This is a genomic window from Nonomuraea sp. NPDC003754, from assembly GCF_053605785.1.
Genome location: NZ_JBSGJX010000009.1, coordinates 119444 through 177114 on the forward strand (window position 1 = coordinate 119444; position 57671 = coordinate 177114).

A 57671-nucleotide genomic window follows, 5' to 3' on the forward strand; every position below is an offset into this window, starting at 1 on the left:
CACCGCAGGCCGGTCACCGGCACCTGAACACCGCCCACCGCAGGCCGGTCACCGGCACCTGAACACCGCCCACCGCAGGCCGGTCACCGGCACCTGAACACCGCCCACCGCAGGCCGGTCACCGGCACCTGAGCGCCGCCCGCCGCAGGCCGGTCACCGGTGCCTGAGCGCCGCCCGATGCGGGCCGCTCGCCGGTGCCGCCGGGGACCGCCATCCGGCGGTGGGATCGGCGCGCATGCCCGCCGCCTTGCGGTTGTGCGGGGCGCGCACCGCCACGCACCATCGAGATGCACGCCCGTCGACCGGAAGGTTCCGCATGATGCCCCACCACCCGCACCTCGCACGCGAACTCGCCGCCGCGCTCGACCTGCTCGACATGTCCTTCCCCGACATCTCGACGCTGACGTTCGACGACCTGCCCGCGCTGCGGGCGCAGACGGCCGCCATGCGCGCGGCGACCGTGGTCGAGGACCCGCTCGTCTCGGTCGAGGAGAGGTGGGTGCAGGGCCCGGAGGGCGCTCCCGACGTACGGCTGCGCATCAGCCGTCCCGCGCGGCCCGCGCCCGGCCCGCTGCCGTGCCTCTACTGGGTGCACGGCGGCGGCATGGTGGTCGGCTCGGCCGACGGCGACGACGCGTTCGCCGCGCGGTTCGTCAAGGAGGTCGGGTGCGTGGTCGTCGCCGTCGACTACCGCCTGGCGCCCGAGCACCCCGACCCCGCGCCGGTCGAAGACTGCTACGCGGGCCTGCTGTGGACCGCGAAGAACGCCGCCGAGCTGGGCGTCGACCCCGCACGCCTGGCGGTGGGCGGGGCGAGCGCCGGTGGCGGGCTCGCGGCGGGCACGGTGCTGCTGGCCAGGGACAGGGGTGGTCCCGCCGTCGCCTACCAGCTGCTGATCTGCCCGATGCTCGACGACCGCGACGCCACGCCGTCCACGCTGGAGTTCGAGGAGGCGGTGGTCTGGAACCGCGCGGCCAACGTCTTCGGCTGGAGCGCGCTGCTCGGCGACCGCAGGGGCACCGCCGACGTCTCGCCGTACGCGGCTCCGGCCAGGGCGGACGACCTGACGGGGCTGCCGCCCGCGTTCATCGACGTGGGCGCTCTGGAGGTGTTCCGCGACGAGTGCCTCACCTACGCGCAGCGGCTCGCGCAGGCGGGGGTGTCCACCGAGTTCCACCTCTACGCGGGGACCTTCCACGGCTTCGACATGATCATCCCGGACGTGGAGGTGAGCCGCCAGGCGGGGGCGGCGCGCATCAGCGCCCTGCGACGGGCCCTCCTGCCCTGACAGCGAGGATGCCTGACAACGAGGATGCAGGTGAACGCCTCCCGGTGGAGCCTGGCCCTTGCCCTGACTGACCACGGTGTCTTCCACGGGATCTGTCGGCTCCGTCCGGGAGGTGTTCGTCTGCACTCACCGGACGCGGCGGGTGATGACCGTCCGGGTGACGGGTCAGGTGACCAGGCGGGCCAGTGACAGTGCGAGGTGAGCGCGCAGCCGACCCGCCGGCGCGGCCAGCGGGAAGCCCAGCGCCACCTCCGCCCTGGCGATACGGGCGGCCATCGAACTGTGGTGGAGGTGCGCGGCCGCGGCGGCCCGCCGTACCGAGCCCTCCTCGCACAGCGCCCGCACCGCGGCGGCCACCTCGGGCGGCAGCGAGCGCACCGCCCGCACGTCGGGCAGCGCGGCGACGGCCGCGTCAGGCACGTGAGCGGCCAGCAGCGCGAGTGCGCCCAGATCGGCCCAGCGCACCACCCGGTCCCGCGCCCCGTCGCCGGTGAAGCGCAGCGCCAGGCGGGCCGCCTCCCACGACTCGACGAGTTTGGCCGGGCTCACCGGCGGTCCCACCCCGGCCCGTACGGCCGGCGGCAGCCCTGCGACCTCGGCCGTCACGATCACCACGGCCAGCTCGCCGACCGCGGCGCTCCTGGCGTGCAGACCGTCCGCGCGCAGACCCGCCATGAGCGCGGACCGGCAGGCGACGGGCGTGGCGAGCACCTGCAGCGGAACGCCCGCGTCGAAGCCGAGCAGGCGCAGGGCCCTGGCGTGTTCAGGTTCGCCGGTGTCGGCCGACAGGGCCAGCTCGACCAGGGCGGGATCGGCCGCCGGGGCGGCGCGTTCGAGCGTCACCTCGGCCGCGACGGCCAACCTCTCGAGCACGATCTCGTCGAGGCCGTGCGGGTCGCCTTCACGTTCCATCCAGACCGTGCCGAGCCCCGCGCCGAGCTCCCTGGTGAGCGGCCCGGCGCCGGCTTGTCTTCCGGGTTCGGGCCCGCCGTGGGACGTGGGCGCGAGGTCCGGTCCCCGACCGCTGCCGGTCCCTGGTGAGGAACCGGACTCCGGCGGGTCAACGGGTCCTGGCGAGTGCCCGGCCCCTTCGACCTCGACGAGCCCCTTCGGGGGACCGGCACCCTGGACGTCGGCGGCCCCTGGCGAAGGGCTGGAGACCTGCGCGTGGGCGGATCCACGCGCGGCGGCGGGCCCCTGGGCGGCGGACTCACGCTCGGCGGTGGCCCGCTGCCCGGGAATGGCGCGCCATCGCCGTCCGGTCGAGGCGTCGAACAGCCCCACCGGGCACTGCGCCAGCGTCGCCGTCGCCTGCAGCAGGGTCGCCACCCCGGCGTGGTCACGCACCAGCGAGTCGAAGTACGCGATCACCCGCACCGCGCTCTCGGCGCCCGTGTCGAGCGCGGACAGGCGCAGCAACAGTCCCTGCACACGGTCAGGGTAGCCAGGATTCCTGCTGCGCCGGCGGTGCCCGGCATAGGGTTGTGGGACGAACCCGTCTCGTCCCTGGGGGCGTTTTGTCCGACCAGCAGCCATATCCGTACGGCTCGTCCGACCCGTACGGCCAGCAGTACCCGTCAGGCTCCTACGACATACCGTCCAACGCTCCGACTTCGCACGGCCCGGGGTACCCGTCAGGCTCCTACGACATGCCGTCCAACGCTCCGACTTCGTACAGCCCGCGGGGGTCCTACGACATGCCGTCGAGCGCGCCGATCCCGTACGGCCAGCAGATCCCGGGACCTTTCGGCCACCCCGCCGTGCCGTACAGGCAGGGCCCGCCCGTCCCCCGGCCGCCGCGCAAGGAGCCGGCGATCTCGCTGCTGCTGTCGTTCCTCCTGCCGGGGGTGGGGTCGATCGTCAACGGCGACACCGGCAAGGGGGTCGGCATTCTCCTCGGGTCGTACATGACGATGTTCCTCGGGTTCATCCTGGCGTTCGTCGTCGTCGGCCTGCTGATCCTGCCGGTCTCCTTCGGCCTGTGGGTGTGGGGCCTGATCGACGCCTACCAGGGCGCCGTACGAGCCAACCAGCGCAACGGCTACGCGGGGTAGAGCGGCTCTTGTAACGTTTGCGAGCGATGAGACGTTACCTGGCCGCCGTGGTGGCCGCCCGGACCGGTGACGAGATGTCCGGGCCCGCGCTCCTGCTGCTGGGGCTGGCGGCCACAGGCTCTCCTTCGTTGGCGTCGTGGCTGCTGGCGGGGCTGACGGTCGCCGCCGCCGGGGGCGGCCCGGTGCTCGGCGCCGCGCTCGACCGAACCCGCAGGCCGGGACGGCTCCTCGCCGCCCTTCTGGCCGGGTACGCGGCAGGTCTGGTCATCATCCTCGCGCTGGTCGGCAGGGCGCCCGATCCGGTGGTGATCGGGGTGGCCGTGCTGGCAGGGCTGCTCGGCCCGGCCCTGTCCGGCGGATGGACCGCGCAGCTTCCCCTCCTGGTCCCGCCCGACCGGCTGCCGCGCGCCAACGCCCTCGACTCCATCGCCTACAACCTCGCCGGGCTGGCGGGCCCGGCCCTCGCCGGGCTGGTCGCCGCCGCCGGGGGTGCCTGGTCCGCCGTCGTCGCCTCGGCCGCGCTGATCGCCGCCGCCCTGCCCGCCGCTTGGTTCCTGCCCGCCCGGCCCGCAGCCGCCGTACCGACACCCACGGCCTCGCCGCCACCGAAGGCCGGCATCGCCTCCGCCGTACCGACACCCACGGCCTCGCCGCCACCGGAGGCCGGCACCGCCCCCGGGCCCGCACCCGCGCCCGCCGCCCTCGCACCTGCACCTGCACCTGCACCAGCCGCCACGGACCCAGCCGAACCGCACCCGTCGCAGGCCGTCTCCCACTCCTCCCCGGCGGCGGGGGAGCCGCAGCCCGGCATGCGCCGCGAGCTGATCGACGGGTTCGCCGCTCTCGCGCGGAACGGAAGCCTCCGGCGCGCCACCCTGGCCTCGATGATCTCCTACGCGGGTCTCGCGATGCTGGTGGTCTCCGCCCCGCTGCTCGGCACGAACCTGCTCGGCGATCCCGGGTACGGCGCGCTGCTGCTGTCCGTGCTGGCCGCCGCCGCGCTGGTGGCGAACGCGGTGCTCGCCAGGTTCCCCGCCACCCGTCCCGACATCGTCGTACCGGTGAGCGCCCTGGTCATCGGGGCGGGCCTGGCGCTGGCCGCCTTCGCGGGGACGTTCGCGTGGGCGGTCCTGGCCGTGGCGCTCGTGGGGGTGGGCGAGGGGCCGCAACTCACCGCCCTCTTCGCGGTACGGCACCGCGAGGCACCGTCCCGCCTGCGCACCCAGGTGTTCACCACCGGGGCCAGCCTGAAGATCACCTCGTTCGCGCTCGGTTCGGCGGCGGCGGGACCGCTGGCAGGCCACTCCCCCACGGCCGCGCTCCTGGTGGGCGCCGCCGTCCAGCTCACCGCCGCCGCGGCCTTCGTCCTCTCGTACCGCCCGGCCAGGCGGGTGGACGGCCCAGGCTCGCCGTCCGCTGTCGTGAGACAGCCGTCCTAGGGCACGACGCCCAGGTCACCGTACGGGCCGAGCAGCAGCGCACCGCGGCGGAGGGGAGCTCACCGTGATGCCGTCATCTCGTGGCGGGGCCAGGTCGCGGGGTCACGGCGTGGTCAGCGGGATGACCCTGCGGAACTTGCCGCCGGCCGACCGCTCGGGCGGCTCCTCAGCGCGTTCGAGCGTGACGTGGTCGGCCTTGTGCGCGGTCAGCAGCTGAGTGATCTCGTCGCGCACCGTCCGCCACACGTGGTCCGGGTCGGCGCCGTCCGCGGATCTCAGGCGCACGCGCAGCGCGGTGGGCGCGGTCTGGACGAGCTGGAACTGCTGGATGCCGGGAACCCGGTCCAGCAGGGTGCCGAAGGCCATGGGAGAGATGCCGACGGGCTCGCCCCGTTCGGTGGGGAAGGCGAGCATCTCAGCCGCGCGGCCCCGCACCTGGACGGCGGGTAGCGGGCTGCCGCACGGGCAGGCGTCGGGACGCAGCAGGACGTTGTCGCCCAGGTTGTAGCGCAGGATGGGCTGGACCTGATTGGCGAGGTTGCTCAACAGGACGGTCTGCGACGGCTGACCTGGCGGGACGGGCCGAAGGTCGGCGTCGACCGGCTCCAGCAGGGCCCAGTCGCTGTTGACGTGCAGCCAGTTGTGCGCGCAGCCGTACGCGAGGAAGCCGCACTCGGTGGCGGCGTAGGCGGAGCGGACCTGGGCGTGGAAGGCGCCGGCGATGCGGGCGCGGTTCTCCGCCGTCAGCGCCTCACCGCCGGCGATGACCATCCCTGGGTGGATGCGCAGGCGGCCGGCTTCCTGTTCTCCGGCCAGCAGTCCGAGCATGCTCGAGAAGCCGGTGAGGGAGCTCGGGTTGTACCGGTTGAGCTGCGCGGCCAGCTCGGGCAGCGGCTGGTGGATCGAGAACTCCCGCACCAGCCAGCTGAGCCGTGGGTGGTCCCGGCGGAACCGTGCCGCTCCGGCGACGGTGGCGAAGTGGCCGCCGGGCGCGGAGACGATCGCGGTACGGCCGGCGCCGCGCAGGAGGCGGATGACGTCGCCGATTCCCAGCCCGGTGCGGGCGCGCTGTCCGACGGCGTTGCCCACGGCCAGGCTCCGCTCGTCCTGGAGGAAGATGCCGCGCAGGCCGCTGGTGCCGGACGTGGTGGCCACGAGATAGCGCCCCTCGAACCGCTCGCCCACGAGCGTGGGGTCGGCCACGAACGCCTGGGCCTTCTCGAGGGTCACCGTGCGGTCGGTGACCCAGTCGTCGAAGCGGTCCATCAGCGTCTTCTTGTCGGTGACCGGGAGCAACGCCGGGTCGTCCACCTCCTCCGGCAGGTCCCGGTACACCTCGCTGAAGTAGGGTGAGTGAGCGCGAGCGTAGGTCACGATCTCGGCCAACCGGGCGCGTTGCCGCCGGGCGATGGCCGCGGGGCCTTCCCGCAGGGCACGGCGTGCGTCGCGGGTGAAGTGCCGCTGGTTTTCCGTCATGCCGGGCTGTTCCTTCCTCCGATGGGCGGACGCCGGCCCGCCTCAGGGCTGGGTCGCGCCCCCGTCGATGACTCGATCGATGGGTCGCCGAACGCGCCCGCGAGCACGCTCGTGACAGCACGCTCGCCACAGACGCTCGTGACAGCACGCTCGCCGGACGCGCCCGCGAGCACGCTCGTGACAGCACGCTCGCCGGACGCGCTCGTCATGAGCGCGTGTGGCCGCGCGCGTCACGCACCGCCGGGGTCCGGCCGTACCGACAGCAGGCCGCGCATGGCGATGTCGAGGCCGTGCCGCGCGGCCTCCCACAGCTCGTCCTGCGACCGGCCGAGCTCGACGCTCGCCAGACTCGCCTGCTGGATGGCGCCGATCAGGGATCCGGTCATCGCCGCCGCGGTGATCGGATCCAACCGGCCGGGAAACGCCTTCAACAGCTCGCCGGCGATGCGCCGCTGCAGATCCACCATCAGGTACAGCCCCTTGGCCTGCAGCGCCGGCGTCGTCATCAGCAGGCGGGAGGCCGCCGACAGCTCCTCCGGTTCCTTGTGCGGCACGACGGGCCGGCGGAGGGCGGCGTACTCCTGGACCATCCTGGCCAGCAGTTCGCCGGGCCCCTCCTGCGGGCGCCGTTCCGCGAGCACCCCGAGCAGCAGGTCGGCGATGTGCTCCGTGTCGGCGAAGACCACCTCGTCCTTGCTGCGGAAGTAGTTGAAGAACGTCTTGGGGTCGACATCCGCCGCCACGGCGATCTGCGCCACCGTGGTCTGCTCGTACCCCTGCTCGGCGAACAACCTCATGGCCGCGGTGACGATCCGCTGCCTGGTCAGCCGCTTCTTGCGGTCGCGACGCGACTCCTCCATGGACCGAACATACACTCTCTAGAATTTTCCACAAACTGGAATTTTATGCGCGGCGCGATGGGAGCGCTCCCAAAGATCACTATGGACCTTTCGTTGCCGATCATCCGGTTTCACCAGGCCACATCCCCATGCCGGTAACGGTTCTGTTTCGTCGTATTGACGTTCCAGCCCCGCTCGGCCACCCTTCGTGGGAGCGCTCCCACAGATGTCCGTCGCGGTTCCACCGGTCGGGGACGAGGCCGCGACCACCCGAGAAGGGGTCCAGAATGATGACCATCCAGCGCCGCGCCAGCCTGGCCGCCGCCCTGACCGCGACCGCCCTGGCGCTCGCCGCCTGCGGCTCGGGCGCGACCGACACCCCGGCCTCCGGCGCCCCCGCCGCCTCAGGAGCGGCCGCTCCCGTCACCGTCAGGGTCCAGGTGTTCGGCGGCGGCGAGAACTTCGGTTACAAGAACGCCGTCGCCGCGTGGAACGCCGAGCACCAGGACGTCCAGATCAAGCTGGAGGTCCTCACCGACCAGTTCGAGCAGGTCTACTGGCCGCAGATGATCCAGTGGCTGCAGGCAGGCAAGGGCGCGGGCGACGTCGTCGGCATCGACGAGGGCGGCATGGGCCTGGCCAAGGCACACCCCGAGTGGTGGGCCGACCTGGGCGAGCAGGGCCTGTCGGGCCGCCAGGCCGACTACCCGGCGTGGAAGTGGCAGAACGGTGTCACCGCCGACGGCAAGGTGTTCGCTCTCGGCACCGACATCGGCGGCATGAGCATCTGCTACAACAGGACGCTGTTCGAGAGGGCGGGCCTGCCCACCGAGCGCGACAAGGTGAGCGCCCTGTGGCCGACATGGGACGACTTCCTCAAGGTCGGCCAGCGGTTCCAGGCCAAGGTGAAGGACGCCAGGTTCACCGACGGCACCAACACCCTCTACAACGTGGTGCTGGTCCAGGAGGCGGCCAAGAACGGCAACGTCTCCTACTTCGACACCTCCAACGCGCTCGTCGTCGACAAGAACCCCGCGGTGAAGACCGCCTTCGAGTTCGCCCAGAAGATGACCGCCCTCGGCCTGACCGCCAAGCTGCGCAACTTCACCGAGGAGTGGGCGACCGGCACCAAGAAGAACGCCTTCGCCACCGTCGGCTGCCCGTCGTGGATGCTGGGCGTCGTCAGCGGCAACGCGGGCGAGCAGGCCAAGGGCCAGTGGGACGTCGCGGCCGTGCCGGGCGGTGGCGGCAACTGGGGCGGCTCGTGGCTGGCCGTACCGAAGCAGTCGGCGCATCCGAAGGAGGCGGCGCGGGTCGCCGACTACCTGACCGGCGCCAAGGTGCAGGCGAGCGTCTTCGCCGACTTCGGCAACATGCCGAGCAACACCAAGGCCCAGCAGGACCCGGCGGTGACCGGCGCCAGGAACGCCTTCTTCAGCGACGCCCCGATCGGCGACATCTTCGCCAAGTCGGCGGCCTCGCTGCAGCCGGTGTTCCTCGGGGTGAAGCACACGCAGGTGAAGAACGCCATCGAGTCGGTGGTGCAGGGCATGGACGACGGCTCGGTCGACCGGGACAAGGCCTGGCAGCAGCTCGTGGACGACGCGGTGAAGGCCGCTGGCTGAGCCCCCCAGCACCCCCACAGCGCCGGCCCGCCGCCGCGCGATGTCGCCGGCGGGCCGGCCGCCCGTCCCCGACGCGAGAGGTCTCCATGAGCCTTCACCTGGAAAAGGCGCCCCTGGTGGTCGCCGCGCCACCGCCGCCGCGGGGCGGCCGGCGGTGGCGCTCGGTCCTGGACATCAGGGCCATGCCGTACGTCCTGATCTCCCCCTACTTCGTGCTCTTCGCGGTCTTCGGACTGTTCCCGCTGGCGTTCACGCTGTGGTACTCGCTCTACGACTACGACCTCGCGGGCACCACCGCGTGGGCGGGCCTGGGCAACTACGCCCAGCTGCTGGCCGACGAGGACTTCTGGAACGCGGTCGGCAACACCGTCGGGATCTTCCTGCTGGCCACGATCCCGCAGCTGCTGCTCGCGCTGCTGCTGGCCAACGCGCTCAACAAGCGGCTGCGGCTGCGGCTGGCGATCAGGATGAGCGTGCTGCTGCCGCTGGTCACCTCGGTGGTGGCGGTCGCCGTGGTGTTCACCCAGCTGTACGCCAGGGACTGGGGCCTGGTGAACTGGGCGCTGAGCTGGTTCGGCGTCGAGCCGGTCAACTGGCGCGCCGAACGGCTGCCGTCCTGGCTGGCGATCGCCACCATGGTCGACTGGCGCTGGACCGGTTACAACGCGATCATCTTCCTGGCCGGCATGCAGACCATCCCGCGCGATCTGTACGAGGCGGCGGCGATCGACGGGGCCTCGCGGCGCAGGCAGTTCTGGCAGATCACGCTGCCGATGCTGCGCCCGACGCTGATCTTCGTCGTGCTGAACTCGACGATCGGCGGTCTCACCCTGTTCGCCGAGCCCACCACCTTCTACAACGGAAACGTGGACGGCGGCTCGCAGGGGCAGTTCCAGACGGTGGCGATGTTCATCGTCAAGCAGGGCTTCAGGGAGTTCGACTACGGCTACGCCGCCGCGGCGGCCTGGCTGCTGTTCCTGCTCATCCTGCTCGGCGCCCTGGTCAACTTCCTGTTCGTCCGCCGTATCGGAGGGACCGGATGACCGGCTCGGCGACGATGTGGAAGGCCACCGTCATGACCAGGGTCATGCTGGCCGTGGCGATCACGCTGTCGGCCTTCCCGCTCTACTGGATGCTCGTCATCGCCTCGCGGACCAACGACGACGCCGTGGACGTCCCGCCGCCGTTCCTGCCCGGCGGCAACCTGGGCGAGAACATCGCGGCGGTGCTGGCCAACGAGGACGCCCACTTCCTGACGGGGTTGGCCAACTCCTTCGTCGTGGCCTCGGTCGTGACGGTGTCGGTGGTGCTGATCTCGACGCTGGCCGGCTTCTCCTTCTCGCGGCTGCGTTTCCGCGGCAGGCGGCTGCTGCTGCTGACGATCCTGCTGACGATGATGGTGCCGCTGCAGCAGATGGGCGTCGTGCCGCTCTACCGGCTCATGGTGGAGCTGGAGTGGACGGGCACGCTGACGGCGGTGATCCTGCCGTACCTGCTCAACGGCTTCGGCGTGTTCCTGATGACGCAGTACACCGAGCAGGCCGTGCCCCACGAGCTGGTCGAGGCGGCCAGAGTGGACGGCGCCTCGACGATGCGGATCTGGTGGAACGTCGTGCTGCCCGCCGTACGGCCGGGCATGGCCGTGCTCGGCATCAACACCTTCATGCTGCTGTGGAACGACTACATGTGGCCGATGATCGTGCTGACGCCGGACAACCCGACCGTGCAGATCGCCATCCAGGCGCTCAACGAGCGGTTCTCCACGAACTATGTGCTGATCTTCGCGGGGACCGCGCTGTCCATCATTCCGCTCATCATCGTGTTCATCGCGTTCGGCCGGCAGATCGTCGGCGGCATCATGGAAGGAGCGGTCAAGGCGTGACAACCCGACAGGACCGGCTCGACGACCGGCTGCTGTTCCCCACCGGCTTCGCGTGGGGCGCGGCGACCTCGGCGTACCAGATCGAGGGGGCGGTCGGCGAGGACGGGCGCGGCCAGTCCATCTGGGACGTGTTCACCAGGAAGCCCGGCCGGGTGCTCGGCGGCGACGACGCCGACGTGGCCGTCGACCACTACCACCGCTACCGCGGCGACGTGGCGCTGATGGCGGAGCTGGGGCTGCGCGCCTACCGCTTCTCGGTCTCGTGGCCGCGGGTGCGGCCCGACGGGACGGGCCCGATCAACCAGCGGGGGCTCGACTTCTACCGGCGCCTGGTGGACGAGCTGCTCGGCCACGGGATCGACCCGTGGGTGACGCTCTACCACTGGGACCTGCCGCAGCCGCTGGAGGACAGGGGCGGCTGGCCGCAGCGGGACACCGCCTACCGTTTCGCCGAGTACGCCGCGGCCGTCCACGAGGCGCTGGGCGACCGGGTGCGCCACTGGGCGACGGTCAACGAGCCGTGGTGCGCGGCCTTCCTCGGGTACGCCTCGGGCGAGCACGCGCCCGGACGGCGTGAGCCGGTGAGCGCGGTCCGGGCCGCGCACCACCTGAACCTGGCGCACGGCCTGGCGGCGCGGGTGCTCAGGACCGCGGGCAACAGGGTGGGCGGGTGCGTGAACCTGTACGCGGTCTCGCCCGCCACCGACAGCGCGGCCGACCTCGACGCGGCGCGCCGCGTCGACGGGCTGCAGAACAGGTTCTTCCTCGACGCGCTGCTGAAGGGCGGCTACCCGGCCGACGTGCTGGCGGACCTGGAGCCCGTCACCGACATGGCGTTCGTGGAGGACGGCGACGCGCGGACCGTCGCCGCCCCGATCGACATGCTGCTGGTCAACTACTACAGCCGTTTCACCGTCTCCGGCGCGCCCGGTGGTCCCGCCTCCGCCGCGGCGGCGCCGACCGGGACGGCCTCCCCCTGGGTGGGCAGCGAGCACGTCTCGTTCGTCAGCGGGGGCCGGCCCGTCACGGCGATGGGCTGGGAGATCGACGACGGCGGCCTGAGGGAGGTCCTGGCGCGGGTGGCGGCCGACTACCCCCGCCTGCCGCTGGTCGTCTCGGAGAACGGCGCGGCCTTCGACGACGTGCTGTCGGGCGGCCGGGTCCGCGACGGCGACCGGGTCGCCTTCCTCGAGGCCCACCTGCGCGCCTGCAGGGCGGCGATCGACGAGGGGGTGCCGCTGGAGGGCTACTTCGCCTGGTCGCTGATGGACAACTTCGAGTGGGCCTGGGGGTACGGCAAGCGCTTCGGGCTCCTGCACGTCGACTTCGCCACCCAGCGCAGAACCCCCAAGGACAGCGCGCTGTGGTACGCCGAGACCATCCGGCACAATAGCTGAATGGCCATGAACCGACCGACGCTCGAAGCGGTCGCCGCGCGCGCCGGGGTCGGCAGGGGCACCGTGTCCCGAGTCGTCAACGGCTCACCGAAGGTGAGCACGAAGGCCAGGGACGCGGTGCTGAAGGCCATCGAGGAGCTCGGTTACGTGCCCAACAGGGCGGCCAGGGCGCTGGTCACGCGGCGCACCGACACGGTGGCGCTGGTGGTGTCGGAGTCCGAGCAGCGGATCTTCGACGAGCCGTACTTCGCGGGCATCATCCGCGGCATCGGCTCGGCGCTGGCCGAGACGGGGCTGCAGCTCATCCTGGCGATGGCGCAGTCGCCGGAGGAGCACGAGCGCCTGGAGCACTACCTGACGGGGCAGCACGTCGACGGCGTGCTGCTGCTGTCGCTGCACGGCGAGGACCCGCTGCCGGGCAGGCTGGAGGCGATGGGCGTGCCGACCGTCCTCGGCGGGCGGCCGGTCGGGCTGGACGCCTTCAGCTACGTCGACGTCGACAACAGGGCGGGGGCGCGGCAGGCGGTCAAGCACCTGCTGGCCGCCGGCCGGTCCAGGGTCGCCACGATCGCGGGCCCGCAGGACATGGGCGTGGGCGTCGACCGGCTCGCCGGCTACCGCGACGCCCTGCTGGCCTCGGGCATGGGCGAGCTGGTCGCCTTCGGCGACTTCTCCGAGGAGAGCGGCGAGCAGGCGATGCGCGAGCTGCTGGCCGCCCATCCCGGGCTCGACGCGGTGTTCGCCGCCTCCGACCTGATGGCGACGGGCGCGATGCGGGCGCTGAAGGCCGCGGGCCGCTCGATCCCCGGCGACGTGGCCGTGGTCGGGTTCGAGGACTCCAAGGTGGCGCTGCACACCGACCCGCCGCTGACCACCGTCCACCAGCCGACGGAGCTGATGGGCCGGCAGATGGCGCACCTGCTGGTGGCCAGGATCAACGGTGAGGAACTGCGCCAGCCCGTGCTCATCCTCGACACCCATCTGGTGCTGCGCGGCAGCGCCTGAGCGCCGGACCGCTCCTCTGTATCCTTTGCCGGTCGAAAGGATCCCCCTGTGCCCATATTGTCCGGTGCCGGCTACACCGCCGAGATCAGCACCCTCGGCGCCGCCGTTCGCGGCCTGCGTCTCGGCGCGCGCGAGTTGCTCACCAGCTGGCCCGAAGGCGGGCCCGTCCCCTACTACGCGGGCACGCTGCTGGCGCCGTGGCCCAACAGGGTGGGCGACGCCACCTACACGTTCGCGGGCACCCGCTACGAGCTTCCGGTGAACGAGCCCGAGCGCGGCCACGCGCTGCACGGCCTGGTCCACGCGGCCGAGTGGCGGGTGACGGAGCAGGGGCCGTCGTCGGTACGGCTGGCGTACACGCTCGAGCCCTCGCCCGGCTATCCCTTCACCCTGTCCTTCGAGGTCGTCCACGCGCTCGGCGACGACGGCCTGACGACGACGGTGACCTGCGAGAACACCGGCGAGCGCGCCGCCCCCTACGGCTGCGGCCCGCACCCGTGGCTGCTCGGCGAGCGGCTGCGGGTGCCCGCCGCGAAAGTGCTGCTGGCCGACGAGCGGCTGCTCCCCCGCTCGCTGGAGGACGTGGCCGGCACGCCGTACGACTTCAGGCAGGCTCGCGACCTCGGCGGCACCCGCGTCGACCACACCTTCACCGGGCTGTCGGCGGGTGAGGTCCTGGTCGATGACATCAGGGTGAGCTGGGACCCGGCGGTGCTGCCGTGGGTGCAGATCTGCACCGGCAGGCACCTCGGCTACGTCGGCGTGGCGGTCGAGCCGATGACCTGTCCGCCCGACGCGTTCGGCTCCGGCAGCGACCTCGTCGTGCTGGAGCCGGGCGGCCGGCACGAGGCCGCGTGGACGATCGGGGTCCGCTGATGGAGAGCAGGACCAAGCGCAGGTTGACCGCGCGGGAGCTGTCCCTGCTCGCCCATCGGGCGGTCGGCGCGCACGTGAGCGAGGCGGTGGAGCTGGCCGACGGCTTCGCCAACGCGGTGTGGCGGCTGCGGCTCGACGACGGCCGCCACGTCGTGCTGAAGCTGTCGCCGTCGCCCGAGCTGGAGCAGCTCACCTACGAGCGCGACCTGCTGCGCATGGAGGCGGCCGCCTACCCGCTGGCGGCGTCGGCGGGCGTGCCGGTGGCGGCGCTGCTGAAGGCGGGTTTCGACGATCCGGTGCTCGGCGGCGACTACCTGGTGCTGTCCGCGCTCGACGGCACGCCATGGAACCAGGTGGCCCTCGACGGGCAGGCCACCGCTGCGCTCCGTCACGAGCTGGGTGGTCACCTGGCGCGGCTCAACTCCGTCACGGGCGAGGTGTTCGGCTACCCGCACAGCGGGCTGACCGGCTCGACGTGGCGCGAGGCGTACCTGCGGATGGCCGGGGCGCTGCTGGACGACGCGCTGCGCTATCCGGCCACCCCGCTCCCCCGTCCGGTCGCCGAGCTGCGGGCGCTGCTGGAGGGCGCGTCGGACGTGCTCGACGAGGTGGCCACGCCGCACCTGGTGCACTTCGACGTGTGGACCGGCAACGTCTTCCTCGACCTGTCCGGGCGGCCGCGCATCCAGGCGATCATCGACCACGAGCGCGCCTTCTGGGGCGACCCGCTGGCCGAGCTCATCACGCCGACGCTCTTCGGCGAGATCGACGAGGACGATCCGCTGCTGGCCGGCTACCGCGCGGTGCGCCCGCTGGAGCTGTCGGCGGGGGCGCACCGGCGGCTCGACCTCTATCGCGCCTACCTCTACCTGATCCTGCTGGTGGAGAACGGCCCCCGGCAGTACCCGGAGGCCGACTACGCTCCCTTGCGCGACCTGGCGACGGCCTCGCTGATCAGGGTCCTCGACCGGCTCTAGTGCCGGTGGCCCTCCTCGCCGTGCTCGGGCTCGGTGGAGTTGGCCACCGCCTCGTAGCCCTGGCCGGTCCCGGCGGTCAGCGCCTTCGCCCTGGCCACCTGCTCGGCGAACCGGCAGGTGGAGGCGCCGGTGACGGTGTTGGGCGCGCCGAGGTCGTCGGGCCCGGCAGCCGCGCAGGTCAGCGCGCCCTTGACGGTGGTGCCCGCCATGATCGCGCCGGTGGTGCCGTTCAGGACGGCGGCGCCGCGGACGGTGGCGCCCACGACGGTGAGCGCGCCGCCCGTGACGGTGAGCGCGCCGGCGACCTCGCCGTCCAGGACGTGGACCTCGGCGGCGTTCGAGGCGGTGAGGGCGCCGTCGACCGTGCCGCCCCTCATCACCAGCGAGGCGCCCTGCCGTACGGTCACCGGGCCGGTGACGTCGGCGCCGGTGAGGCAGGTCACGCCCTCGCGCACGGTCAGGGGTCCCCTGTGGGTGCCGGTGAGGGTGGTCGTGCAGGCGGGCGGCGGGGCGATCGTGGTCACGGTGAACGCGCGCTCCCGGCCGTGGTTGCCGGCGGCGTCGATCGAGCGGTACTCGATCGTGTGGCGGCCGCGGGGCAGCTTGCCGTACACGAGGTGGTCGATGGTGGTGCCGGTCTCGGTGAAGGTCCACGGCAGCTCGGAGGAGGTCGGCCAGCCGAAGTAGTTGAACCAGCCGTCGCCGTCCACGCGCGACTCCGAGACGATGTGGCCGCCGTTGTCGTCGGCGCCGGTCAGCTTCATGGAGAAGGGTCCGTTGAAGATGTAGGTGTCCTTGTCCGGCTTCAGCAGCGGCTGCGACAGCTCGTAGCCGGTGGTGGGGGCGACGGCGTCGACCTTCCAGGTGAGGGTCTGGCCGCCGAGGGTGGCGGTGAGCGTGTGGGTGCCCGTGGTCAGGCCCTTGAGCGCCACCTCCGTGCCGGTGGCGACCTGCCTGCCGTCCAGTGCCCAGGTCACGGCCGGGACGGCGGTCGCGGGATGGGTGGTCTCGACGCGGACGACGTCGCCGCCGCCGACGGGCCGGTCGGTGGGGGTGGAGGAGACGATGGCGGGCGTGACGCCGTCGGGCGGGGTGGTGATCGCGGTGTCGACCGTCCAGGTACGGGTGCCGGTCATGGCGGCGCGGATCGCCGGGTCCCTGACGAAGTCAGTCGGGTCGGTGACGGTGGCCTTCACGGTGTGCGTGCCGGGGGTGAGGCCGAGCGTGCGCAGGTCGAGGCTGTCGACGTCGCCCGGCAGGTCCTTGCCGTCGACGTTCCACGTGGTGACCAGGCCGTGGCTGACGGGGTGCATCGGCTCGACCCACAGCACCCGGTCGGCGCCGACGGGGGCGGCCGTCGGGGTGGAGTCCTGGACCAGGTCGGTCTTGGCGGTGATGCGCCGGACCATGACCTCGCGGCTGACCTGGTCGAAGTAGTAGCCGAGGGTCTTCATCATGGAGTGCCTGCTGGGCCGCCACACGCCCGTGGTCGCGTACAGGCCGCCCTCGTAGCGGCCGATCGGGCCGCCGGACTCGCTGTCGTCGCCCAGCCAGCGCCACCACTTGCGCCGCTGGTCCTTCATCTGCTGCTCGGTGAGCAGGGTGTGGTGGGCGCTGCCCGGCTCGCCGCCGGTGTAGGCGCCGCCGGGGACGCCGCGCTGGTAGTAGTCGTACTCGTCCTGCAGGCCGCCCAGCGAGTGGCCCAGCTCGTGCGGGCTGATCAGCGCGGACATCGCGTTGCTGCCGGAGGCGGTGGCGTAGGAGCCGCCCGCGCCGCCGTAGGTGCCGCTGTTGGCCAGCGCCATGATCTGCCGGTTGGTGGAGGTGGTGCCGGTGACCAGGTCGGCGTAGCGGGTGGCGGCGGCGTTGTTCATCGTGATGAGGCGTTGCACGCTCGCGGGGTTGCAGCCGCCCCAGAAGCCCATGCTCAGCGGCGTGTTCTTCCTCGGGGAGGACAGGTCGGGGTCGCAGCTGACGCCCGACTCGCCCGAGACGATGTCCACGCGGTAGACGTTGATGTAGGTCCGGTAGGACTTGAACGGTTCGATGGACCACATCACGTTGAGGTGCCGGTCGACGTCGGTCCTGAAGGCCGCCTGCTCGCTCGCGGTGTAGCCGTCACCCATGATGATCAGGTTGAACCGCTTGGCGGGCGGGCCCGTCACCTGGACCGGCGTGACCGTGGCGCTGCCTGGCTCGGCAAGGGCAGGAAGCGGGACCAGCCACACGAGAGCCAGCACCGCTGCAACGAATATCCGCATGCCCCGAAATATCAGCCCACACCGGGGTCACCGGGACATCCCATATCTGGATAACTCCAGTGTTATGGTCCGGAAATGCAGTTGGAGCTGAGGCATCTGAGGGTGCTGCGGGCCATCGCCGACCAGGGCAGCGTCACCAGGGCCGCGGCGTCGCTCGGGGTCTCGCAGCCGGCGCTGACCGCCCAGCTGCGCCGCATCGAGCAGGCGCTCGGCGGCCCGGTCTTCGAACGCGACCACACCGGCGTCTCGCTGACCGCCTTCGGGGAGTTCGTGCTGGCCAGGGCACGCTCCGTCATCGCCGGCATGGACGACCTGCTGCAGGCGCGCCCGCCCGCGCATCCGGTGGTGCGCGTCGGCAGCTTCGAGAACCCGATCGTCGTCACCCTGCTGGAGAGCCTGTCGAGGACGCTGCCGGACTCGCGCATCACGCTGCAGACCGAGCACTTCGTCAGGGTGCTGGTGGACATGGTGGCCAACGACCGGCTGGACGTGGCGCTCGTGGCCGACTACCCGGGGCACGCGCTGCGGGCGCACGCCTCGCTGGGGCTCGGCGTGGTCGCGGTCGAACCGGTCTTCGTCGCGCTGTCGTCGGGCCATCCGCTGGCCGGCCGTACCGAGGTGGACCTGGCGGAGCTGGCGGGCGAGCAGTGGGTGCTGCCGCCCTCGGACGGGATGGGCTGGCCCGAGCACCTGCTGGAGGCGTGCACGGCGGCGGGGTTCTCGCCGCGGGCGCGCTACCAGATGGTCGAGGCGGGGGTGCGGCGGGAGCTGGTCGGCGCGGGACACGCGGTCTCGGCCTGCCAGGCGCTCTACGACGCCGGGCCCGCGGTGACCGTGCTGCCGCTGAGGGGCAATCCGCTGTGGATGCGGCACGTGCTGCTGTGGCGCAGCGCGGGTCCCGTCGCCGCGCAGTCGGCGAGCGTGCTGGCCGCGGCCGTGGCGGCGCATCGTGCCGTGGCCGCGCGCAGCGTGCCGTACCGGGCGTGGACCACCCGGTACGGCACGCCACCCGACTTCGCCTGACCTGCCACCCCTTGCGCCCGGACAGATTTCAACGCATGCTGAATTCATGCGCTGTGTGATAGCAGGCGGCGGCCCCGCGGGCGCGATGCTCGCCCTGCTGCTCGCCCGAGCCGGCGTCGAGGTGACGCTGCTGGAGAAACACGCCGACTTCCTGCGCGACTTCCGGGGGGACACCATCCACCCGTCGACGCTGCGGGTGCTGGACGAGATCGGCCTGGCCGAGGCCTTCCACCGGATACCGCACCGCAAGGCGTACGGGCTGACGCTGGTGACCGACACGGGAGCCAGCCGGCTGGCCGACCTGCGCGGGCTGCGCGGGGGCTACGACTACATCGCCTTCGTCCCGCAGTGGGACTTCCTCAACCTCCTCACCGCCGAGGCCGCGAAGTACCCCTCGTTCCGGCTGCTCATGAACGCCGAGGCGAACGGCCTGATCCGCGACGGCGGCACGGTCCGCGGCCTGCGCTACCACGACAAGGACGGCGAGCACGAGCTGCGCGCCGACCTGACGGTGGCCGCCGACGGGCGCGGCTCGACCCTGCGTGTGGCGGCCGGGCTGGCGCCGGTGGAGATGGGCGCGCCCATGGACGTCGTCTGGTTCAGGATGCCGCGCGAGGACGGCGACCCGGGTGAGACGTTCCTGCGCGTCTCGACGGGCCGGCTCCTGGTCGCGATCAACAGGGAGACCTACTGGCAGCTCGGCTACGTCATCCCCAAGGGAGGGGCCGAGCGGCTGCGCGCCGCGGGCATCGAGGAGCTGCGCCACCACGTCGGCCGGCTGCTGCCGTTCCTGGCCGATCGGGTCACGCTGCTGGGAAGCTTCGACGACGTCAGCGTGCTCACCGTCGCGCTGAACCGGCTGCGCCGGTGGTACCGGCCGGGCTTCCTGTGCATCGGCGACGCGGCGCACGCGATGTCGCCGGTGTTCGGCGTGGGGATCAACCTGGCGGTGCAGGACGCGGTCGCCACGGCCAACCTCGTCCTGAAGCACGGCCCGTCCGCGGTGGCCGCGGTGCAGCGGCGCCGCATGTTCCCGACCGTGGTGACGCAGTTCGCCCAGCGGGTGGCGCAGAAGCGGCTCATCGCGCCCGCGCTGGAGGGATCGCTGCGGCTGACCCGGGTGCCCGAGCTGGCGCGGATCCCGGTGATCAACAGGTTGACCAGGACCTTCATCGGCAACGGCGTCCGTCCCGAACATGTGGCCTCCAGGTGACATGACACGCCGCACGCGCGCAGGTCCCTTCCGGCGGGCGTTCGCGGCGTCGGCCACGGGGAACCGGCGTCGCCGCGTTCTCACAACGTGGACGCCGAGCTCGGCGTGCGGGGGGCAGGTGGAATACCCTCATATGCCGTGAGCAACCTTGACGCCTGGCGCACTCTGACCGCGGCCCAGCAGCCCGACTGGCCCGACCGCAGCGAGCTCGAGAAGGTGGTCGCCGAGCTCGGCGGACTGCCTCCGCTCGTCTTCGCCGGCGAGTGCGACCAGCTGAAGGCCCAGCTGGCGGCCGTCGCCAGGGGCGAGGCGTTCGTCCTGCAGGGCGGCGACTGCGCCGAGACCTTCGCCGGGGCGACCGCCGACAACGTGCGCAACAAGCTCAAGACGCTGCTCCAGATGGCGATCGTGCTCACCTACGCCGCCAAGGTCCCCGTGGTCAAGATCGGCCGCCTGGCGGGGCAGTTCGCCAAGCCCCGTTCCAAGGGCACCGAGACCCGCGACGGCGTGGAGCTGCCCGCCTACCGCGGCGACATGGTCAACGGGTTCGAGTTCACCGCCGAGTCGCGCGAGCCCGACCCGTGGCGGCTGCTGCGCGCCTACCACTCCTCCGCCGTCACGCTCAACCTGGCCCGCGCCTTCACCAAGGGCGGTTACGCCGACCTGCGCCAGGTCCACGCCTGGAACCAGGACTTCGTGGCCGAGTCGCCCGCGGGGCGCCGCTACGAGCAGCTGGCCCGCGAGATCGACCAGGCGCTGGCGTTCATGCGGGCCTGCGGGGCCGACCCCGAGGAGTTCCACACGGTGGAGTTCTACTCCTCGCACGAGGCGCTCATCCTCGACTACGACAGGGCGCTCACCCGGGTCGACTCGCGCACCGGCCTGCCGTACGACGTGTCGGCGCACATGGTCTGGATCGGCGAGCGCACCCGCCAGCTCGACGGGGCGCACGTGGAGTTCTTCTCCCGCATCCGCAACCCCATCGGGGTGAAGCTGGGGCCGACGACGACGCCCGAGGAGGCGCTCGCGCTCATCGACAAGCTCAACCCGAAGAACGAGGCGGGCCGGCTGACGTTCATCACCCGGATGGGCGCCTCCAAGATCCGTGAGCACCTGCCGCTGCTGGTGGAGAAGGTGAACGCGTCGGGCGCGCAGGTGGCGTGGCTCTGCGACCCGATGCACGGCAACACCTTCGAGGCCCCGAGCGGTCACAAGACGCGGCGGCTCGACGACGTGCTGGACGAGGTGGCCGGTTTCTTCGAGGTGCACCGGGCGCTGGGCACCCACCCGGGCGGCATCCACATCGAGTTCACCGGCGACGACGTCACCGAGTGCGTGGGCGGCGGGCAGGAGATCGTCGAGGACGATCTGGCCCTGCGGTACGAGACGGCGTGCGACCCCCGCCTCAACCGGAGCCAGTCGCTGGACCTGGCCTTCCGTGTGGCGGAGCTGTACCGGTCGGTCTGACCCGCCTCAGCGCGCGACGCCCGCCTCCTTCCGGGGGCGGGCGTTCGGCGTCTCGCGGGTCCGTCCCGTGGGACCTCCGGGGCCTTCGTGTCGCTCGCGGTTCTGACCGCGCCGGCTCTCCTGACCACCCTCGCGGGAGCGCCGGGGCGGCCCGGCAAGTGGCGGGTACGGCGGACGTGAAACCGAATCGTCTTCTATGATCGCCTGGAAATCATCGGATATCTCGGGAGACATCGTGGATGGTCAGCCGGCGCCTGAGGGAGTGGACCCCAACGTCCCCAACGTCGCGCGGATGTACGACTACTACCTCGGCGGCAAGAACAACTTCGCCGCCGACCGGGCGGCCGCCGACCAGATCCTCCAGCTGTTCCCCGACACCAGGCAGTCGGCCAGGGAGAACCGCGCCTTCCTCGGCCGGGCCGTCCGCCATCTGGTCGCCCAGGGCGTCGACCAGATCGTCGACCTCGGCTCGGGCCTGCCCACCCAGGGCAACACCCACGAGAGCGCGCCCGGCGCGACGGTCGTCTACGTCGACTACGACCCCGTCGTGTGCGCGCACGGCAGGGCGCTGCTGGCCGACGGCGCGAACGTGACCATGCTCCACGGGGACGTGCGGGAGCCGGACAAGCTGCTCGTCGAGCTCGGCGAGCTGATCGACTTCACCCGCCCGGTGGCCTTCCTCATGCTCGCCGTCCTGCACTTCCTGCCCGACGCCGAGGCCCACCCTCTCGTCGGCGCCCTGCGCGAGGCCAGTGTGCCGGGCAGTCACCTGGTCATCAGCCACGCCATCGACGCCAAGCCGGACACCACGCCCGAGGCGCTGGAGGTCTACAAGCGGGCCACCGCCGCGCTCAACCTGCGTACCAGGGAGCAGATCGAGCGCTTCTTCGACGGCTACGAGCTGGTCGAGCCCGGCCTGGTCTTCCCCACCGACTGGCGCCCCGAGCACCCGCCGCTGGTCGGCGACAGCGCCGGATCGGTCGGCTACGCGGGCGTCGGCGTGCTGCGCTGACACGGCGGAGCCCCCTGCTCGGGCAGGGGGCTCAGGGGCGTCCGGCGTCAGTTCTGCTCGGGAGCGGCGCCCATCTCCTGCGCCAGCTCGGCCCTGATGGCGTCCATGTCAAGCGCCTTGACCTGCCCGATGAGGTCTTCGAGGGCCGGCGCGGGAAGGGCGCCCGGCTGGGCGAAGACGACGATGCCATCACGGATCGCCATGATCGTCGGGATGGAGGTGATCTCGAACCCCTCCGACAGCCCCGGCTGCGCCTCGGTGTCGATCTTGCCGAACGTCACGTCGGCGTGCCGCTCCGAGGCCTGCTCGAAGATCGGCCCGAAGGTACGGCACGGCCCGCACCACGCCGCCCAGAAGTCGAGCAGCACGATCCCCTTGTCGGCGATGTCGTTGAAGTTCTGGTCGGTTACTTCGATGGTCGCCACAAGTGGCTCCTCATATCGTCGTCATGCTTGCATCCGTTAGAACCTCAAGCATTACACGCTCATTCCCCCACCCGCAGCGCCACACCGACGCGGCGCCGGCCCGACACCGCGACGTGCGCGACGGCCCCGAGCAGCGCGACGGCGGTGATCCCTGCGCCCAGCAGCAGCGGGGTCGTCCAGGTGCCGGCGTGGCCCACGGGCAGGCCGCCGGCGTATCCGCTCAGGTCCACGCCCGCGCCGAACAGGGCCGGGAAGGCGGTGCCGAGCAGGATCCCCGCCGGCGCGGCCGTCACCACGAGGGGGGCGACCTCGCCGAGCGTCACCGCCCGCGCCTGCCCGGCGGACATCCCCATCGTGGACAGGTAGGACAGGCCGCGCCGCCGTTCGGCGCCGCCCGACACGACGGTGACCCAGACGGCCAGCAGCGAGTAGAGGGCCAGCACGAGGGCCGACAGCCGGAAGGCCAGGGTGATCGTCCTGGTGAGCGGGGTCGACACGATCGCGGCCAGGTCGGCCTCGCGGGTGCCGGCCACCGCCCAGGCGCCGAGCGCCTTCTCCAGCGCGGCGGCCCGGATCCCCTCGCCGAAGACGAACAGCTGGTTGGGGCGCAGCGCCGCCTTCGCCTCCGGCAGCACCGAGGTGGGCAGCACGAGCAGCTCACCGGCGGGATCCACGCCGGGGAAGCGCTCGAGGAAGCCGACGTGGTCGACGACGACGGGCGCGGTGTCGTTGCCCGACAGCACGACAGGTCTGGCGCGTGCCGTGCCCAGGCCCCTGGTGACCAGGACGGGCGCGCCGGTGCCCGCCTTGGAGCCGGCGGCGCGGTCGGCGGCGGCGACGGGCGCCGACACGGCGGGCGGGGCCGCGCCGAGGCGCCGGGCGTAGGCGGCGGTGTCCATGCGCAGGTAGGTGAAGGCGAGCATGCCGCCGGACAGGCGCCCCGCGCGCAGCTCGACGGGGATGACCTCACGCACGCCCGGCAGCCTGCGCACCTGCTCGACCTGCCGGGGCGTGATGGTGCCGTCGCCGACCGACACCTTGGCGTCGGCGCCAGTCCGCTGCCAGGCCGCGGCGCTCTGCCCCGCGGCCAGCGCGTCCAGGGTGAGCGCGCCGTAGACCGACATGGTGAGCGCGGGCACCAGGATCAGCGCGGGCAGCGTGGCGGCGGTCCTGGACCGGGCGGCCGCGGCGACCGCCAGGAACAGCACCGCGCGCCTGCTCCTGGCGGCGGCCATGGACAGCAGGCGCAGCAGGAACGGGTAACCCCACAGCAGGACGAGCGCGCAGGCGACCGCGACCGCGGTAGGCGCGGCCACCAGGAGCGGGTCGCCGCCCGCGCCTGGCCGGGCGGCCGTCACGCCCCGGCTGATCGCCAGGTAGCCGGCCGCCGCGGCCAGGACGACGACGAGGGCGTCGACGACGAGCCTGCGCGGCGTGAACGGCCTGGCGACGAGGTCGGCGCGGTGCTCGGTGAGCGGGCCGCGGTGGGCCAGCAGCAGGCGGCCGGTGCCGTACAGGACGGCGGCCAGCGCCAGCAGCGGCGCCGGCAGCAGGGACATCGCGCTGTCCAGGCCCGGCACCAGCCGCGACAGCCCGAAGCCGAGGAGCGCGCCGGGGACGACGGCCAGCAGGATCACCGTCGCGCCGATGGCCGTGAACTGGGCCGCCGAGGCGGCCCTGGCCCTGGCGGCCACCAGGCCGGCGGCGACGCGGTCGAGCAGCAGGCCGAGCACCAGCGCCACCACCCCGAAGGCGACCGCGAACAGCCCCACGAGCTGCAGCCCCATGAGGGTCTGGGTGGTACCGAGCTTGCCGAGGAACTCGTCGGTCACCTGGGGCAACCGGCTGTTCACCCGGTACGGCATGACCGGCGTCGACATACGGCGGGCGGCCGCCGTGAAGGCGTCGAGGCCGGGCCTGATCAGCGGAGCGCCCTCGATGGTGAAGGCCGACGGCCGCGCCGGGAACGCCCAGCGGTAGTTCATCCGCTCCCTGACCTGGCTGAGCACCGCGACCACCTGCCGGTCGGCCAGGCCCGTGACGACGAAGGAGGCCGCGTTGGCGCCGGGGTTGGGGATGTAGACGCGGCCCATCGAGGGGAACGCCGACCAGAACGGGTCGGCCGGGTCGATCGGCTCGTACAGCCCGGTGACCTCGATGAGGACCTCTCCCGCCGAGACGATCAGAGAGCCGACGTCGAGGCCCATCAGTTCGGTGACGTCCTTGGGCAGGCCGACCTCGACGGTGGTGACCCGGGGCCGGTCCAGCATGACAGCCACGGCCGGGTCCTGGCGCGGGTTGGGCGTCGAGCCGGCGGTCAGCGGGTTGGGCCCGGTGGCCACCTTCGACGGCGGGACGCCCTTGACGTAGCGGACCCGCTGGGCGGCGCCGCTGTTCCACGCCAGGTCGACGAAGTTGTCGGCGCGTGGCTCGTGCCCGGCGTGGCCGGCGAGCCTGAGCCGGTTGGTGCTCACGCCGTAGGTGACCTCGCCGACGAGCGAGGCGAGCGCGGGCGGCATGGCCTTGCGGAGGGCGTCCGTACGCGCGGCCAGCGCCGCCGCGTCGGCGGGCCGTCCGCCGAGCGCGACCGACTGCGCGTCGACGCCGATCTCCAGCAGCTCGGGTCTGGTCTGGCCGACGGCCTGGTGCAGCGAGCGCTCGTAGGAGGCCTCGAACACCCTGGGCAGCGCGCCGCCCAGCAGCGTCATGCTGAGCACCAGCGCGCCGAGCAGCGCGGCGATCCCCCGGTGCAGCAGCGCCAGGCGCGCCGCCAGCCCGATGACGGTCATGCGTCCTCCCCGACGTGCCGGGCCCGCACCAGGCCACGGCGGCGCAGCGAGCCGGCGAGCGCGGCCACGATCGCGAACAGCGCCGCTGCGATGACCGCGAGCAGGAGCGCGGTGGCCGCCCACGGGATGTCCAGCCGTACCGGCGGGGTCACCGCCGTGACCTGCCCGGACAGCACCAGGTGCGGCACCACGACGGCCGCCGTGCCACCGGCCAGCAGGGTGCCGCCCGCCAGGCCGAGCCCGATCAGGAACGTCTGCTCGACGGCCAGCAGCCCGAGCACCTGGCGGAAGCTGACCCCGAGCGCGTGCAGCAGTCCGAGCTCGGCCGCGCGTTCGCGGGCGGCGACGGCCGCGCTGACCGCGAAGCCGAGCCCCGCGAAGATCACCGCGGCGCCGAAACCGATCAGCAGGGCCCCCTGCAGGCCGCCCGCCAGCGGATCGTCGCGCAACTCGGCGAAGACCGCCTGCCTGTCGACGACGTGGGAGCTCCAGCCGGGGTGGGCGGCCAACGCCGCGACGGCGGCGCTGGGATCGCCGTCGCGGGTCGCCGCCCACCACTCGGTGACCCTGGGCGGGGCGGTGACGGTGAGCAGGTTCCTGTCGGCGAGCGTGGGCAGGTCCACGAGGACTCCCGCCTGGCCGACGGTCATGCCGGGCAGGCTGTCGACGACGGCCACCACGACGAGCCCCGAGGTGGTGGCGTCGAACGGCAGGAACAGCCGCATGCCGGGCGCCAGCTTCTCCTCTGCCGCCAGCTCGTCGGTGACGACGACGGGCAGCGGCTGGGGCAGCGTGGCCCTGCCGCCGACGGTGGCGCCGAAGACCCGCTCCGGCGGCAGGTCACGCGGTACGGCCAGCACCACCGCCCTGCCGCGTTCCGGCACGGCGTCGAGTCCGAACAGCGTCCCCTGCTCGGCGCGGACCGGCTTGGCGCTCCCCTCGCCGACGCCGCCGCCCTGGACCCGGCCGACCTGCTCGAACCCGGACCAGGCCAGGTCGCCGGGCAGCCGGACGTCGGCCTGGCCCGCGCGGAGGGCGGCGACCACGACGGGGGCGGGCGTCCGGCCGAAGGCGAATCCGCGCAGGGCCAGCGGGTAGGCGATCCTGCCCGAGCGGCCCGCGAGCGCGGCCAGGTCGGCCACCAGCGTCCGCTCGCCGCCCGTTCCCCTGTCGGCCAGCTCCAGCCGCCAGCGGACGCCGTCGGCGTCACTGACCAGGATCTCGGCCTCCAGCGGGGCGGGCGCCTCGGTGCGGACGAGCACGGACAGCTCGGCCGGCGTGCCGGGGATCGGCACCGAACCGAGCGCGGGCCGCCCGGCCCTGAGTGCCTTGGCGATGTCGGTCAGCGAGGTGGCCGACAGGTCCGCGCGCAGGTTCATGACGCGGTCGAGCCGGTCGGCGTCGAGCGCGAGCAGCTCGGCCGAGCCTGAGCCGATCGCCACCGAGTCGCGGACGGCCGGGCTGACGGCGCGCACGCCGGGCAGTGCGGCGTACAGCCTGCCCGCGCCGGGCCCGCCCACCTCGCCCTGCCCTGCGGCCGGGGAGATCCGCAGGTCGGCGCCCACCCGGTGGGCGGCCTGGTCGCGTTGCGACGACTCCCACGTGGTCGTGGTGATGATCGACAGCACCCCGATGGCCACGGCCATGGTCAGCAGCAGGGCGGGGCCGGCGTAGCGCAGGGGGCGGCGGCTGACCTGCCAGGCGCCGAGGGCGGGGGCCAGCGTGGCGCGCCGCGCGGTGAACGCCGCGACGAGCCTGGAGGTCCACGGCACCAGGCGCATGCCGAGCATGCCGCCGCTCAGCAGCGCCAGCGCGGGCCCGGTGACGAGCATCGGGTCGATCCCGAGCGCGCCCTGAGCCGTGGCGGTGACGGGCGAGCCGTACCTGGTCAGCTGCCAGACGGCCAGGCCCGCCACCACGAGCAGGGCGACGTCGCCGCCCGCCCTGGCCAGCACGCCCCTGCGCTCGCCGCGCCCGCGCGCCGCCTGCTCCTCGACGTAGGTACGGCGGGCGCTGCGCACCGCCGCGGCCGCCAGCAGCGCCGCTCCGGCCAGCGCCGCGGCCGCCGCGATCGCGAACGTGCCGGGTTCGGGCGCCGCCGGCACCCGGACGGCGCCCGCCTGGGCCCACAGCAGTCCGCTGACGCCGTTGAGCACGTGGGGCGCGGCGAAGGGGGCGACCACCACGCTCGGCAGCGCGATGAGCAGCGCCTCGGTCAGGCTCAGCGCCATCAGCCCGCCCATGCCCGCGCCGCGGGCGCGCAGCAGCGCCACCTCCATGCGGCGGCGCTCGGCCAGCATCCTGGCGGTGAGCATCAGCGAGTACCCCGCCAGGATCAGCAGCTGCAGCACCGGCACCAGCATCGTCGACTGGCCGACCAGGGCGCTGCGGTCGAGCTGGGCGAGGTAGCCCGACAGTTCCTCGCGCACCGTGCAGTCGGCGCACGCGGGCCTGGCCTTGAGCCGGTCGGGCAGCCGCGCGGCCGCCGCCGCGAGCGGGCCCAGATCGGCGGTGGAGACCCCGGTCAGGTCGGGCGTGACGTGCCAGTAGCCGAGCACCTGGTCGGCGAACCGGTCCAGGAACGTCGTGCGGGGGACCATGAGGGCCTCGCCGAGGCGGGGATACGGCTCGCCCCGTACGGTGAACACGCCGGTGACCAGTACCTTCAGCGGCGGGTCCGTCTCGCGGCGCCGTAGCGTCAGCTCCTGGCCCGCCTCGACGCCCAGCCGCTGTGCCGTCTCCCGGGAGAGCGTCGCCCGCAGCGGCTCACCCGGTGCGGCCCACGCGCCGTCCACCAGCGTGGCGACGCTCTCGAGGTCGGAGCGGGTGCCGAACGCCAGCCGCTCGCCGTCCTCCCGCTCGTACGGGCCGGAGGTGATGGACGAGACCACTTGCGGGGCGAACCGGGGGAAGGACTCCGCCGCCTGGGCGCGCACGGCGGCGTCGGCCTGGGGGAAGCTCGCGCGCCTGATCCACTGGGTGACCTCCGCCGAGGTGCCGGCCCGGTCGGCCATTGTCACGCTCCATCGGACGCCGACGTCGACCACCGCGGAGATGGAGATCGACAGCGCCACCAGCGTCGTCGTGGCCAGCAGGATGGCCGCGAACGCCGTCAGTGGGAGCAGGGGCTCGCTGACCGCACGCTTGAGCACCCATGCCGTCCGGCCGCGCATCCGGCTTCCCCCTCGCATCCGTTCGGGAGAACATTCGCGGGACGAAACTCACATTCGCAAGAAATGCCCGGATTTCAACACAGAGTTGAGATCATCCCGAGATCAGCGCCTCCGACTGCCACAGGTCCCGGTAGTAGCCCGGTTCGCGGACGAGGTCGTCGTGGTGACCCCGCTGGACGATCCTGCCCTGCTCCAGCACCACGATCTCGTCCACCTGTTCCAGCCCCTTGAGCCGGTGGGTGACCAGCAGCGTCGTACGGCCGTGCGTCACGTCGAGCAGATCGCGCATCAGCTCGTCGGCGGTCACCTCGTCGAGCGCCTCGGCCGGCTCGTCCAGGAGCAGCACGGGCGGATCGTACAGCAGGGCCCTGGCCAGGGCCAGGCGCTGCAGCTGGCCGCCCGAGACGGTCCTGCCGTCCTCGCCGAGCTCGGCGTCCCAGCCGACGCGCGCCACCCAGCGCTCCAGCCTGGCCCTGCGGACGGCCCGCTCCCGCTCCTCCTCGCTGCTGCCGGGCCCCGCTAGCCGGAGGTTGTCGCGCAGCGTGGTCTGGAAGATGTAGGGGTCCTGGGTGAGCCCGGTCATCAGCGTCCTGACGTCGTCGGAGTCGAGGGCGGTGATGTCGACCCCGTTGACCCTGATCGCCCCCGACTCGGGCTCGACCAGGCGCATCAGCGCGGCGAGCAGGGTGCTCTTGCCGGCGCCGCTGGGGCCGACGAGGGCGACCCGCCTGCCCGGCGTCAGCGTCAGGCTCACCCCGTCGACCGCCGCCGCCCCGTTCGCCGAGCCGGCGCCGCGCCCGGCCGCGTGAGCCTCGGCGTCGGCCGGGTGCGCCGGCGCCCCTGCCGCCTGCGGCGCGGGGCGGGCGTGCCGGACGACCAGGTCGTCGATCTCGACCGTCAGCGGCCCGTCCGGCACGGGAGCGGGCGCCGCGGGCTCGGTGACGGCGGCCGGAACCGCCTCGACCTCCTTCAACCGGCGCAGCGCGGCCGCGATCCCGGCGTACCTCTCCCCCGCGGCGGCCAGCGGCAGCACCGGTTCGAAGGAGACCAGCGCCGTCAGCGCCAGGACGGCTGTCGCGACGGTGTCGGCCCCCGTGTTCTGGGCCAGCAGCACGATGGCGGCCACCGTCAGCCCCTGTACCAGCACGCCGACGGCCAGCGCCGCCGCGTGGACGCGGGCCTGGCGGCGTTCGAGCGTGGACAGGTCGGCGTCGGCGGCCCCGGCGTCGGCCAGGGCCCGGTCCTCGGCGCCGTAGGCGGCCAGGTCGGCCGAGCCGTGCACCAGGTCGGCCACCCGGGCGGCGAGCGTGGCCCTCGCCGGAGCGATGCGCGCCGACCAGCGGCGGGCGGCCGCGACCGTCGCCGCGGGAAGCAGCACGCCGGCGACCGCCAGCCCCGCCAGCAGCACCAGCGCGGCGGCCGGGTGGACGGCGAGCGCGATGGCGAAGGCGGCCAGCGCGGTGATGAGCGCGGCCGTCGCGGGCAGCAGGCAGCGCACCAGCAGGTCCTGCACGGCGTCGGTGTCGTCGACCATCCGGCTGAGCAGGTCGGCGCCGCCGTGCGCCGGCCGCTTGGGCGGGATGAGCGACTGGTAGAGGCGTTCGCGCGTGGCGGCCTGGGCGCGCAGCGCGACGTCGTGCCCGGTGAGGCGCTCGGCGTAGCGGAAGACGCCCTTGCTGGTGGCGAAGGCCCTTACCGCCACGATCGCCACGCTCAGCGCGGCCAGCGGCGGCTGCTCGGCGGCCCTGGTGATCATCCAGGCGGCCGAGGCGGTCAGCCCGATGCCGGCCAGCTCGGCGGCCGCGCCGGCGAGCACGGCCCAGAGCAGGCGGGGGCCCATCCGCCCGCCCTCGCCGGGTGCGGCGGCCCGCGGGTCCCGCTGCCGCGTGGTGGTCATCGCTCGTCTCCCGCCTGTGCCGTCCTGTCGTCCCTCGTGCCGCCCTCGGGTGGACGGCGCCCGCCCGGATCCCGCGCCGCGCGGGCGGAGGCGGCCGTGGCGGAGGGAACCGGGGCACGGGAGAGGGCGGGCGCACCGACGGCGGCGGGCGGCCGAGGGGCCGCGGTGTCGGAGACGACGCGGCCCTCCTGGATGCGGATCACCCGGTCGGCCAGCTCGATCATCGCAGGGCGGTGGGCGACGATCACGGCGGTGCGTTGCTCGCTCAGCTCGGCGGTGGCGGCCACCACGGCGGCCTCGCTGCGCCCGTCCAGCCGGGCGGTGGGCTCGTCGAGCAGCAGCACCGCGGTCCGCGGACGGCAGAACGCGCGGGCGAGGGCGAGCCGCTGCCGCTGGCCCGCGGACAGGTTCGCGCCGCGCTCACCGACCTGCGTGTCGTAGCCGGCGGGCAGGGCGCTGACGAACTCGTCGGCGTGCGCGGCCCTGGCGGCCTGCCGTACCTGGTCGGGGGTGGCCGAGGGGGCGCCCAGGCGGATGTTGTCGGCGACGGAGGTGGCGAACAGGTGCGGCCGCTGGGGCACGAACGCCAGCCGGTCGCGCCACGCGGCCAGGTCGAGATCGCGCAGGTCGGTCCCGTCGACGAGCACGCGGCCCGCGGTGGGGCGGACGAAGCCGAGCAGGAGGTGGAGCAGCGTGCTCTTGCCGCCGCCGCTCTCGCCGACCAGCGCCACACGCTCGCCGGGGGTGATGACGAGGGAGACGTCCTCCAGCGCGGGGTCGTCGCGGCCGGGATAGCGGACGGTGACGTTCTCCAGGCGGATCTCCGGAGGCTCGCCACCGGTCCGCGCGGCGGCGGAGGCCGCCGGCGACGCGGGTGCCGCCTGGTCGGCGCTGTCGTCCAGGACGGCGAAGGCGGCGTCGGCCGCCGCGACTCCCTCCATCGAGGCGTGGAAGCGCGTCCCCATCATCCGCAGCGGCAGGTACGCCTCCGGCGCCAGCAGCAGCACCAGCAGCGCCGTCGTCAGGTCGAGGGAGCCGCCGAGCAGGCGCAGCCCGATCGGCACCGCGACCAGCGCCAGCGAGAGCGAGGCGCACAGCTCGAGCACCAGCGACGACAGGAAGGCCACCCGCAGCGTCCGCATGGTCGCCGACCGGTGCGCGTCGGCCACCTGCCGGATGACGCCTGCCTGGTGGCGGGCCCTGCCGAAGGCGCGCAGGGTGGGCAGGCCGCGCACCACGTCGAGGAAGTGGCCGCCGAGCCTGGACAGCGCCCGCCACTGCCGCTCGGTGACGGCCTTGGTGTGCATGCCGACCAGCGCTCCGAAGATCGGGATGAGCGGCAGCGTGATCAGCACGATGATCGCGCTGGCGAGGTCGGCGGCGAAGAGCCTGATGAGGACGGCGACGGGCACCACGCCCGCGACCGCCATGGCGGGCAGGTAGCCGGTCAGGTAGGGGTCGAGCGCGTCGAGTCCGCGCCCGGTGAGCGTGACCAGCTCACCCGAGCGGTGGCCGGTCAGGCGGGCGGGGCCGAGCTCCTGGAGCCTGGCCAGCAGCCGGTGGCGCAGCGCGGACTTCACTCCCGTGGCCGTCCGCGCCGCGAAGATGCCCTGCGTCCAGCCCAGCAGGCCGCGCAGCCCCACCACCGCCGCCAGCCCCAGCAACGCCACGGCGGTGAACCTGCCGGACAGCACCCCGGCCAGCAGTTCGGCCTGGACCAGGACGAGCAGACCCGCGAGCACGGCGGCGGCCATGGTGACGGTCAGGTGCGTGCGCACCGCGCGCTCGGCTCGCATGAGCCGCAGTAGGTCCTTGTGCAACGGGTCCTCTAGAAGAACGACGGAATGCGGTCGACGCCCTTGACTGGCCGGAAGGTGCGCCACACCCATACTTGCGCGCCGACCATGACCGGCGCGAACGGGACCAGCATGAGACTGAGCACATTCAGTGTCGCGGCGGGCGCCGCGTTGTCCAGCAGGTGGGGGGCGGCGGCCGCCAGGAGCACGACGACGGGCGCGGCGGCGGCCAGCGCCGACAGCGCCAGGCCGCGACCCGTCCCCCTGGACTCCCGCCACGCCAGGAAGGTCCTGCCGTGGAAGGCGAACAGCGCGGTGGTGAGCGCCCCGAGGCCGAGCCCCGCGATCCACGGCAGGCCGGCGAGCCGGCCGATGGCCATCCCCCAGCCGGCGGCCAGCACCAGCGAGCCCAGCCAGATCATCAGGTCCCACCAGGCGCGCCATGCCCGGCCCTCGATCCTGCGGCGGAACCACAGACCCGCGTCGCGCAGGACCCAGCCCAGCAGCATGGCCACGACGAAGGGGTAGAGGGCGAAGATCACCTCCCCTTCCAGCAGCGGGAAGGCGCCGAACAGGACACCCGCGACCGCCACCAGCCACACCTCGTTGGCCAGCACGAACGGCGCCATGGCGGCGACCGTGCGGTCCCTGCGTTCCTGGGAGCGGCCCACCAGCAGCAGTCCCGCTCCGAGGTCGAAGCCCTCCAGGGCGAAGTAGCCCACGAGCAGCGCGGCGAAGACGACGAGCCAGACGACGTCCATGTCAGACCTCCAGGCGGACGGGCGCGGCAGCGGTGGTGGCGGGCCAGGCGCCGAGCGCCAGGTCGCCGGGCCCGCGCCGGACGACGCGGGCGATCAGGACGTAGTCGACGACCGCGAGCAGGCCGAGGACGGCGGTGAAGCCGATCAGCGACGCGGTGACCATGCCCGGGGTCAGGCCAGGAGACAGGGCGTCGGCGACGCTGAGGCGCTCCCAGATCATCCAGGGCTGGCGGCCGATCTCCCTGGCCATCCAGCCGAAGACGGCCGCCAGGAACGGCAGCGGCGTCATGATCATCAGGATCGGGTGGGTCCACCGCCAGCGCGGCAGCCAGTAGATGGCGGGCAACAGCAGGAACGGCACGACCAGCTGCAGCAGCTCGCCGATCAGCGTCATGAAGCCCAGCCCCACCGCCGCGCCGGTGTTGCCCTGGAACTTGCCGTCCTGGACGACGCCGAACTGCGCGTAGCCGGTGCCGACGGCCACCAGGACCCCGATGGCCGCCACCACGACGCCCGTGCGCAGGGACCTGGTGAAGAACTCCGCGTGGCCGGTACGGCGGAACAGCTGGTAGGCGCTGGCGCCCATCACCACGAACCCGCCCGCCGTCAGGCCCGCCCCGATGACGTGCGGGAAGGACAGGACCAGCATCTTGTTCGTCAGCAGCGCGCCGAAGTCGGCCAGCCGCAGGCGGTCGCCGTCGGCCACGGCGCCGGCCGGGTTCTGCAGGAAGGAGTTGGCGACCATGATGAAGAAGGCGCTGCCGTAGGCGGTCAGGGTGACGATCCAGATGCAGGCCAGGTGCAGGCCCTTGCGCAGCCGGTGCCAGCCGAAGATCCACAGACCCAGGAAGGTCGACTCCAGGAAGAAGGCGATCAGCGTCTCCATGGCCAGCGGCGCGCCGAAGACGTCGCCCGCGTAGTGCGAAAGGCCGCTCCAGCTCAGCCCGAACTGGAACTCCATCACCAGGCCGGTGACGATGCCGAGCGCGTAGTTGATCACGTAGATCTGGCCCCAGAAGCGGGTCATGTGCTCGTGCAGGGGGTTGCCCGAGCGCACCCAGCGCGTGTGCATGATCGCCACGAGGGGGGCCAGGCCCAGCGTGAGCACCACGAAGAGGAAGTGCAGGCTGCCGGTCAGCGCGAACTGCAGCCGGGCCAGGTCGAGGACGTCCATAGCATCATCTCCGAGCATTGTGTCTGCCTACATATAGAGAGCCTACATGTAGACTGTCTACATGGAGCACGCGGACCTAGGATGGGCGATGTGAATCCCGACGCGCTTCGCGGGCACATGGACGCCCTGCTGCTCTCCGTGCTGGAGGACGAACCGCTGCACGGCTACGCCATCATCGAGGCGTTGACCGCGCGCAGCGGCGGGGCGCTGACCGTGCCGACGGGCACCGTCTATCCCGCGCTGCGCCGGCTGGAGCGCGTCGGCTACCTGGTCAGCGAGTGGGCGACGGTCGGCGGGCGCAAGCGGCGCACCTACCGGCTGACCTCCTCGGGCACCAGGCAGCTGGCGGGCGAGCGGTCGGCATGGCGGGAGTTCACCGGCGTGATCGGCAGCGTGCTCGAGCCGGACGCCAGGCGGCCCGAGGCCGCCGGGTAGGCAGGCGTCAGGCCGGGCGGGTCCGGCGGGTGAGGCGCAGGCAGTGGGCCGCGCCGTAGAGCTGCAGGCCGTTCAGGACCGGCGTGGTCAGCGACAGGATCACGCCGGGCAGGAAGGCGGAGAACCCGGCCGGGCCGCGCGAGCCGTACTGCAGGGCGGCGCTCAGCAGCAGCGTGACGGGCAGCATCGCCCACACCCACAGCGCGAGGATCCTGGTCACCCGCTCGGGCCCGCGGACCCAGCGCGCGCCCCGGGTCAGCGCGAGCAGCGCCAGCCCGCCGAGCACGCCGGTGGCCAGGTGGAAGACGTCGAGTGTCCGGGCCACGGTCAGGAACCACGCGGGCCGGTTGGCCCAGTCGGCGGCGTGCACCGGGAAGAACGCCCAGACCAGGCTCCACATCAGCGTGGTCAGCGGCACGCTGACGAACAGCAGCGCGCCGAGCCTGCGCCCGGCCGTCGCGGTCAGCTCCCGCTGGTAGCCGGGCGCCACCTCCCGCAGCTCGCCGAACTCGGCCACCGCCAGCCGCTCGGCCTCCGGCCGGGCCAGCCCACCGGCCTCGTAGGCCTCGGCGGTGTCGACAAGGCTGTCGCGCGCCTCGAGGACCAGGTCGCGCTTGGCTCCGGAGGGGCCGGCGAGGGCCCGGTGCAGCGCGGCCACGTAGTCGTCGATGAGCACGGTCTCCAGTCTACGAAGGAGCGCGCAGGGCCGTCATCGGGGAAAGCCCTGATTCCCCCGCTCCTGGTCAGTGGTGCACGGATGGCGCGGGGACGGCGGGGCGCGGCGTGGAGGCGCGCCTGGCGGCGTGGGAGGTGCTGGACCACAGCACCGCGCCCGCCGTCACCGCCAGCAGCAGGGCGCTCCAGGCCACCGCCCGGCCGGTGCGCAGGCCGTAGCCGCACAGCAGCCAGTACATCGACAGCCACCAGCGGCGGTTGGCGTGCCGGCGCATCTCCATCGCGCCGAAGGCGAAGTCGGCGGCGGTGCCGTGGTCGTCGGGCGAGTGGCGCAGCTCGTCGTACAGGGTGGCCAGGCCGTCGGGTGTCGGCGGGTCGCCGGGGTCCTGGGACCAGCCACGCCAGCCGTGCTCGTCGGCCAGCGCCCTGCGCCTGGAGAACCAGCGCAGCGGCGGCCAGCGCAGGCTGAAGCGCACCCCGCGGGGGGTGAAGGCGAAGGTGCAGCCCGTCAGCCGCAGCCCCGAAGGGTGCGCGAGGCCCGCGAAGCGGCAGCTCGACAGGTCGAGCTCGAACAGCGACAGATCGGGCGCGACCGCCCCCCGCAGCGAGCTGATCGTGCAGAAGCCCCGCCCGCTCACCGTCGCCGGCCCCCGCAGGACCGCCGCCTCCAGATCGGCGTGGGCGCGCGACAGCCGGACCGCGGTCGTCCCCCTGACCTCGACCTTGCGCAGGTCGACCGAGCAGTCGTGGACGGCCAGGTCGAGCGCGCCGTCCACGCGCGCCCCGGTCGCGGCCAGCCGCCCGGTCGCCGACAGGTAGGCGCCGGAGGCGAAGTGGACCGACTCGAACCCCGCCCGCCCGCGCACCTTCCTGAACGACAGCGTGCGGCCGAACCTGGCGCCCCTGAAGGTGGCCCGCTCGCCGAACTCGGCCCCGTCGAAGGTGGCGAACCCGTCGAACCTGGCGCGCTCGGCCGACAGCCCGCGCGCGAACACCGCCTGGCCGAACAGGGCGTCGCCGGCCACCACCGACCGGTCGAACCCGGCGTGACCGCGCACCCGGGCACCGTGGAAGGTCAGGCGGCGGGCGAACCGTGCCCCGGTGAACGACACGTTGCCGGCGAAGGCGGCGTTGAAGAAGGAGGCGAGCCGGTCGAACCTGGCGCCGTCCAGGGACACGTCGCCCTGGAAGCTCACCTCGGCGAAGCGCGCCTCGCCGGTGAAGCGGGCCAGGTCCATGCGAGCCCTGCCGGGCCTTCCCCCGGCGGCGGCGAGCACCTTGGCCAGCAGCTCGCCGTCGATCGTGGTGCCTCGCAGGTCGAGCAGCCCTCCTGGGCGGATGGCTGCGAGGGCGTCGGCCAGCTGCTCGGGCGACAGGTGGGCCAAGCAGCTGCCGTACGGCTGGCGCGCGACTCCCGTGCACGACGGGGAGCGGGAACACGTGACCCAGTCCATGGCGTGGTCATACCCGGGTTGCTAGGTCATGAGACGACATGGCGCCAGGCACCGTCTGGCAAGGGTCGATGATTTCATCGTTTGGTGGCGGTACGTTACGTTTTCTCCATCTAAAGTGCGGGTCATGCGAGCCTTATCCGCCCTTGTCGCCCTCGGTGTCGCCGCCGCGGGCGTGGCGACCCTCTCGATCGCCCCCGCGTCCGCGGCGCCCGGCCCCGTCGTCATCAGCCAGGTCTACGGTGGCGGGGGCAACTCAGGAGCGACGCTGGCCAACGACTTCGTGGAGCTGTTCAACAGAAGCTCCGCGCCCGTGGCCCTCGACGGCTGGTCGGTGCAGTACACCAGCGCCACCGGCTCCGGCCACTTCGCCGCCAACGTGGCCCCGCTGTCGGGCACGCTGGGCCCTGGCCGGTACTACCTCGTGCAGCTCGCCGCCGGCAGCAACCCGGGGGCGGCACTGCCCACCCCCGACGCCACCGCCACCATCAACGTCGGCTCCGGCGCCGGCAAGGTCGCGCTGGTCCGCTCGGCCACGGGCCTGGCCTGCAACGGCACCCCCACCGCGTGCACGGCCGAGCAGACCGCGCAGATCGCCGACCTGGTCGGCTTCGGCAACGCGAACTTCTTCGAGGGCACGGCCGCCGCGCCCGGCCTGACGAACACCACCGCCGCCCTCCGCAAGACGCACGGCTGCGCCGACACCGACGACAACGCCGCGGACCTGGAGGCCGGCGCACCCGCCCCGCGCAACACCGCGACGGCGGCCGCGCCCTGCGACGGCGGCCAGGAGCCCACGCCGTCGCCGACCCCGACGCCCACACCCACCCCGACGCCCTCTCCCACGGTCGCGCCCTGCGACACGGCCGCGACCCACCAGATCGCCGCCGTCCAGGGCGCGGGCGACGCCAGCCCCCTGGCGGGACAGACCGTGCGGGTCGAAGGCGTCGTGACCGGCGACTTCCAGAAGTCCACCGAGCTGAGCGGCTTCTTCCTGCAGGACCCCACGCCTGACGACGATCCGAAGACCTCCGAGGGCCTGTTCGCCTTCGCCCGCGACACGGTCAAGGACGTCAAGGTCGGCGACAAGGTGCTCGTCACCGGCAAGGTGACCGAGTTCAACGGGTGGACCGAGCTGTCGCCCGTCACCGCGGTCGACGTGTGCGGCACCGGGACGCTTCCCGCGCAGCAGTACCGGCTGCCGAGGGCCGAGGGCGCCACCTTCGAGCCGGTCGAGAACATGCTCGTCACCTTCCCCGAGCCGCTGACCGTCTCCGAGCACTACAACCTCGGCCGCTTCGGCGAGGTCACCGTCTCCTCCGAGGGACGCCTGTACCAGCCGACCGACCGGGCCGGCGTGGACGCGGCGCTCGACGCCCGCCGTACGCTGCTCATCGACGACGGCTCCTCCCGGGAGAACCCGGCCACGATCCCCTACACCAGCCCGCGCGTGGTGCGCACCGGTGACACCGCGATCGGCGTGACCGGCGTGCTCGGCTACGGGTTCGGCTCCTACCGTCTCCAGCCCACCAAGCCGATCAGCTTCCTGCGGACCAACCCGCGCCTGCCCAAGCCGCTGCCGGTCGGCGGCAACGTCAAGGTGGCCAGCCTCAACACGCTGAACTGGTTCACCACGCTGGGCTCGCGCGGCGCGACCACCGCCGAGGAGCAGAAGCGCCAGCTCGACAAGCTGGTGGCCACGCTCCAGGGCCTCGACGCCGACGTGGTCGGCCTCATGGAGGTCGAGAACAACGGCCAGACGGCCCTGCAGGCGCTGGTCGACGCGCTGAACGCCAAGGTGGGCGCCGGCACCTACGCCGCGCTCGCGCACCCGTTCCCCGGGACGGACCTGATCCACGTGGCGATGATCTACAAGCCGGCGCGCGTGGCGCCCGTCGGGGCGGCGCTGTCGTCGCAGGATCCCGTCTTCAGCAGGCCGCCGCTGATCCAGACCTTCCGCCGCGCCGGGGGCGGCCAGCCGTTCACCATGGTCGTCAACCACCTCAAGTCGAAGGGCTCCTGCCCGCCGAGCGGTCCGGACAGCGACCAGGGCGACGGCCAGGGCTGCTGGAACCCGCTGCGGATCAAGCAGGCCGAGGCGGTGCTGGGGCTGCTCTCCTCGCTCGACCTGCCCAACCCGCTGGTGCTGGGCGACCTCAACGCCTACGGCGAGGAGGACCCGATCGACACGCTGGAGGCCGGCGGGCTGACGAGCGTGACCAAGCGGTTCGTGCCGGCGCCGTTCCGCTACAGCTACCTGTTCAACGGGCTGGCCGGTGAGCTCGACCACGCGCTGGTCGGCAAGCAGCTGCTCAAGCGGGTGACGGGCGCGACGATCTGGCACGTCAACTCCGACGAGCCGCGGATCCTCGACTACAACACCGAGTTCAACCCGCCGGGCCTCTACCAGCCCGACGCCTTCCGCTCTTCCGACCACGACCCGCTGGTCATCGGCCTGTCGCTGCCCGGCGGCGGCAGCTAGCCGGACATCGTGGAACCGAGCGGCCTCTCCCTCCGGGGAGGGGCCGCTCCTTCGTTCATGGAACGGCCCCACCCTTCCGAGGTGAGGGCCACGCTTCCGTTTGTGGCGCAATCAGGTTTATGCTGCAAACCAGTTGATGGTTTCGACTGGTTTGGAATGATGTGGACGACGAGGACCTGAGCCCCGCCGAGATGATGCGGCTCATCGAGGAGCAGAGCGCGGCGGCCACGCGCAGGCTGCAGCCCGACCCGCTCCTCCTCTACGCCCCCTGGGGCGTGGCCTGGATGGCCGGCTTCGGCGCCTTCTTCCTGGCCCACGGTCTCGACGGCCGCCCGCTCGCCCCGATCTCCTGGCAGCTCGCACTGGCGGTGCTGATGGGCGGGCAACTGCTGGCCGGAGCGTTCCTGTTCTGGTGTGCCCGCGCCTCCGGCCTGAAGACCCGCGGCGTGACCACCCAGCGCGGGATGATGTACGGCTACGCGTGGTTCGTCGCGATGATGGCGATGGGCCTGATCCTCAGCCGTTTCGCCCCGATGATCCCGCGCGACGAGGTCAGCCTGCTCTACGCCGCGGTCTCGATGCTGGTGGTCGCCACCCTCTACATGGCCGGCGGCGCCGTCTGGCGCGAGTGGCCGATGTTCTTCCTGGGCGTCTGGACCGCGGTCGTCGACGCGGCCGGCGCCGCCCTCGGGCCCGGCTGGCACGCCCTGCTGATCTCGCTGCTGGTCGGCGGCGCGTTCCTGGTCACCGGGATCGTGCTCAGGCGGCGCCGGTGACGCTGCCCGAACTCGATCCCGTCATCCACGCGCAGGCCCGGCTACGCGTGGTGGCCACGCTCAACGCCCTTCCCGAAGGCGACCAGATCGCCTTCCCGAGCCTGAAGGACCTGCTCGCGATGACGGCGGGCAACCTGTCGGTGCATCTGACCAAGCTCGAGGACGCGGGCTACGTCGAGATCACCAAGACGCACAAGGGCCGCACGCCCGTCACCTACGTCGCGCTCACCAGACGCGGACGGCTGGCCTTCGAGGAGTACACCGTCGCCATCCGCACCCTGATCGGAGGAGAAGCATGACCGTCCTGGCCAGAACCATCGGGGTCACCAGACGCTACGGCGAGGTGACCGCGCTCGACGACGTGTCCCTGGAGATCCCCGCAGGCCGGCTCGTCGGCCTGCTCGGCCCGAACGGGGCCGGCAAGTCCACGCTCGTCAACCTCTTCGTCGGCCTGCGCAGACCCACCAAGGGCGTGGTCGAACTGCTCGGCGGCGCCCCCTCCGACCCCCGGGTACGGCAGCGCATGGGCGTGACGCCGCAGGAGACGGGGCTGCCCGAGGCGCTGCGGGTCGGCGAGATCGTCGACTTCGTCTCGGCGCACTTCCCCGAGCGGGCGGGCACGCCGGAGTTATTGGCCAGGTTCGGCCTCGACGACCTCGCCCGGCGACAGGTCGGCGGCCTGTCCGGCGGCCAGAAGCGCCGCCTCGCGGTGGCGCTCGCCTTCGCCGGCAACCCCCGCATCGTCTTCCTCGACGAGCCCACCACGGGCCTCGACGTGGAGGCCCGCAGGTCGCTGTGGGAGGGGATCAGGGCCTTCCACGCGGAGGGCGGCACCGTCGTGCTCACCAGCCACTACCTGGAGGAGGTGGAGGCGCTGGCCGAGCGCGTCGTGGTGATCGGCAAGGGCAGGGTGCTGGCCGACGACACGATGCAGGCCGTGCGCGGCATGGTGGGGGTGCGCAGGGTGTCGCTGTCGGCCCCCGAGCTGCCCGCGCTGCCCGGCGTGGTCGACGCCCAGCGGGTGGGCGACCGGCACGAGCTGCTCACCTCGGACTCCGACCGGCTGGTGCTCGACCTGGTCGCCAGCGGCGTCCCCTTCTCCGGGCTCGAGATCAGCCCGGCCACGCTCGAGGACGCCTTCCTCGCCATCACCTCGAAGGAGGCCGCCGGTGTCTAGCCTGGTCTGGACGCACACCCGCTACCAGTTCCTGGAGCAGCTGAGAGTCCCGATCGCGATCGTGGCGAGCGTCTTCTTCCCCACCATCTCGATGCTGGCCTTCGTCGTGCCGTTCACCGGGGACGACCCGCTGATGGCCACCGTCGGCACGGCGTCGATGACGCTGTTCGCCGTCATGTCGAGCTCGCTGATGGGGCTGGCCATCGGCGTGGCCGACGACCGCGGCAAGCCCTGGGACCCCTACGTGCGCACGCTGCCCGCGGGCCCCTTCCCCCGGTTCGCGGGACGGATGCTGACCTCGCTGGCCATCATGCTGATCGCGGTCGTGCCCGTGGTGCTGGTCGCCGCCTTCCTCACCGAGGCCACGGCCACCCCGCTCCAGCTGCTGTCCGGCCTGGGCGCGTTGATCGTGGGCGCGCTGCCGTTCATGATGCTGGGGCTGCTCGTCGGCTACGCGCTGCCGTCGAAGGCGGCCATCGCGGTCTCGCAGGTGCTGTTCTTCCCGATCGCGATCGGCGGCGGGATGTTCGGCAACCCGCTCGACCCGCCCGCCTTCATCGGGGCGGTCGCGCCGTACCTGCCCAGCAGGGGCGCGATGGAGCTGGTGTGGGCCGCCACGGCGGGTGTGCCGCCCCGGCCGCTGCCGCTGGTCATGCTGGTGGTCTGGACGGTGGCGGGCGCGGCGGCCGCCGTGTGGGCCTACCGCAGGGACGAGGGCCGCAGGTTCCGCTGAACCGCATGGGGGGAGGTGCCGCCGAGTCCGCAGCGATCTCGACGGCACCTCCGTTTCACGAGGGGGGTTCTACTCGCCCGTCTTCTCCGCGAGGGTGACGGTGACCTCCTGGGTCTTTCCGTCCCTCATGTAGCTGATCTTGACCTGCTGGCCCACTTTGAAACCTCTGACCTGTCCCACTACGGTATCTCCCCCGTCAACCGGCGTCTCGCCGATCTTCGTGATCAGGTCGCCCGTCTTCAGCCCGGCCTTGGCGGCGGGGCTTCCCTCCTGCACCTGCCGTACCAGAGCACCCGGCACGTCACCCGAGGCGTCGGTGACGCTGACGCCGAGGTAGGCGTGGCTCACCTTGCCGTTGTCGATGAGCTGCTGGGCCACCTGCTTGGCGGTGTTGATCGGGATGGCGAAGCCCACGCCGATGTTGCCGGTGCCACCGCCCGTGGCGATCGCCGTGTTGATGCCGATCAGCTGGCCTGACGCGTTGACCAGCGCGCCGCCGGAGTTGCCGGGGTTGATGGCGGCGTCGGTCTGGATGGCGCCGCCGATCGTGGTGGTCGAGGACTGCGACTGCTCGCGCTGGTTGCCCCAGCCGGGCGGCAGCTGCTGCCGATCCTGGTCGCCGACCGTGAGCGTGCGGTCCAGCGCGCTGACGATGCCCGCGGTGACCGAGCCGTCCAGGCCGAGCGGGCTGCCGATGGCCAGCACCGCGTCGCCGACCCTGAGCGCGTCGCTGTCGCCGAGGGTGGCCTTGGTCAGGCCCGACACGCCCGTGGCCCTGATGACGGCCAGGTCGGTGGCCGGGTCGGTGCCGACGACCGACGCCTTGGCGGTCCTGCCGTCGCTGAACTTCACCGTCATGGACCCGCCGCCCTGGCCGGCGCCGACCACCACGTGGTTGTTGGTGAGGATCAGGCCGTCCTCCGACAGCACCACGCCGGATCCCTCGCCGGTCTGACCCTGGATCATCACGACCGACGGCTGCACGTTCTGGGCGACGTCGGCCACGGTCATGGCGTTCGACGCCGGCTTGAAGGCCGGGCTGGGCGCGGCCGCCACGCTCGTGGTTCCCCCGCCGCCCAGGGCGCTGACGGTCGCGGCCCCCACCACGCCACCGACCAGCGCCGTCGCCGCCAGGGCGAGTCCGGCGACGGCCTTCTGCCCGGCCGTGAACATCGACTGCCGCTTCGGTACCGAAGGCACCGGCATGATCGTGGTGTCGCCACCCGGCGACGGCGCGCCGTGCTGGAACTCGCCGGCGACCGGAGGCTTGGAACCGAACTGGGTCCAACCCCCACCCACAGTGCCTTCGCCGTGCTCACGAGGCTCGTTCGTGTTCATGTCCATCCCCAAGAAGCCGCTCTGGCGCGCCACTGTGGCGTGCCGTCGTACTTCCAGGGTGCCAATGAGGGTGTAAGCACTGCTTAAGCCGTCGAACAGGGCGTGGCGCACCCCCTGACGCACGCCTTATCAGGCGAGGTCGCGACGGGGGTGCCGGGTCCGGCTCTCATGGAACTTTAAGGTATTCCGCGCGCAGCAGCCGCTTGTAGAGCTTGCCGGTGGGATGGCGCGGCAACTCGTCGCGGAAGTCGATCGACCTGGGGCACTTGTAGTGCGCCAGCCGTGCCCTGCAGTACTCGATCAGCTCGGCCTCCAGCGCCGGGCCCGCCGCGACGTCGTCGGCGGGCTGGACGACGGCCTTGACCTGCTCGCCCATCTCCTCGTCCGGGATCCCGAACACGGCCACGTCGGCGACCTTGGGGTGGAGGGCCAGTACGTTCTCGGCCTCCTGGGGGTAGATGTTCACCCCGCCCGAGATGATCATGTAGGAGCGGCGGTCGGTCAGGTAGAGGAAGCCGTCCGTGTCCAGGTAGCCGATGTCGCCGAGGGTGGTCCAGCCCCTGCCCTGGGGATCCTGCGCGGAGCGGGTCTTGTCGGGGTCGCCGTGGTACTCGAAGCGGGGGCCGTCGGAGAAGTAGACGGTGCCGTGCTCGCCGGGCCCCAGCTCGTTGCCCTCCTCGTCGCAGACGTGCACCACGCCGAGCAGGGCGCGGCCGACCGTGCCCGGGTGGGCCAGCCAGTCGGCGGGTCCGGCGTAGAGGAAGCCGTTGCCCTCGGTTCCGGCGTAGTACTCGTGGATGACCGGCCCCCACCACTCGAGCATCCGCTCCTTGACGGGCACCGGGCACGGCGCCGACGCGTGGATCGCGCACCGGAGCGACGACAGGTCGTGCCCGGCCCTGACCTCGTCGGGCAGCTTGAGCATCTTGATGAACATCGTCGGCACGAGCTGGGTGTGCGTGACCCGGTGGCCTTCGACGAGGGCGAGGTACTCGGCGGGGTCGAAGCGCTCCATGACGACCACCGTCGCGCCCAGGCGCTGGAACTGCAGGCAGTAGCGCAGCGGCGCGGCGTGGTAGAGCGGGGCGGGCGACAGGTAGACGCTGTCGGCCGACGGCGCGAAGAGGAACTGGATGAGCTGCAGCAGCGGCCCCGGCCTGTCGAGCGGCGCCTGCGAGAGCGTCGGCTTGACGCCCTTGGGCCGGCCCGTGGTGCCCGAGGAGTAGAGCATGTCGGCGCCCTGGCACTCGTCGGCGATGGGCGTCGTCGGATGGACCGCGACGGCCTCCTCGTAGGAGACGAAACCGTCGGCCACCCCGTCGATCATGAGCCTGAGCTCCACGCCGGGAGCCTCGATCGCGCCCGCCACGCCGGCGAGCCGCGCCGAGGAGATGAAGACCCTGGCCTCGCAGTTGTCGACGATGTAGGACAGTTCCTCGCTCTGCAGGCGGGAGCTGACGGCGGTGTAGTAGAGCCCTGAGCGGTGCGCGGCCCAGGCGATGACCAGGAAAAGAGGATGGTTCTCGAGCATGAAGGCGATGTGGTCGCCCGGCTTGAGCCCGGCGGAGCGGAACAGGTGCGCGAGCCTGTTCGACTCCTCCTCGAGCCGGCGGTAGGTGACGACCTCCCCGGAGCCCGCCATGATCACAGCGGGCTTGTCGGGGGTGACTGCTGCGATGGCTCCCGGATACATGACCAGAACAGTATTCGGTCACCACTTCCCTCGGAAGGCCCCGCAAGGCCCCGCGGGCGAGGCCCGGCCTGCCGCTCACGTCCCGTTCCGGAAACGCCGAGACCGTGATCCCGCGTGCGGGATCACGGTCTCGCGGTGGAGGTCACGCCGACCCGAACGGAAGCCGTCCGGGGGCGAAGCCGGCCGGGGTCGAAGCCGTCCGGCCCGCCGCGGCGACCGGGGCGCCGGTCAGGACGGTTCAGGCGGGGATGACCGCGCCCTTGTAGGTGTCCTGGATGTACTTCTTGACCTCGGGGCTCTGCAGCAGCTTGGCCAGCTTCTGCACCCGCGGGTCGCTCTGCTTGCCCTCCTGCACGACCAGACCGTTGGCGTACGGGTTGCCCTCCGCCTTCTCCGCGACGAGCGCGTCGGTGGCCGGGTTGAGCTTGGCCTCCAGGGCGTAGTTGCCGTTGATGACCGCGGCGTCGACGTCGGCGAGCGAGCGCGGCAGCTGGGCGGCGTCGAGCGCCTTGAAGGTGATGTTCTTCGGGTTGGCGGTGACGTCGCGCTCGGTGGCCGCGGTGCCGACGCCGTCCTTCAGGGTGATGACGCCGTTGTCGGCCAGCAGCTTCAGCGCGCGGCCGAGGTTGGTGGCGTCGTTGGGCACCGCCACGGTGGCGCCGGAGGGAAGGGCGGCCACGTCCTTCACCTTGCTGGAGTAGAGGCCGAGCGGCTCCAGGTGCACGTTCTGCACCCAGGTGAGCTTGGCGCCCTTCTCCTTGTTGTAGTCGGCGAGGTACGGCTGGTGCTGGAAGTAGTTGGCGTCCAGCTGGCCCTCCTGGAGCTGCGGGTTCAGCGGCACGTAGTCGCTGAACTCGACGATCTCCAGCTTGAGGCCCTCCTTGGCGGCCAGGTTGTCCGAGATGTACTTGAGGATCTCGGCGTGCGGCGTGGGGGTGGCGCCGACCTTGAGGGTGTCGCTGGGCGCGCCGGAGGCCGACGAGCCGGCCGCGGACGACCCGCAGGCGGCCAGCGTCACGGCCAGGACGGCGGCGGTCACGAGACCGAACAACTTGCGCACGGCTGTGCTCCTTGTCTGGGTATGAGGAAGCGTCTGGGTATGAGGAAGCAGGACCCGCTCGTGGCGGACCCGGGCGGAAAAGGGGTGGGAGTGTCTAGCGCTTGGCCAGACGGTCGGCGAGCGCGTCGCCGAGGGTCTGGGCCAGCTGGACGAGGACGATGATGACCACACAGGTGGCGATCATGAGCGGCGTCTCGAACCGCTGGTAGCCGTACCTGATGGCCAGGTCACCCAGGCCGCCCGCGCCGATGACGCCCGCCATCGCGGAGTAGGACACGAGCGTGATGACGGTGACCGTGATGCCCGCCACCAGCGCCGACCTGGCCTCCGGCAGCAGCACCTTGGCCACGATCGACGTACGGCTGACGCCCATGGCGTGCGCGGCCTGCACGACGTCGGGGCTGACGCCGCGCAGCGCGATCTCCACCAGCCGGGCGAAGAACGGCACGGCGCCGATGGTCAGCGGCACGATGGCCGCGTACAGGCCGATCGTGGTGCCGACCAGCAGCCGGGTGAAGGGGATCACCGCGATCATCAGGATGATGAACGGCAGCGACCTGCCGATGTTGACGATCAGGCTGAGCAGCTGGTTGGCCACCCGCGAGGGGAACAGGCCGGCACGTGAGGTGCCGACGAGGGCGACGCCGAGCGGCAGCCCGAACACGACGGTGAACAGCGTGGACCAGAACACCATCTGGACCGTCTCCCACGTCGCCTGCCCGAGGAGCGGGACCATCTCTTCCCAGGTCACGCGGCCACCTCCACGATCAGGCCGCGCTCACGCAGGTACGCGAGGGCGGCCGAGGTGTCGGCCCCGTCCAGCGAGACGCGCAGGCGGCCGACCGAGCCGCCGGCGACCTCCTCCAGCGCGCCGCCGAGGATGCTGACGTCCACGTCGAACTTGCGCACGACCGTCGAGATGACCGGCTCGTCCGCCGCTCCGGTGAACGTGATCGTGACGTTGCCCGCCTCGGGAGCGGGCAGCGGGAACAGCTCGGCCGCCAGCCTGGACCCGGGCGTGGTCAGCAGCTGCCTGATCGGCCCCGACTCCAGGATCGCCCCGCCGGCCATGATGGCCACCGAGTCGCAGATGCTCTTGACGACGTTCATCTCGTGCGTGATGAGCAGGATCGTCAGCCCGAGCTCGGCGTTGAGCCGCTTGAGCAGGGCCAGGATGGAGGAGGTCGTGGCGGGGTCGAGCGCCGAGGTGGCCTCGTCGGCCAGCAGCACCTTGGGGTTGCCGGCCAGCGCCCTGGCGATGCCCACCCGCTGCTTCTGCCCGCCGGACAGCTGCGAGGGGCGCGCGTCGGCCTTGTCGGCGATGCCGACGAGCTCCAGCAGTTCGGCGACCCTGGCCGACCGCTCGGCCCGGCCCACGCCCATGACCTCGAGGGGGAAGGCGACGTTGCCCGCGACCGTGCGCGAGGACAGCAGCGCGAAATGCTGGTGGATCATGCCGATGTGCTGCCGGGCGGCGCGCAGGTCGCGCTCGCCCAGCGTGGTCAGCTCCTGCCCGGCGACCGCGACGGTGCCCCGGTCCGGGCGCTCGAGGAGGTTGACGCAGCGCAGCAGTGTGCTCTTGCCCGCGCCGCTCTGGCCGAGCACGCCGAAGATCTCACCCTGGCGCACGTGCAGGTCGACACCGTCCAGCGCGACGGTGTCACCGTACGTCTTGCGCAGGCCTGCAGCCTGGATCACGAAATTTCCCCACAACGGATTCGGTAACGGAAGGTCAGCGTCGGGGGAGACGTCAGCGGCTGCCGGGGTGGAACGGCAGGTGACTCAGGCGGCGCAGCACGAAGCTGGGTCGGATCATCGGGGCATACCTTTGAACGAGAGGGGGCGGAAGGGTGCGCTCTAGCGGGCCGGACAGCCCATACACATGCGCATTCGCATCTCGTTCACGCTCTGGCCAACGATCGCCCGGTACGGGCCTATTCCCTGCCGCCGATGTGAAGTGGCTCACGGTCGCGCCGCCCGGCCTGGCCCAGCAGTCCCGGGATGTTGGTGCGGTCGACGTAGCAGACGACGTAGGCGGCGACGATCAACGGCAGGATCCTGCGGCGCACCTTGCCCAGCGCCACGTCCAGGGGCGGCCTCACTGTCGGCATCACGGGCAGTGACCGTATCCTGTCAGGCGCCCCCGACACGCCGGTAGGGGTCTTTGAGGGGAGTCATCCGGTCGGCGAAGTCCGCCTTGATACGCGCCATGCGCGGTCCCGGGGCGTAGAACCGTCCCTTGGTCGCCCCGTACGGCTTGAGCCACCCCTTCGCGGCGAGATCGCGCAGGTCACGAGCGGCCTGCCCCTGGCTGAGCTCCTCGTCGAGCTGGTAGCGGGTACGGCGCAGGCGCCGGTTCACGAACACCTCGTAGAGCGCGGAGACGCACCTGGTGTTGAGGCCGTCGGCGTCGACCTGCTCCTCCAGCAGCACCCAGATCTCCCCGGCCTCCGCCAGCCGCCTGCCGACCTGCTGCGCCTGCAGGTGGTGCGCGCGAAGGCAGAACCGCACCCACGGCAGGGTCCCGTCGTGCGGTCGCCACAACCCGCCTTGCACCTGCCTGAGCGCACGGTAGTAGTCGACGGTGTTCTCACCGGTCCCGAGCCACTCCTCGATCGAGGAGAACTCGGGGGTGAGGATCCTGTCTCTGCCGAGGACCAGAGTCTGCAGCGCTCGCGACATCCGGCCGTTCCCGTCGCGCCACGGGTGAATGGCCACGAGGTTGAAGTGCGCCATGGCGGCCCGGACGTAGCTCGGCGCGTCCAAATCGCCCGCGTTGAGCCAGCCCACGAGCTGGTCAAGCAGATCGCCGACATGCTCGGCATCAGGGCCCTCGTAGACGACCTCCCCTGTGGCGGAGTTGCGGACATAGATGCCACCCGGACGCGGGACTCCAGGCGTCTTGCCGTGGTGGTGGCCGATCATCATGAAGTTGAGCGCGTTGAGGACACCGACGTCGAAGCGGAAGGCGGGCGCGTCCGACAACAGCTGGATGTAGGTGAGCGCCTGCTGGTAACCGGCGATCTCGCGAGCCACCGAACCCGGCGTCTCCAGCGGCTCCTCCCCCGCCATGATGGACTCGATGTCCTCGACACTGGCCCGATATCCCTCGATCGAGTTGGATCCCTGGATCGCGCGAGCCTGGAGCTGCCTGCGCAGCTGCCCGTCCCACCGATGTGAGACGGCGAGGCGGTATTTCAGGTCACGCCGCATGTCCTCGATCTCGGCCAGGACCTTTTCGTCCTGCGCCTCCAGGGCGGGAAGTCCGTAGAGCATGACCTCATAAGACCATGCACGAATCATCCATTCAACCGCTTGAATGATTTGTCCATTAAGTCCCTAGGGAACGGCGAAGCCGCCCCGCCGTACGGACGGTGGGGCGGCTTCGGGTGGGAGGTCAGGCCGCGGCGGTCTGGGCCACCTTGGCCGGGGTGAGGGCGATGTCGAGCACCTCACGCACGTCGCCGACCGCGTGGATGGTCAGCTCGTCGCGCACCTCCTTGGGCAGGTCGTCCAGGTCGGGCTCGTTGCGGGCCGGGATGAGGACGGTGGTGATGCCCGCCCGGTGCGCCGCCAGCAGCTTCTGCTTGACGCCGCCGATGGGCAGCACCCGCCCGGTGAGCGAGATCTCCCCTGTCATCGCCACGTCGTTGCGGACCAGCCGTCCCGACAGCAGCGAGGCCAGCGCCGTGGTGAGCGTGACGCCCGCCGACGGCCCGTCCTTGGGGACGGCGCCCGCGGGGAAGTGCACGTGCACCGAGCGGTCCTTCAGCGCGGTGACCGGCAGCTCCAGCTCCGCGCCGTGGGAGCGCAGGTAGGACAGCGCGATCCGCGCCGACTCCTTCATCACGTCGCCGAGCTGGCCGGTGAGGGTCAGCCCCGTGTCGCCGGTCTCGGGGTCGGCCAGCGACGCCTCGACGTAGAGGACGTCGCCGCCCGCACCGGTGACGGCCAGGCCGGTGGCCACGCCGGGCACCGAGGTGCGCTGCTTGGACTCGGGCAGCGACGCCTCGGGGACGAAGCGCGGCCTGCCCAGGTACTCGACCAGGTCGTCCGCGGTCACCGTGGCGGGCAGCTCGTCCTTGGCCGTGACCTTGCGCAGGATCCTGGCGATCGAGCGCTCGAGGGAGCGGACGCCGGCCTCGCGGGTGTACTCGGCGGCCAGCCTGCGCAGCGCCGCCTCCTCCACCGTGACCTCCTCGGCGGTCAGCCCCGCCAGCTCCAGCTGCTTGGGCAGCAGGTGGTCGCGGGCGATGGCCACCTTCTCGTCCTCGGTGTAGCCGTCGAGGGTGACGATCTCCATGCGGTCGAGCAGCGGCCCGGGGATGGCCTCCAGGACGTTGGCCGTGGCCAGGAAGAGCACGTCCGACAGGTCGAGCTCGACCTCCAGGTAGTGGTCGCGGAAGGTGTGGTTCTGCGCCGGGTCGAGCACCTCGAGCAGGGCGGCGGTCGGGTCGCCCCGGTAGTCGGCGCCGACCTTGTCGATCTCGTCGAGCAGCACGACGGGGTTCATCGAGCCCGCCTCGCGGATGGCGCGGACGATGCGGCCGGGCAGCGCGCCGACGTAGGTGCGCCGGTGGCCGCGGATCTCGGCCTCGTCACGGACGCCGCCGAGGGCGACGCGGACGAACTTCCTGCCCATGGCGCGCGCCACGGACTCGCCCAGCGACGTCTTACCGACCCCGGGAGGACCGGCGAGGGCGAGAACGGCGCCGCTGCGGCGGCCGCCCACCACGCCGAGGCCCTTGTCCTGGCGGCGCTTGCGCACGGCCAGGTACTCGATGATGCGGTCCTTGACGTCGTCGAGGCCGGTGTGGTCGGCGTCGAGCACGGCTCGGGCGCCGGCGATGTCGTAGGTGTCGTCGCTCGTGGTGTTCCACGGGATGTCGAGGACGGTGTCCAGCCAGGTGCGGATCCAGCCGGTCTCGGGCGACTGGTCGGAGGTGCGCTCCAGCTTGTCGACCTCCTTGAGCGCCGCCTCGCGCACCTTCTCGGGCAGGTCTGCCGCCTCCACGCGAGCGCGGTAGTCCTCCTCCTCGGTCTCGGCGGTGTCGCCGTTGAGCTCCTTCAGCTCCTTGCGGACCGCGGCGAGCTGCTGACGGAGCAGGAACTCGCGCTGCTGCTTCTCCATGCCCTCCTGGACGTCCTTGCGGATCGTCTCGGCCACGTCGAGCTCGGCCAGGTGCTCGCGCGACCACTCGACCAGCTTGGCCAGGCGGTCGGCGGGGTCGGGCGCCTCCAGCAGCTCGACCTTCTGGGCCGTGCTCAGCCAGGGGGTGTAGCCGGAGCTGTCGGCCAGGACGGAGGGGTCGTCGATCTGGTTGACCTGGTCGACCACCTGCCACGCGCCGCGCTTCTGCAGGATGGTCGTGGCCAGCGCCTTGTACTCCTTGGCCAGCTCCTGCGCCCGCTCGCCCGCCGGCACCCGGTCGACGGTGTGGACCTCCACCCACAGGGCCGCACCGGGGCCGGTCGTGCCCTTGCCGACGCGCGCCCGGTTGACGCCGCGCACGACGGCGGCCGGCTCGCCGCCGGGAAGCCGGCCGACCTGCTCGACCACGGCCTGCACGCCGACGGCCCCGTAACGGCCGTCGATCCTGGGAACGAGGAGGACGCGCGGCTTGTTGAGACCAGAAGCCTGAGCCGCGTCGATCGCAGCCCGAACCTCCGCGGAGGACAGGTCCAGAGGGACCACCATGCCCGGCAGGACCACCTCGTCGTCGAGCGGCAGGACCGGGAGGATCAAGCTCTCACTCATCTGAACTCCAATGGGGTTGAGTTATACACACTCAATTCATCGGAGCCCGCCGATGTTCCCTTCCTTGATGATGTTCGCTCACGGCGATCGTAATTGTGTAAGTAGCTCTTGAGGGCCATCACTCCCAGGGGTGATGCGTGCCTGGTCAGGCCGCACCTAGGCTGGGGCGGTGATCTCGGCCGTCCTCCAGCCGTTCGTGCTCGCGTTCTTCAGCGGCGAGGCCGATCCCCCGCCCGCCCGCTCGCCCCGCCTGCGCCGCCGGGTGCCGCGGGCGCTGCGGCCACTGGTGCCCTTCGACCACTACGACCTGGTGCAGCTGGCCGACCTCGTCGTGGCGGGAATGCTGTTCTGGATCACGCTCACGGAGCTCATCCCGTCCGGACGGCAGCCGATGGCGCAGGTCTACCTGACGGCCGTCGCCTTCTCGCTGCCGGTCGCGATGCGGGCGCGCTGGCCCCTGGCCGCGTGGCGGCTGGCACTGGTGCTGATCCTTCCGTCCCTGCACGTCGTCAGGCAGATCACCGACATGCAGCCGCCGTACCTCCAGCCGGCCATCGTGATGTACCTGCTGGTGCTCTACTCCCTGGCCGCCCGGTCGGACCGGCGCGTCACGGCGGTGGGCTGGCTGACCTCGGTGCTGACCGTCTGGATCGTCGACGCGAAGTCGATGGCGCTGGCCTCGGTCGCCATGACGGTGATCCTGCTGTTCGGCTACAACGTCCGGGTACGGCGCCGCGCCACCGCGAGCAGGGACGAGGCGATCGGGGAACGGTACGTCATGGCCGAGCGGGCGCGGATCGCCAGGGAACTGCACGACGTCGTCGCACACCATCTGTCGGTCATCGCGATCCAGGCGGAGGCCGTACCCATGGAGGCCCGAGGGGACGTGGCGCGCCTGGAGGCGGGCCTCGCCGAGATCCGCGGGCTGTCGCTGGAGGCGATCAAGGAGTTGCGGCAGGTCCTCGGCGTGCTGCGCGACCACGAGGGCCGCGCCGACACCACGCCGCCGCCCGCCCTCGACAGGCTCGACGACCTGGTCGGCAACGCCCGTTCGGCGGGGCTGACCGTGCGGGTGAAGCGTTCGGGCGAGCTGGAGGAGGTGCCCACGGCCATGGCCGTCTCGGCCTACAGGATCGTGCAAGAATCGCTCAGCAACGCCATGCGGCACGCGCCGGGCTCGGCCGTCGCCGTCGAGGTCGCCTGGAGCGGCGGCCTGCGGGTCCGTGTCGCCAACGGCCCCGGGCGCGGGCCGGGCGACGCGCCCGGCGCCGGTCACGGGCTGATCGGCATGCGCGAGCGGGCCACCCTGCTCGGCGGGTCGCTGGAGGCGGGTCCCACGGAAGGGGGCGGGTTCGAGGTGGAGGCCGTGCTGCCGGTGGAGTCGGGCTCATGATCAGGGTGCTGATCGCCGACGACCAGGGCATGGTCCGCACGGGTTTCACGGTCTTCCTCAGCAGCCAGCCCGACATCGAGGTGGTGGGCGAGGCGGCCAACGGCCAGGAGGCGGTCGAGCGGGTGGCCGAGCTGAAGCCCGACGTCGTGCTGATGGACGTCCGGATGCCGGTCATGGACGGCCTGGAGGCCACGCGCAGGCTCATGGCCGCCGGTGACGCCAAGGTGCTGATCCTGACCACCTTCGACCTCGACGACTACGTCTACGAGGCGTTACGGGCGGGCGCCAGCGGCTTCCTGCTGAAGGACGCCTCCGCCGCCCAGCTGGCCGAGGCCGTGCGCGTCGTGGCGGCCGGGGAGGCGCTGATCGCGCCCGCGGTCACCAAGCGGCTGATCCACGAGTTCGCGCGGCTGGGCGGGCCGCGGGCGCCGTCGGTGAAGCGGCTGGCGGAGCTGACCGAACGGGAGACCGAGGTGCTGACGCTGATCGCGCAGGGGCTGTCCAACCTCGAGATCGCCGAACGGCTCGTGGTCGCCGAGCAGACGGTGAAGACGCACGTCGGCAGGGTGCTGACCAAGCTCGACCTGCGCGACAGGGCCCAGGCGATCGTCTACGCCTACGAGACGGGGCTGGTCCGTCCCGGTGAATGACCCGAAGTGGCACCTGTCGCCGCGGATGCTGCTGCTCCTCGACGTGGTGACCGCGCTGGTGCTGTTCTGGTTCACCACCGGCGACATGATCTCCAGTAGCGGGCCGATGCGGCTCCAGCCGGGCGGCCTCGACGTGCCCACGCACGACGGGATCATCACGCTGGTGGCGGCCGTCGCCTCGGTGCCCGTCGCGCTGCGCAGGCCGGCGCCCATCCCCGCGTGGGCACTGGCGACCACCACGCTGCTGGTCAACCCCTACCCCGGCATCGGGGTCGTCTCGGTCGGCGGGCTCGCGCTGGTGCTGTGCGCCTACACGATCGCGACGCGGGTCAGAGTGGCGGGCGCCGTCGCGGTGTGGATCGGCACGACGCTGGCCGAGGTCCTGTTCCGGCCGCAGCCGTTCGGCCTGGAACTGCTGCTCCTGCCGGTGGTGCTGGTGCTCGGCCAGGTGGTCGGGGCGCGGCGCCGTACGCAGGTGGAGCTGGCGGCGCAGACCGAGCAGACCATGGCCGCGCAGGCGGTGGCCGAGGAGCGGCTGCGGATCGCGCGCGAGCTGCACGACGTGGTCGCACATCACATGTCGGCCATCGCCATCCAGTCGGAGGCGGTACGGCTGCGCGCCGGCGGCGACCCCGCCGTCCTCGACACCGGTCTCGCCGAGGTGCGGGAGATGTCGCTGGAGGCGATGTCGCAGATGCGGCAGATCGTCGGCACCTTGCGCCAGGCGCCAGCGCCCGGCCTCGACCGTCTCGACGAGCTGGTCGCGACGGTCCGCGCGGCGGGGCACCCGGTGACGGTGACCGGCGCCGCCGACGCCGCCGGCGCCGTCCCCGCGCCGGTCAGCGAGGCGGCCTACCGGATCCTCCAGGAGTCGCTGTCCAACACGATGCGGCACGCGCCCGGCGCGGCCGTGCGCGTCGACGTCGACCGGACCGGCGACGAGCTCGTGGTCGCCGTCGCCAACGAGGCGCCGCGCCGTTCCGCGCCCATGAGCGCGGGAGGGCACGGGATCACCGGCATGCGGGAGCGGGCCGACCTGCTCGGCGGGACGCTGGAGGCGCGGCCGGCCCCCGACGGCGGCTTCGAGGTGCGGGCCAGGCTGCCGCTGCGCCGTACCATCGGCTGATGGACCCGGTGGATCTCTTCCGGCGGACGGCGGCGACGGTCCCCGCCTACCGCGCCTTCCTCGCCGCGCACGACATCGACCCGGCGCGGGTCACGAGCCTGCGTGACTTCGCCAGGCTGCCCATGACCACCAAGCAGAACTACACCCGCCGCTACCCGGTGCCCGACCTGTGCCGCGGCGGCACGATCGGCGACATGATCGCCGTCTCCTCCGGATCGACCGGCACGCCGTCCTTCTGGCCCCGGTCGGCCGAGGACGAGCGGGTCATCGCCGCCAGGTTCGAGGAGATCTTCAGGGACGCGTTCGGCGCCCGCGACAAGCGCACGCTCGCCGTCGTGTGCTTCGCGCTCGGGACCTGGGTCGGCGGCCTGTTCACCCTCGCCTGCCTGCGCCACCTGGCCGGACGCGGCTACCCGATCACCTCGATCGCGCCCGGCAGCGACAAGCGCGAGATCGTCCGGGTGATCCCCGAGCTGGCCCCGCACTTCGACCAGGTCGTCCTGCTCGGCTACCCGCCCTTCCTCAAGGACGTCATCGACACCGGCGGCCTGCCGTGGCGCGACTACGCGATCAAGATGGTCACCGCGGGCGAGGTCTTCAGCGAGGAATGGCGGTCGCTGGTGGCCGAGCGCGCGGGCATGACCGACCCGACCCGCGACACCGCCTCCCTGTACGGCACCGCCGACGCGGGCGTCCTCGGCAACGAGACGCCGCTGTCGATCGAGATCCGCCGCTTCCTGGCCGCCCACCCCGGCACCGCCAGGGAGATCTTCGGCGAGTCGCGGCTGCCGACGCTCGTGCAGTACGACCCGGAGGTGCGCTTCTTCGAGGAGCACGAGGGCACGCTGCTGTTCTCCGGCGACAACGGGATCCCGCTCGTCCGCTACCACATCGCCGACGAGGGCGGGCTGCTGCCGTACGAGAGGATGCTGGGCCTGCTCGCCGGGCACGGCTTCACCCCGTCGGCCCCCGGCCCCGAGCGGCCGTTCGTCTACGTCTTCGGGCGCAGCCACTTCACCGTGTCCTACTACGGCGCGAACGTCTACCCCGAGAACATCGCCGTCGGGTTGGAGCAGCCGGAGGTGAGCGGGATGGTCAGCGGCAAGTTCGTGCTGGAGGTGGTCGAGGACGAACAGCGCGACCGGCGGCTGACGGTCACGGTCGAGCTGATGCCGGGGCTGCGGCCCGACGAGCGGACCGCGCAGGCCGTCGGAAGCTCGATCCTGGCGCAGCTGCGCAGGCTCAACAGCGAGTTCGCCGCCTACGTCCCCGGGGAGAGGCAGGCGCCGGAGATCAGGCTGCGCGAGAGCGGCGACCCCGAGTACTTCCCGCCCGGCGCCAAGCACCGCTACACGCGGGCGTGATCTCAGCGCGGCGGTTCGAAGGGGTTGACGACGGACACGCCCCATCCCCTCGAAGTCTTTGACGTTCCTGCCCACCAGCGGTCCACCCGTTCGCTCTGGCCGTCGCGGCGATCAGGCCGCCCGTGCTCGGGAGCGGGCGGATGGCGTTCAGGCGTCCCCATTCTTCGGCGGTCTCCGAGGTGATGGGAATGATGCGGTCGCCGAATACAAGATCACGTACAGCCACAGCGCCCGCCACTCGGGGCGGGCGCGGCGGGGACGGCGGCTGTCTAGGCGATGGGGCCGGCCCAGAAATTGGCGGCCTCCCGGTAGACCTCTTTCACCTCACCGTCGAAGTACGGCGAGACGCCGGTGTCGTACCGATTGTCGCCATCGGTGTCGGACACGCTGATCGTGATGCCGTTGAGATAGCCGAGACGGCTGTCGCTCCTGTAATGGGTCAGCCAGGAGGACCCGAGAGCGCCTTCACCGGTGAGCGGGGAGTCCACGCCGATGAGCCGGTCCGCGGGCAGGCCCGTGACCTTCATCGTGAACGTCGAGCCGGTCGACCATTCGAGGGTCTCGCCCGTGTAGGGCCGCCTGCCGTCGGGGTGGGGGCCGGCGGGGTAGCCGAAGACGTCGACCGTGGGCGCGAGCGGCTGGTTGAACGCGAACCCCTGGCCGCCGACGTTGTCGACCAGCCTCCCGACATTGGCCAGCACGTCCGGGGAAGGGGAGACGACGCCGTTGTACACGTTGACGAAGGCGAAGTCCCGGTCGTAGTCCCGGTAGGCGTCGAAGTCGTAGTGAGCGCTTGCCTGCTTCCCGACGTACAGGCCGAACGGGGTCGTGCCCTCGGAGTAGCCGGGGACGAAGACCCACTTGGCCAGAGGGCCGTCCGGGGCCTCGGTGTCGAACAGGCAGTGACCTGCCGTGGCGACGAGGTTCTTGAAGTTCGACTGCACAGCCGTGCCGGTGCACCAGTGCGGCTGGAGGTCGCTGCCGATGAAGAACACCTTGCCCGAGGTCGTGGGCGTCTTCCCCTTCGACGAGGGCGGCCCCTCCACCGGTGCGACGGCCCCAGGGAGGCCGTCCGGGACGACGTCCGTGGACAGGCGCTCCCCGCCGACCTCGGTCCGCACGGTGTACGGCGTGGCGTTCTTCAGGTTGGCGGCTCCGTCGGCGAGCCAGAATCTCGCGATCTGCTGAGCCGCCGTCACGTTGGCGGCCAGCGGGACCACCACCCCGCTCGCGGCCTGGGCCGGCTCGGTGACGACAGCGGAACCCAGCACGCTCAAGCCGACGCCTAACGCGATCAGCGCACGCCTCAAGGTCGATCTCCCATCGGGTCGTGGGGCGTCTTCACGCCCCTTCAGCATGGAGAGCCGGCCGATCGGCACGGCCGGCCATCACCAAGATCGTAACCTTGACTTGGAGAGTTTTAGATCACATGTTCGACACAAGCGACGGTAGCCGGGCGACCGTCACCCCGGGTGGCTGAGGTGGGAGCTGACGCGGCCCGTCCGATCGCGAAGTCCCGTCGGACGGCGTCTTGGCGCGCCCGCTGGGACGCCAGGAGCGGCGCGGTCAGGTCGACCTGGATCGACGCGCCGTGCCGGAGGGGCCGCCGGCCCAAGCTCAGATGTCGCGGCGCAGGCGCTTGACGTCGGAGCGGTGCTTCTTGGTGGCCAGGCGGCGCTCGATGGAGCCCTTACTGGGCTTCGTCGGACGG

47 protein-coding genes (1 of these 47 cut by a window edge) are annotated in these 57671 nt (G+C 72.2%); 24 read left to right on the top strand and 23 right to left on the bottom strand.

The features are described 5' to 3' along the window. Positions 1 to 316: 316 nt before the first annotated feature. Positions 317 to 1288, top strand: a complete 972-nt coding sequence (locus tag ACWEVS_RS14275) for an alpha/beta hydrolase (RefSeq protein ID WP_452551778.1) — start codon at positions 317 to 319, stop codon at positions 1286 to 1288. Between the two features lie 165 nt (positions 1289 to 1453). On the opposite strand, the gene ACWEVS_RS14280 is transcribed toward ACWEVS_RS14275, so the two are convergent. Beyond that, on the bottom strand, positions 1454 to 2719 hold the full coding sequence (locus ACWEVS_RS14280) for a helix-turn-helix domain-containing protein (protein WP_452551780.1): 1266 nt from the start codon (positions 2717 to 2719) through the stop codon (positions 1454 to 1456). 218 nt (positions 2720 to 2937) lie between these two features. Between ACWEVS_RS14280 and ACWEVS_RS14285 the strand changes: the two genes are divergently transcribed. Beyond that, the gene (locus ACWEVS_RS14285; RefSeq protein ID WP_449926054.1) at positions 2938 to 3342 is read left to right on the top strand and encodes a hypothetical protein; all 405 of its coding nucleotides are present in this window, start codon (positions 2938 to 2940) and stop codon (positions 3340 to 3342) included. Between the two features lie 26 nt (positions 3343 to 3368). Continuing rightward, on the top strand, positions 3369 to 4781 hold the full coding sequence (locus tag ACWEVS_RS14290) for an MFS transporter (protein WP_452551782.1): 1413 nt from the start codon (positions 3369 to 3371) through the stop codon (positions 4779 to 4781). A 102-nt stretch (positions 4782 to 4883) separates the two neighbouring features. On the opposite strand, the gene ACWEVS_RS14295 is transcribed toward ACWEVS_RS14290, so the two are convergent. Together ACWEVS_RS14295 and ACWEVS_RS14300 are read right to left on the bottom strand one after the other, a co-directional pair. Continuing rightward, on the bottom strand, positions 4884 to 6257 hold the full coding sequence (locus ACWEVS_RS14295; protein ID WP_452551784.1) for a hypothetical protein: 1374 nt from the start codon (positions 6255 to 6257) through the stop codon (positions 4884 to 4886). 230 nt (positions 6258 to 6487) lie between these two features. Further along, the gene (locus ACWEVS_RS14300) at positions 6488 to 7117 is read right to left on the bottom strand and encodes a TetR/AcrR family transcriptional regulator (protein WP_449926045.1); all 630 of its coding nucleotides are present in this window, start codon (positions 7115 to 7117) and stop codon (positions 6488 to 6490) included. Between the two features lie 266 nt (positions 7118 to 7383). Here ACWEVS_RS14300 and ACWEVS_RS14305 point away from each other — a divergent pair, with 266 nt between their 5' ends. The 7 genes from ACWEVS_RS14305 to ACWEVS_RS14335 all read left to right on the top strand — a co-directional run bounded on the left by ACWEVS_RS14305 (position 7384) and on the right by ACWEVS_RS14335 (position 14858). After that, a complete protein-coding gene (locus ACWEVS_RS14305) occupies positions 7384 to 8721 on the top strand; it encodes an extracellular solute-binding protein (RefSeq protein WP_452551786.1) in 1338 nt (445 codons plus the stop codon). Positions 8722 to 8807: 86 nt separating this feature from the next. After that, positions 8808 to 9764 carry a carbohydrate ABC transporter permease gene (locus ACWEVS_RS14310; RefSeq protein WP_354912456.1) on the top strand — a complete coding sequence of 319 codons (957 nt, stop codon included), beginning with the start codon at positions 8808 to 8810 and terminating at the stop codon, positions 9762 to 9764. Then, positions 9761 to 10603 carry a carbohydrate ABC transporter permease gene (locus ACWEVS_RS14315; protein ID WP_452551788.1) on the top strand — a complete coding sequence of 281 codons (843 nt, stop codon included), beginning with the start codon at positions 9761 to 9763 and terminating at the stop codon, positions 10601 to 10603. Before ACWEVS_RS14310 ends, ACWEVS_RS14315 begins: the two co-directional genes overlap by 4 nt. Further along, a complete protein-coding gene (locus ACWEVS_RS14320; RefSeq protein WP_452551790.1) occupies positions 10600 to 12000 on the top strand; it encodes a GH1 family beta-glucosidase in 1401 nt (466 codons plus the stop codon). The genes ACWEVS_RS14315 and ACWEVS_RS14320 overlap by 4 nt, the downstream gene beginning before the upstream one ends. Then, entirely contained in the window at positions 12001 to 13005 is a 1005-nt protein-coding gene (locus ACWEVS_RS14325; RefSeq protein WP_452416695.1) for a LacI family DNA-binding transcriptional regulator, read from the top strand. 48 nt (positions 13006 to 13053) lie between these two features. Beyond that, positions 13054 to 13881 (top strand): aldose 1-epimerase family protein, encoded by an 828-nt coding sequence (locus ACWEVS_RS14330; RefSeq protein WP_452551793.1) that lies wholly within the window; start codon positions 13054 to 13056, stop codon positions 13879 to 13881. Continuing rightward, entirely contained in the window at positions 13860 to 14858 is a 999-nt protein-coding gene (locus tag ACWEVS_RS14335) for a phosphotransferase (protein WP_449926029.1), read from the top strand. The genes ACWEVS_RS14330 and ACWEVS_RS14335 overlap by 22 nt, the downstream gene beginning before the upstream one ends. Here ACWEVS_RS14335 and ACWEVS_RS14340 read toward each other — a convergent pair. Next, positions 14855 to 17119, bottom strand: coding sequence for a M64 family metallopeptidase (locus ACWEVS_RS14340; protein ID WP_452551795.1), 2265 nt, complete (start codon positions 17117 to 17119; stop codon positions 14855 to 14857). The genes ACWEVS_RS14335 and ACWEVS_RS14340 overlap by 4 nt on opposite strands. Before the next feature lie 75 nt (positions 17120 to 17194). Between ACWEVS_RS14340 and ACWEVS_RS14345 the strand changes: the two genes are divergently transcribed. The 4 genes from ACWEVS_RS14345 to ACWEVS_RS14360 all read left to right on the top strand — a co-directional run bounded on the left by ACWEVS_RS14345 (position 17195) and on the right by ACWEVS_RS14360 (position 21834). Next, positions 17195 to 18142 carry a LysR family transcriptional regulator gene (locus ACWEVS_RS14345; RefSeq protein ID WP_452416701.1) on the top strand — a complete coding sequence of 316 codons (948 nt, stop codon included), beginning with the start codon at positions 17195 to 17197 and terminating at the stop codon, positions 18140 to 18142. Positions 18143 to 18188: 46 nt separating this feature from the next. Continuing rightward, positions 18189 to 19355, top strand: a complete 1167-nt coding sequence (locus ACWEVS_RS14350) for an FAD-dependent oxidoreductase (protein WP_452551797.1) — start codon at positions 18189 to 18191, stop codon at positions 19353 to 19355. A gap of 138 nt (positions 19356 to 19493) precedes the next feature. Then, entirely contained in the window at positions 19494 to 20822 is a 1329-nt protein-coding gene (locus ACWEVS_RS14355; RefSeq protein ID WP_354912471.1) for a class II 3-deoxy-7-phosphoheptulonate synthase, read from the top strand. A gap of 235 nt (positions 20823 to 21057) precedes the next feature. Further along, positions 21058 to 21834, top strand: a complete 777-nt coding sequence (locus tag ACWEVS_RS14360) for an SAM-dependent methyltransferase (RefSeq protein ID WP_449926016.1) — start codon at positions 21058 to 21060, stop codon at positions 21832 to 21834. A gap of 47 nt (positions 21835 to 21881) precedes the next feature. Here ACWEVS_RS14360 and ACWEVS_RS14365 read toward each other — a convergent pair whose 3' ends face one another. The 7 genes from ACWEVS_RS14365 to ACWEVS_RS14395 form a co-directional block, all read right to left on the bottom strand. Next, positions 21882 to 22259: a thioredoxin family protein gene (locus ACWEVS_RS14365; protein WP_449926013.1), complete on the bottom strand. Its 378-nt coding sequence runs from the start codon at positions 22257 to 22259 to the stop codon at positions 21882 to 21884. A 59-nt stretch (positions 22260 to 22318) separates the two neighbouring features. Continuing rightward, a complete protein-coding gene (locus tag ACWEVS_RS14370) occupies positions 22319 to 25048 on the bottom strand; it encodes an FtsX-like permease family protein (protein ID WP_452551800.1) in 2730 nt (909 codons plus the stop codon). Then, positions 25045 to 28221, bottom strand: a complete 3177-nt coding sequence (locus tag ACWEVS_RS14375) for an FtsX-like permease family protein (protein WP_452551802.1) — start codon at positions 28219 to 28221, stop codon at positions 25045 to 25047. The genes ACWEVS_RS14370 and ACWEVS_RS14375 overlap by 4 nt, the downstream gene beginning before the upstream one ends. Positions 28222 to 28312: 91 nt before the next feature. Further along, a complete protein-coding gene (gene cydC, locus ACWEVS_RS14380; RefSeq protein ID WP_452551805.1) occupies positions 28313 to 30118 on the bottom strand; it encodes a thiol reductant ABC exporter subunit CydC in 1806 nt (601 codons plus the stop codon). After that, a complete protein-coding gene (cydD, locus tag ACWEVS_RS14385) occupies positions 30115 to 31914 on the bottom strand; it encodes a thiol reductant ABC exporter subunit CydD (RefSeq protein ID WP_452551807.1) in 1800 nt (599 codons plus the stop codon). The genes cydC and cydD overlap by 4 nt, the downstream gene beginning before the upstream one ends. 32 nt (positions 31915 to 31946) lie before the next feature. Then, positions 31947 to 32675 (bottom strand): cytochrome d ubiquinol oxidase subunit II, encoded by a 729-nt coding sequence (locus ACWEVS_RS14390; protein ID WP_449925999.1) that lies wholly within the window; start codon positions 32673 to 32675, stop codon positions 31947 to 31949. Between the two features lies 1 nt (position 32676). Continuing rightward, positions 32677 to 33849 carry a cytochrome ubiquinol oxidase subunit I gene (locus tag ACWEVS_RS14395; RefSeq protein ID WP_452551809.1) on the bottom strand — a complete coding sequence of 391 codons (1173 nt, stop codon included), beginning with the start codon at positions 33847 to 33849 and terminating at the stop codon, positions 32677 to 32679. Positions 33850 to 33939: 90 nt separating this feature from the next. On the opposite strand from ACWEVS_RS14395, the gene ACWEVS_RS14400 reads away from it, so the two are divergent. Beyond that, entirely contained in the window at positions 33940 to 34284 is a 345-nt protein-coding gene (locus ACWEVS_RS14400) for a helix-turn-helix transcriptional regulator (protein ID WP_449925993.1), read from the top strand. Between the two features lie 7 nt (positions 34285 to 34291). Here the strand turns inward: ACWEVS_RS14400 and ACWEVS_RS14405 are convergent, their stop codons facing one another. Beyond that, a complete protein-coding gene (locus tag ACWEVS_RS14405; RefSeq protein ID WP_354912490.1) occupies positions 34292 to 34960 on the bottom strand; it encodes a permease prefix domain 1-containing protein in 669 nt (222 codons plus the stop codon). Positions 34961 to 35027: 67 nt separating this feature from the next. Beyond that, entirely contained in the window at positions 35028 to 36413 is a 1386-nt protein-coding gene (locus ACWEVS_RS14410) for a pentapeptide repeat-containing protein (protein ID WP_449925989.1), read from the bottom strand. Between the two features lie 124 nt (positions 36414 to 36537). Between ACWEVS_RS14410 and ACWEVS_RS14415 the strand changes: the two genes are divergently transcribed. From ACWEVS_RS14415 to ACWEVS_RS14435, 5 genes are all read left to right on the top strand, one after another. Beyond that, positions 36538 to 38892, top strand: coding sequence for an ExeM/NucH family extracellular endonuclease (locus ACWEVS_RS14415; protein ID WP_452551811.1), 2355 nt, complete (start codon positions 36538 to 36540; stop codon positions 38890 to 38892). A 161-nt stretch (positions 38893 to 39053) separates the two neighbouring features. Next, the gene (locus ACWEVS_RS14420; RefSeq protein ID WP_452416714.1) at positions 39054 to 39668 is read left to right on the top strand and encodes a hypothetical protein; all 615 of its coding nucleotides are present in this window, start codon (positions 39054 to 39056) and stop codon (positions 39666 to 39668) included. After that, positions 39665 to 39967, top strand: a complete 303-nt coding sequence (locus tag ACWEVS_RS14425; protein WP_452551813.1) for a transcriptional regulator — start codon at positions 39665 to 39667, stop codon at positions 39965 to 39967. The genes ACWEVS_RS14420 and ACWEVS_RS14425 overlap by 4 nt, the downstream gene beginning before the upstream one ends. Further along, positions 39964 to 40845 (top strand): ABC transporter ATP-binding protein, encoded by an 882-nt coding sequence (locus tag ACWEVS_RS14430; protein ID WP_354920776.1) that lies wholly within the window; start codon positions 39964 to 39966, stop codon positions 40843 to 40845. Before ACWEVS_RS14425 ends, ACWEVS_RS14430 begins: the two co-directional genes overlap by 4 nt. Then, positions 40838 to 41578, top strand: a complete 741-nt coding sequence (locus tag ACWEVS_RS14435; RefSeq protein ID WP_452551815.1) for an ABC transporter permease — start codon at positions 40838 to 40840, stop codon at positions 41576 to 41578. The genes ACWEVS_RS14430 and ACWEVS_RS14435 overlap by 8 nt, the downstream gene beginning before the upstream one ends. Positions 41579 to 41647: 69 nt before the next feature. On the opposite strand, the gene ACWEVS_RS14440 is transcribed toward ACWEVS_RS14435, so the two are convergent. The 8 genes from ACWEVS_RS14440 to lon all read right to left on the bottom strand — a co-directional run bounded on the left by ACWEVS_RS14440 (position 41648) and on the right by lon (position 51427). Beyond that, the gene (locus ACWEVS_RS14440; protein WP_452416775.1) at positions 41648 to 42784 is read right to left on the bottom strand and encodes a S1C family serine protease; all 1137 of its coding nucleotides are present in this window, start codon (positions 42782 to 42784) and stop codon (positions 41648 to 41650) included. 298 nt (positions 42785 to 43082) lie between these two features. Further along, positions 43083 to 44609 carry an acyl-CoA synthetase gene (locus ACWEVS_RS14445; RefSeq protein WP_452551817.1) on the bottom strand — a complete coding sequence of 509 codons (1527 nt, stop codon included), beginning with the start codon at positions 44607 to 44609 and terminating at the stop codon, positions 43083 to 43085. A 238-nt stretch (positions 44610 to 44847) separates the two neighbouring features. Next, on the bottom strand, positions 44848 to 45669 hold the full coding sequence (locus tag ACWEVS_RS14450; RefSeq protein WP_354920787.1) for a MetQ/NlpA family ABC transporter substrate-binding protein: 822 nt from the start codon (positions 45667 to 45669) through the stop codon (positions 44848 to 44850). Between the two features lie 94 nt (positions 45670 to 45763). Further along, positions 45764 to 46420 carry a methionine ABC transporter permease gene (locus ACWEVS_RS14455; RefSeq protein WP_354920790.1) on the bottom strand — a complete coding sequence of 219 codons (657 nt, stop codon included), beginning with the start codon at positions 46418 to 46420 and terminating at the stop codon, positions 45764 to 45766. Further along, positions 46417 to 47367: a methionine ABC transporter ATP-binding protein gene (locus ACWEVS_RS14460; protein ID WP_452551820.1), complete on the bottom strand. Its 951-nt coding sequence runs from the start codon at positions 47365 to 47367 to the stop codon at positions 46417 to 46419. Before ACWEVS_RS14460 ends, ACWEVS_RS14455 begins: the two co-directional genes overlap by 4 nt. A 236-nt stretch (positions 47368 to 47603) precedes the next feature. After that, positions 47604 to 47783, bottom strand: coding sequence for a hypothetical protein (locus ACWEVS_RS14465; protein ID WP_452551822.1), 180 nt, complete (start codon positions 47781 to 47783; stop codon positions 47604 to 47606). A 19-nt stretch (positions 47784 to 47802) separates the two neighbouring features. Continuing rightward, the gene (locus ACWEVS_RS14470; RefSeq protein ID WP_452551824.1) at positions 47803 to 48945 is read right to left on the bottom strand and encodes a Fic family protein; all 1143 of its coding nucleotides are present in this window, start codon (positions 48943 to 48945) and stop codon (positions 47803 to 47805) included. A gap of 121 nt (positions 48946 to 49066) precedes the next feature. Beyond that, on the bottom strand, positions 49067 to 51427 hold the full coding sequence (gene lon / locus ACWEVS_RS14475; protein ID WP_452551825.1) for an endopeptidase La: 2361 nt from the start codon (positions 51425 to 51427) through the stop codon (positions 49067 to 49069). Between the two features lie 169 nt (positions 51428 to 51596). Here lon and ACWEVS_RS14480 point away from each other — a divergent pair, with 169 nt between their 5' ends. From ACWEVS_RS14480 to ACWEVS_RS14495, 4 genes are read left to right on the top strand one after another with little or no spacing between them, the layout of a single operon-like run. Further along, entirely contained in the window at positions 51597 to 52820 is a 1224-nt protein-coding gene (locus tag ACWEVS_RS14480) for a sensor histidine kinase (protein WP_449925958.1), read from the top strand. Continuing rightward, the gene (locus ACWEVS_RS14485; RefSeq protein WP_449925955.1) at positions 52817 to 53470 is read left to right on the top strand and encodes a response regulator; all 654 of its coding nucleotides are present in this window, start codon (positions 52817 to 52819) and stop codon (positions 53468 to 53470) included. Before ACWEVS_RS14480 ends, ACWEVS_RS14485 begins: the two co-directional genes overlap by 4 nt. Next, positions 53463 to 54596, top strand: a complete 1134-nt coding sequence (locus ACWEVS_RS14490; protein WP_449925952.1) for a sensor histidine kinase — start codon at positions 53463 to 53465, stop codon at positions 54594 to 54596. The genes ACWEVS_RS14485 and ACWEVS_RS14490 overlap by 8 nt, the downstream gene beginning before the upstream one ends. After that, positions 54596 to 55960 carry a phenylacetate--CoA ligase family protein gene (locus ACWEVS_RS14495; RefSeq protein WP_452551827.1) on the top strand — a complete coding sequence of 455 codons (1365 nt, stop codon included), beginning with the start codon at positions 54596 to 54598 and terminating at the stop codon, positions 55958 to 55960. The genes ACWEVS_RS14490 and ACWEVS_RS14495 overlap by 1 nt, the downstream gene beginning before the upstream one ends. 269 nt (positions 55961 to 56229) lie before the next feature. Here ACWEVS_RS14495 and ACWEVS_RS14500 read toward each other — a convergent pair whose 3' ends face one another. Further along, the gene (locus ACWEVS_RS14500; protein WP_452551829.1) at positions 56230 to 57270 is read right to left on the bottom strand and encodes a trypsin-like serine peptidase; all 1041 of its coding nucleotides are present in this window, start codon (positions 57268 to 57270) and stop codon (positions 56230 to 56232) included. Between the two features lie 307 nt (positions 57271 to 57577). Further along, a protein-coding gene (gene arfB, locus ACWEVS_RS14505) for an alternative ribosome rescue aminoacyl-tRNA hydrolase ArfB (protein WP_354920825.1) crosses the window boundary here: on the bottom strand, positions 57578 to 57671 show its 3' portion. Its footprint extends 314 nt past the window's final position; 94 of the gene's 408 nt are visible here — the last part of the coding sequence; the start codon falls outside the window, past its right edge — the gene reads right to left on this strand; the stop codon is at positions 57578 to 57580.

What these genes read in the sequence shown, in the direction of transcription:
- ACWEVS_RS14325 (WP_452416695.1), top strand. Translation starts at nt 12,001, where the DNA reads ATGGCCATGAACCGACCGACGCTCGAAGCGGTCGCCGCGCGCGCCGGG.
- ACWEVS_RS14440 (WP_452416775.1), bottom strand. Translation starts at nt 42,784, where the DNA reads ATGCCGGTGCCTTCGGTACCGAAGCGGCAGTCGATGTTCACGGCCGGG.
- ACWEVS_RS14430 (WP_354920776.1), top strand. Translation starts at nt 39,964, where the DNA reads ATGACCGTCCTGGCCAGAACCATCGGGGTCACCAGACGCTACGGCGAG.
- ACWEVS_RS14390 (WP_449925999.1), bottom strand. Translation starts at nt 32,675, where the DNA reads ATGGACGTCGTCTGGCTCGTCGTCTTCGCCGCGCTGCTCGTGGGCTAC.
- ACWEVS_RS14470 (WP_452551824.1), bottom strand. Translation starts at nt 48,945, where the DNA reads ATGCTCTACGGACTTCCCGCCCTGGAGGCGCAGGACGAAAAGGTCCTG.
- ACWEVS_RS14375 (WP_452551802.1), bottom strand. Translation starts at nt 28,221, where the DNA reads ATGCGCGGCCGGACGGCATGGGTGCTCAAGCGTGCGGTCAGCGAGCCC.
- ACWEVS_RS14410 (WP_449925989.1), bottom strand. Translation starts at nt 36,413, where the DNA reads ATGGACTGGGTCACGTGTTCCCGCTCCCCGTCGTGCACGGGAGTCGCG.
- cydC (WP_452551805.1), bottom strand. Translation starts at nt 30,118, where the DNA reads ATGACCACCACGCGGCAGCGGGACCCGCGGGCCGCCGCACCCGGCGAG.
- ACWEVS_RS14310 (WP_354912456.1), top strand. Translation starts at nt 8,808, where the DNA reads ATGAGCCTTCACCTGGAAAAGGCGCCCCTGGTGGTCGCCGCGCCACCG.
- ACWEVS_RS14345 (WP_452416701.1), top strand. Translation starts at nt 17,195, where the DNA reads ATGCAGTTGGAGCTGAGGCATCTGAGGGTGCTGCGGGCCATCGCCGAC.
- ACWEVS_RS14495 (WP_452551827.1), top strand. Translation starts at nt 54,596, where the DNA reads ATGGACCCGGTGGATCTCTTCCGGCGGACGGCGGCGACGGTCCCCGCC.
- ACWEVS_RS14445 (WP_452551817.1), bottom strand. Translation starts at nt 44,609, where the DNA reads ATGTATCCGGGAGCCATCGCAGCAGTCACCCCCGACAAGCCCGCTGTG.
- ACWEVS_RS14395 (WP_452551809.1), bottom strand. Translation starts at nt 33,849, where the DNA reads ATGGACGTCCTCGACCTGGCCCGGCTGCAGTTCGCGCTGACCGGCAGC.
- ACWEVS_RS14300 (WP_449926045.1), bottom strand. Translation starts at nt 7,117, where the DNA reads ATGGAGGAGTCGCGTCGCGACCGCAAGAAGCGGCTGACCAGGCAGCGG.
- ACWEVS_RS14275 (WP_452551778.1), top strand. Translation starts at nt 317, where the DNA reads ATGATGCCCCACCACCCGCACCTCGCACGCGAACTCGCCGCCGCGCTC.
- ACWEVS_RS14305 (WP_452551786.1), top strand. Translation starts at nt 7,384, where the DNA reads ATGATGACCATCCAGCGCCGCGCCAGCCTGGCCGCCGCCCTGACCGCG.
- ACWEVS_RS14290 (WP_452551782.1), top strand. Translation starts at nt 3,369, where the DNA reads ATGAGACGTTACCTGGCCGCCGTGGTGGCCGCCCGGACCGGTGACGAG.
- ACWEVS_RS14295 (WP_452551784.1), bottom strand. Translation starts at nt 6,257, where the DNA reads ATGACGGAAAACCAGCGGCACTTCACCCGCGACGCACGCCGTGCCCTG.
- ACWEVS_RS14350 (WP_452551797.1), top strand. Translation starts at nt 18,189, where the DNA reads ATGCGCTGTGTGATAGCAGGCGGCGGCCCCGCGGGCGCGATGCTCGCC.
- ACWEVS_RS14415 (WP_452551811.1), top strand. Translation starts at nt 36,538, where the DNA reads ATGCGAGCCTTATCCGCCCTTGTCGCCCTCGGTGTCGCCGCCGCGGGC.
- lon (WP_452551825.1), bottom strand. Translation starts at nt 51,427, where the DNA reads ATGAGTGAGAGCTTGATCCTCCCGGTCCTGCCGCTCGACGACGAGGTG.
- ACWEVS_RS14485 (WP_449925955.1), top strand. Translation starts at nt 52,817, where the DNA reads ATGATCAGGGTGCTGATCGCCGACGACCAGGGCATGGTCCGCACGGGT.
- ACWEVS_RS14315 (WP_452551788.1), top strand. Translation starts at nt 9,761, where the DNA reads ATGACCGGCTCGGCGACGATGTGGAAGGCCACCGTCATGACCAGGGTC.
- ACWEVS_RS14285 (WP_449926054.1), top strand. Translation starts at nt 2,938, where the DNA reads ATGCCGTCCAACGCTCCGACTTCGTACAGCCCGCGGGGGTCCTACGAC.
- ACWEVS_RS14340 (WP_452551795.1), bottom strand. Translation starts at nt 17,119, where the DNA reads ATGCGGATATTCGTTGCAGCGGTGCTGGCTCTCGTGTGGCTGGTCCCG.
- ACWEVS_RS14370 (WP_452551800.1), bottom strand. Translation starts at nt 25,048, where the DNA reads ATGACCGTCATCGGGCTGGCGGCGCGCCTGGCGCTGCTGCACCGGGGG.
- cydD (WP_452551807.1), bottom strand. Translation starts at nt 31,914, where the DNA reads ATGCGAGCCGAGCGCGCGGTGCGCACGCACCTGACCGTCACCATGGCC.